General features: G+C 56.6%; 58 protein-coding genes and 2 tRNA genes (2 of these 60 running past the window's edge). 29 read left to right on the top strand and 31 right to left on the bottom strand.

The window, feature by feature from the left end; all coding sequences use genetic code 11:
- Both E3E42_RS05705 and E3E42_RS05700 read right to left on the bottom strand, forming a co-directional pair.
- Positions 1–616 carry the 5' portion of a YigZ family protein gene (locus E3E42_RS05705; protein ID WP_167903335.1) on the bottom strand. It extends 14 nt beyond the left edge of the window, so only the first 616 of its 630 coding nucleotides appear in the window; it begins with the start codon at positions 614–616; its stop codon lies beyond the left edge, outside the window.
- Positions 617–619: 3 nt separating this feature from the next.
- On the bottom strand, positions 620–1,066 hold the full coding sequence (locus E3E42_RS05700; RefSeq protein ID WP_167903334.1) for an HAD family hydrolase: 447 nt from the start codon (positions 1,064–1,066) through the stop codon (positions 620–622).
- Positions 1,067–1,174: 108 nt separating this feature from the next.
- Between E3E42_RS05700 and E3E42_RS05695 the strand changes: the two genes are divergently transcribed.
- Complete coding sequence (locus E3E42_RS05695; protein ID WP_167903333.1) at positions 1,175–1,990, top strand: phosphatase PAP2 family protein; 816 nt, start codon at positions 1,175–1,177, stop codon at positions 1,988–1,990.
- A gap of 40 nt (positions 1,991–2,030) precedes the next feature.
- Positions 2,031–2,107: transfer RNA gene (locus tag E3E42_RS05690), tRNA-Thr, on the top strand.
- Positions 2,108–2,251: 144 nt separating this feature from the next.
- Here E3E42_RS05690 and E3E42_RS05685 read toward each other — a convergent pair.
- Positions 2,252–2,689, bottom strand: a complete 438-nt coding sequence (locus tag E3E42_RS05685; protein ID WP_240913646.1) for a hypothetical protein — start codon at positions 2,687–2,689, stop codon at positions 2,252–2,254.
- A 224-nt stretch (positions 2,690–2,913) separates the two neighbouring features.
- Here E3E42_RS05685 and E3E42_RS05680 point away from each other — a divergent pair, with 224 nt between their 5' ends.
- Positions 2,914–3,768 carry a DMT family transporter gene (locus E3E42_RS05680; RefSeq protein ID WP_167903332.1) on the top strand — a complete coding sequence of 285 codons (855 nt, stop codon included), beginning with the start codon at positions 2,914–2,916 and terminating at the stop codon, positions 3,766–3,768.
- Here E3E42_RS05680 and E3E42_RS05675 read toward each other — a convergent pair.
- Positions 3,746–4,414 carry a glycosyltransferase family 2 protein gene (locus tag E3E42_RS05675; RefSeq protein WP_167903331.1) on the bottom strand — a complete coding sequence of 223 codons (669 nt, stop codon included), beginning with the start codon at positions 4,412–4,414 and terminating at the stop codon, positions 3,746–3,748. The genes E3E42_RS05680 and E3E42_RS05675 overlap by 23 nt on opposite strands.
- Positions 4,415–5,272, bottom strand: a complete 858-nt coding sequence (gene panB, locus E3E42_RS05670; RefSeq protein WP_058938398.1) for a 3-methyl-2-oxobutanoate hydroxymethyltransferase — start codon at positions 5,270–5,272, stop codon at positions 4,415–4,417.
- Between the two features lie 91 nt (positions 5,273–5,363).
- Between panB and E3E42_RS05665 the strand changes: the two genes are divergently transcribed.
- The 7 genes from E3E42_RS05665 (at position 5,364) to moaC (ending at position 11,353) form a co-directional block, all read left to right on the top strand.
- Positions 5,364–5,624: a ribbon-helix-helix protein, CopG family gene (locus E3E42_RS05665; RefSeq protein WP_167903330.1), complete on the top strand. Its 261-nt coding sequence runs from the start codon at positions 5,364–5,366 to the stop codon at positions 5,622–5,624.
- The gene (locus E3E42_RS05660; RefSeq protein WP_167903329.1) at positions 5,593–6,051 is read left to right on the top strand and encodes a type II toxin-antitoxin system VapC family toxin; all 459 of its coding nucleotides are present in this window, start codon (positions 5,593–5,595) and stop codon (positions 6,049–6,051) included. The genes E3E42_RS05665 and E3E42_RS05660 overlap by 32 nt, the downstream gene beginning before the upstream one ends.
- Before the next feature lie 5 nt (positions 6,052–6,056).
- Complete coding sequence (locus tag E3E42_RS05655) at positions 6,057–6,485, top strand: archease (RefSeq protein WP_167903328.1); 429 nt, start codon at positions 6,057–6,059, stop codon at positions 6,483–6,485.
- 9 nt (positions 6,486–6,494) lie between these two features.
- Entirely contained in the window at positions 6,495–7,430 is a 936-nt protein-coding gene (locus E3E42_RS05650) for a tRNA (cytosine(49)-C(5))-methyltransferase (protein ID WP_167903327.1), read from the top strand.
- Positions 7,427–7,876 (top strand): hypothetical protein, encoded by a 450-nt coding sequence (locus E3E42_RS05645; RefSeq protein WP_167903326.1) that lies wholly within the window; start codon positions 7,427–7,429, stop codon positions 7,874–7,876. The genes E3E42_RS05650 and E3E42_RS05645 overlap by 4 nt, the downstream gene beginning before the upstream one ends.
- 61 nt (positions 7,877–7,937) lie before the next feature.
- The gene (locus E3E42_RS05640; protein WP_167903325.1) at positions 7,938–10,820 is read left to right on the top strand and encodes an intein-containing RctB family protein; all 2,883 of its coding nucleotides are present in this window, start codon (positions 7,938–7,940) and stop codon (positions 10,818–10,820) included.
- 53 nt (positions 10,821–10,873) lie between these two features.
- Positions 10,874–11,353: a cyclic pyranopterin monophosphate synthase MoaC gene (gene moaC / locus E3E42_RS05635; RefSeq protein WP_167903324.1), complete on the top strand. Its 480-nt coding sequence runs from the start codon at positions 10,874–10,876 to the stop codon at positions 11,351–11,353.
- On the opposite strand, the gene E3E42_RS05630 is transcribed toward moaC, so the two are convergent.
- The gene (locus E3E42_RS05630) at positions 11,338–11,847 is read right to left on the bottom strand and encodes a hypothetical protein (protein ID WP_167903323.1); all 510 of its coding nucleotides are present in this window, start codon (positions 11,845–11,847) and stop codon (positions 11,338–11,340) included. The two genes, moaC and E3E42_RS05630, sit on opposite strands and share 16 nt — an antisense overlap.
- A gap of 123 nt (positions 11,848–11,970) precedes the next feature.
- Between E3E42_RS05630 and E3E42_RS05625 the strand changes: the two genes are divergently transcribed.
- Complete coding sequence (locus E3E42_RS05625; protein ID WP_167903625.1) at positions 11,971–12,645, top strand: adenylate kinase; 675 nt, start codon at positions 11,971–11,973, stop codon at positions 12,643–12,645.
- Here the strand turns inward: E3E42_RS05625 and E3E42_RS05620 are convergent.
- Positions 12,608–13,357 carry a hypothetical protein gene (locus E3E42_RS05620; RefSeq protein WP_167903322.1) on the bottom strand — a complete coding sequence of 250 codons (750 nt, stop codon included), beginning with the start codon at positions 13,355–13,357 and terminating at the stop codon, positions 12,608–12,610. The genes E3E42_RS05625 and E3E42_RS05620 overlap by 38 nt on opposite strands.
- Before the next feature lie 62 nt (positions 13,358–13,419).
- On the opposite strand from E3E42_RS05620, the gene E3E42_RS05615 reads away from it, so the two are divergent.
- The 4 genes from E3E42_RS05615 to E3E42_RS05600 are packed head-to-tail and all read left to right on the top strand — an operon-like array spanning position 13,420 to position 15,056.
- Positions 13,420–13,701, top strand: a complete 282-nt coding sequence (locus E3E42_RS05615) for a MoaD/ThiS family protein (RefSeq protein WP_167903321.1) — start codon at positions 13,420–13,422, stop codon at positions 13,699–13,701.
- Positions 13,702–13,983 carry an MTH1187 family thiamine-binding protein gene (locus E3E42_RS05610; RefSeq protein ID WP_167903319.1) on the top strand — a complete coding sequence of 94 codons (282 nt, stop codon included), beginning with the start codon at positions 13,702–13,704 and terminating at the stop codon, positions 13,981–13,983.
- Positions 13,984–14,655 (top strand): class I SAM-dependent methyltransferase, encoded by a 672-nt coding sequence (locus tag E3E42_RS05605; protein WP_167903318.1) that lies wholly within the window; start codon positions 13,984–13,986, stop codon positions 14,653–14,655.
- On the top strand, positions 14,652–15,056 hold the full coding sequence (locus E3E42_RS05600) for a ParB/RepB/Spo0J family partition protein (protein ID WP_206206038.1): 405 nt from the start codon (positions 14,652–14,654) through the stop codon (positions 15,054–15,056). The genes E3E42_RS05605 and E3E42_RS05600 overlap by 4 nt, the downstream gene beginning before the upstream one ends.
- 6 nt (positions 15,057–15,062) lie before the next feature.
- On the opposite strand, the gene E3E42_RS05595 is transcribed toward E3E42_RS05600, so the two are convergent.
- Positions 15,063–17,927: an STT3 domain-containing protein gene (locus E3E42_RS05595; protein ID WP_167903314.1), complete on the bottom strand. Its 2,865-nt coding sequence runs from the start codon at positions 17,925–17,927 to the stop codon at positions 15,063–15,065.
- 10 nt (positions 17,928–17,937) lie between these two features.
- Positions 17,938–19,746 carry a glutamine--fructose-6-phosphate transaminase (isomerizing) gene (gene glmS / locus E3E42_RS05590; protein WP_167903313.1) on the bottom strand — a complete coding sequence of 603 codons (1,809 nt, stop codon included), beginning with the start codon at positions 19,744–19,746 and terminating at the stop codon, positions 17,938–17,940.
- A gap of 160 nt (positions 19,747–19,906) precedes the next feature.
- Here glmS and E3E42_RS05585 point away from each other — a divergent pair, with 160 nt between their 5' ends.
- Entirely contained in the window at positions 19,907–20,110 is a 204-nt protein-coding gene (locus tag E3E42_RS05585; protein ID WP_167903312.1) for a PCNA-inhibitor, read from the top strand.
- Here E3E42_RS05585 and E3E42_RS05580 read toward each other — a convergent pair.
- Positions 20,105–21,256, bottom strand: a complete 1,152-nt coding sequence (locus tag E3E42_RS05580) for a methyltransferase domain-containing protein (protein WP_167903310.1) — start codon at positions 21,254–21,256, stop codon at positions 20,105–20,107. The two genes, E3E42_RS05585 and E3E42_RS05580, sit on opposite strands and share 6 nt — an antisense overlap.
- A 61-nt stretch (positions 21,257–21,317) precedes the next feature.
- On the opposite strand from E3E42_RS05580, the gene E3E42_RS05575 reads away from it, so the two are divergent.
- A complete protein-coding gene (locus E3E42_RS05575) occupies positions 21,318–22,739 on the top strand; it encodes a dolichyl-phosphate-mannose--protein mannosyltransferase (protein ID WP_167903309.1) in 1,422 nt (473 codons plus the stop codon).
- Positions 22,740–22,744: 5 nt separating this feature from the next.
- Here the strand turns inward: E3E42_RS05575 and infB are convergent, their stop codons facing one another.
- Positions 22,745–26,173, bottom strand: a complete 3,429-nt coding sequence (gene infB / locus E3E42_RS05570) for an intein-containing translation initiation factor aIF-2 (protein WP_167903623.1) — start codon at positions 26,171–26,173, stop codon at positions 22,745–22,747.
- A gap of 94 nt (positions 26,174–26,267) precedes the next feature.
- Here infB and E3E42_RS05565 point away from each other — a divergent pair, with 94 nt between their 5' ends.
- Positions 26,268–27,083, top strand: coding sequence for a hypothetical protein (locus E3E42_RS05565; RefSeq protein WP_167903307.1), 816 nt, complete (start codon positions 26,268–26,270; stop codon positions 27,081–27,083).
- On the opposite strand, the gene ndk is transcribed toward E3E42_RS05565, so the two are convergent.
- The 9 genes from ndk to E3E42_RS05520 all read right to left on the bottom strand — a co-directional run bounded on the left by ndk (position 27,080) and on the right by E3E42_RS05520 (position 34,787).
- Positions 27,080–27,604: a nucleoside-diphosphate kinase gene (ndk, locus tag E3E42_RS05560; protein WP_167903305.1), complete on the bottom strand. Its 525-nt coding sequence runs from the start codon at positions 27,602–27,604 to the stop codon at positions 27,080–27,082. The two genes, E3E42_RS05565 and ndk, sit on opposite strands and share 4 nt — an antisense overlap.
- 50 nt (positions 27,605–27,654) lie before the next feature.
- Positions 27,655–28,839 (bottom strand): V4R domain-containing protein, encoded by a 1,185-nt coding sequence (locus E3E42_RS05555; protein ID WP_240913645.1) that lies wholly within the window; start codon positions 28,837–28,839, stop codon positions 27,655–27,657.
- A gap of 106 nt (positions 28,840–28,945) precedes the next feature.
- The gene (locus E3E42_RS05550) at positions 28,946–29,152 is read right to left on the bottom strand and encodes a 50S ribosomal protein L24e (RefSeq protein WP_148882066.1); all 207 of its coding nucleotides are present in this window, start codon (positions 29,150–29,152) and stop codon (positions 28,946–28,948) included.
- Between the two features lie 5 nt (positions 29,153–29,157).
- Complete coding sequence (locus tag E3E42_RS05545; protein ID WP_014011629.1) at positions 29,158–29,370, bottom strand: 30S ribosomal protein S28e; 213 nt, start codon at positions 29,368–29,370, stop codon at positions 29,158–29,160.
- A gap of 75 nt (positions 29,371–29,445) precedes the next feature.
- On the bottom strand, positions 29,446–29,817 hold the full coding sequence (gene rpl7ae, locus E3E42_RS05540; protein WP_058939102.1) for a 50S ribosomal protein L7Ae: 372 nt from the start codon (positions 29,815–29,817) through the stop codon (positions 29,446–29,448).
- Between the two features lie 153 nt (positions 29,818–29,970).
- Entirely contained in the window at positions 29,971–30,585 is a 615-nt protein-coding gene (locus E3E42_RS05535) for an HVO_0476 family zinc finger protein (RefSeq protein WP_167903619.1), read from the bottom strand.
- 33 nt (positions 30,586–30,618) lie between these two features.
- Positions 30,619–31,917: an ATP-binding protein gene (locus tag E3E42_RS05530; RefSeq protein WP_167903617.1), complete on the bottom strand. Its 1,299-nt coding sequence runs from the start codon at positions 31,915–31,917 to the stop codon at positions 30,619–30,621.
- A 66-nt stretch (positions 31,918–31,983) separates the two neighbouring features.
- On the bottom strand, positions 31,984–32,844 hold the full coding sequence (locus E3E42_RS05525; RefSeq protein ID WP_370519611.1) for a helix-turn-helix transcriptional regulator: 861 nt from the start codon (positions 32,842–32,844) through the stop codon (positions 31,984–31,986).
- Between the two features lie 47 nt (positions 32,845–32,891).
- Complete coding sequence (locus E3E42_RS05520; RefSeq protein ID WP_167903301.1) at positions 32,892–34,787, bottom strand: phosphoadenosine phosphosulfate reductase family protein; 1,896 nt, start codon at positions 34,785–34,787, stop codon at positions 32,892–32,894.
- 381 nt (positions 34,788–35,168) lie between these two features.
- Between E3E42_RS05520 and E3E42_RS05515 the strand changes: the two genes are divergently transcribed.
- Positions 35,169–36,128, top strand: a complete 960-nt coding sequence (locus E3E42_RS05515; protein WP_167903299.1) for an SPFH domain-containing protein — start codon at positions 35,169–35,171, stop codon at positions 36,126–36,128.
- A 32-nt stretch (positions 36,129–36,160) separates the two neighbouring features.
- Complete coding sequence (locus E3E42_RS05510) at positions 36,161–36,580, top strand: NfeD family protein (protein WP_167890978.1); 420 nt, start codon at positions 36,161–36,163, stop codon at positions 36,578–36,580.
- Here the strand turns inward: E3E42_RS05510 and E3E42_RS05505 are convergent.
- Positions 36,567–37,823, bottom strand: a complete 1,257-nt coding sequence (locus E3E42_RS05505; protein WP_167903298.1) for an amidohydrolase family protein — start codon at positions 37,821–37,823, stop codon at positions 36,567–36,569. The genes E3E42_RS05510 and E3E42_RS05505 overlap by 14 nt on opposite strands.
- Positions 37,824–38,062: 239 nt before the next feature.
- Here E3E42_RS05505 and asnS point away from each other — a divergent pair, with 239 nt between their 5' ends.
- From asnS to E3E42_RS05490, 3 genes are all read left to right on the top strand, one after another.
- A complete protein-coding gene (gene asnS, locus E3E42_RS05500; RefSeq protein ID WP_167903615.1) occupies positions 38,063–39,355 on the top strand; it encodes an asparagine--tRNA ligase in 1,293 nt (430 codons plus the stop codon).
- A gap of 51 nt (positions 39,356–39,406) precedes the next feature.
- Positions 39,407–39,483 (top strand) — tRNA-Arg (locus E3E42_RS05495).
- Between the two features lie 89 nt (positions 39,484–39,572).
- Positions 39,573–40,238: a hypothetical protein gene (locus E3E42_RS05490; RefSeq protein ID WP_240913644.1), complete on the top strand. Its 666-nt coding sequence runs from the start codon at positions 39,573–39,575 to the stop codon at positions 40,236–40,238.
- On the opposite strand, the gene E3E42_RS05485 is transcribed toward E3E42_RS05490, so the two are convergent.
- The 5 genes from E3E42_RS05485 to E3E42_RS05465 form a co-directional block, all read right to left on the bottom strand.
- Positions 40,231–40,380 (bottom strand): hypothetical protein, encoded by a 150-nt coding sequence (locus tag E3E42_RS05485; RefSeq protein WP_167903295.1) that lies wholly within the window; start codon positions 40,378–40,380, stop codon positions 40,231–40,233. The genes E3E42_RS05490 and E3E42_RS05485 overlap by 8 nt on opposite strands.
- A gap of 110 nt (positions 40,381–40,490) precedes the next feature.
- Positions 40,491–41,630: a thiamine ABC transporter substrate binding subunit gene (locus E3E42_RS05480; RefSeq protein ID WP_167903293.1), complete on the bottom strand. Its 1,140-nt coding sequence runs from the start codon at positions 41,628–41,630 to the stop codon at positions 40,491–40,493.
- A gap of 108 nt (positions 41,631–41,738) precedes the next feature.
- Positions 41,739–42,671, bottom strand: coding sequence for a calcium/sodium antiporter (locus E3E42_RS05475; RefSeq protein ID WP_167889426.1), 933 nt, complete (start codon positions 42,669–42,671; stop codon positions 41,739–41,741).
- Between the two features lie 32 nt (positions 42,672–42,703).
- Positions 42,704–43,216 (bottom strand): TIGR00288 family NYN domain-containing protein, encoded by a 513-nt coding sequence (locus E3E42_RS05470; protein ID WP_167903291.1) that lies wholly within the window; start codon positions 43,214–43,216, stop codon positions 42,704–42,706.
- Positions 43,213–43,725, bottom strand: a complete 513-nt coding sequence (locus tag E3E42_RS05465) for a TIGR00288 family NYN domain-containing protein (protein ID WP_014013709.1) — start codon at positions 43,723–43,725, stop codon at positions 43,213–43,215. The genes E3E42_RS05470 and E3E42_RS05465 overlap by 4 nt, the downstream gene beginning before the upstream one ends.
- A 135-nt stretch (positions 43,726–43,860) precedes the next feature.
- Between E3E42_RS05465 and E3E42_RS05460 the strand changes: the two genes are divergently transcribed.
- On the top strand, positions 43,861–44,289 hold the full coding sequence (locus E3E42_RS05460) for a hypothetical protein (protein ID WP_167903289.1): 429 nt from the start codon (positions 43,861–43,863) through the stop codon (positions 44,287–44,289).
- On the opposite strand, the gene E3E42_RS05455 is transcribed toward E3E42_RS05460, so the two are convergent.
- The 4 genes from E3E42_RS05455 to E3E42_RS05440 are packed head-to-tail and all read right to left on the bottom strand — an operon-like array spanning position 44,271 to position 49,986.
- Positions 44,271–46,703 carry a tRNA(Met) cytidine acetyltransferase TmcA gene (locus E3E42_RS05455; protein WP_167903287.1) on the bottom strand — a complete coding sequence of 811 codons (2,433 nt, stop codon included), beginning with the start codon at positions 46,701–46,703 and terminating at the stop codon, positions 44,271–44,273. The genes E3E42_RS05460 and E3E42_RS05455 overlap by 19 nt on opposite strands.
- Positions 46,704–46,753: 50 nt before the next feature.
- The gene (locus tag E3E42_RS05450; protein ID WP_167903286.1) at positions 46,754–47,689 is read right to left on the bottom strand and encodes a hypothetical protein; all 936 of its coding nucleotides are present in this window, start codon (positions 47,687–47,689) and stop codon (positions 46,754–46,756) included.
- A 45-nt stretch (positions 47,690–47,734) separates the two neighbouring features.
- A complete protein-coding gene (locus tag E3E42_RS05445) occupies positions 47,735–48,844 on the bottom strand; it encodes a hypothetical protein (protein ID WP_167903285.1) in 1,110 nt (369 codons plus the stop codon).
- Positions 48,844–49,986, bottom strand: a complete 1,143-nt coding sequence (locus tag E3E42_RS05440; RefSeq protein WP_167903284.1) for a hypothetical protein — start codon at positions 49,984–49,986, stop codon at positions 48,844–48,846. Before E3E42_RS05440 ends, E3E42_RS05445 begins: the two co-directional genes overlap by 1 nt.
- Positions 49,987–50,104: 118 nt before the next feature.
- Here E3E42_RS05440 and E3E42_RS05435 point away from each other — a divergent pair, with 118 nt between their 5' ends.
- The 3 genes from E3E42_RS05435 (at position 50,105) to E3E42_RS05425 (ending at position 52,630) form a co-directional block, all read left to right on the top strand.
- Positions 50,105–52,003, top strand: coding sequence for a S9 family peptidase (locus tag E3E42_RS05435; protein WP_167903613.1), 1,899 nt, complete (start codon positions 50,105–50,107; stop codon positions 52,001–52,003).
- Between the two features lie 61 nt (positions 52,004–52,064).
- Entirely contained in the window at positions 52,065–52,337 is a 273-nt protein-coding gene (locus E3E42_RS05430; RefSeq protein ID WP_167903283.1) for a hypothetical protein, read from the top strand.
- Positions 52,304–52,630: a PIN domain-containing protein gene (locus E3E42_RS05425; RefSeq protein ID WP_167903282.1), complete on the top strand. Its 327-nt coding sequence runs from the start codon at positions 52,304–52,306 to the stop codon at positions 52,628–52,630. Before E3E42_RS05430 ends, E3E42_RS05425 begins: the two co-directional genes overlap by 34 nt.
- 91 nt (positions 52,631–52,721) lie before the next feature.
- Here E3E42_RS05425 and E3E42_RS05420 read toward each other — a convergent pair whose 3' ends face one another.
- A complete protein-coding gene (locus E3E42_RS05420) occupies positions 52,722–53,045 on the bottom strand; it encodes a hypothetical protein (protein WP_167903281.1) in 324 nt (107 codons plus the stop codon).
- A 251-nt stretch (positions 53,046–53,296) separates the two neighbouring features.
- Between E3E42_RS05420 and E3E42_RS05415 the strand changes: the two genes are divergently transcribed.
- Together E3E42_RS05415 and E3E42_RS05410 are read left to right on the top strand one after the other, a co-directional pair.
- A complete protein-coding gene (locus E3E42_RS05415) occupies positions 53,297–53,896 on the top strand; it encodes a molybdenum cofactor guanylyltransferase (RefSeq protein WP_167903280.1) in 600 nt (199 codons plus the stop codon).
- A 159-nt stretch (positions 53,897–54,055) separates the two neighbouring features.
- On the top strand, positions 54,056–54,310 hold the start of the coding sequence (locus E3E42_RS05410) for a pyrolysin (RefSeq protein WP_240913643.1). Its footprint extends 729 nt past the window's final position; the window shows 255 of its 984 coding nt (coding positions 1–255); the start codon lies at positions 54,056–54,058; the stop codon falls past the right edge of the window.

Genomic DNA, 54,310 nt, shown 5'->3' with positions numbered 1-54,310 from the left:
CGAAGGAGCTCATGAAGAGCCTCCTCAGCCGAACCCTCCCCCTCGTCCGCTCCCTCAAAAGCTTCATCAGCTTCTCCGCCTCGCCCTTCCTCGTTTCGACGGTGAACGTCACCAGCTCGCCGTAGTCCTCCTCAACGACCCTTCCTCCCGCCTTTTCGATCGTCTCCCTGACGGTGTGGAAGAGGCCGTAGGGAAAGGTGACCTGGAAGCGCTCCGTCTCATAGACCTCAACGATTCCAGCGTTCTCTATGGCCAAGCTCGCCGCGTCACTGTAGGCCTTGACGAGGCCGCCGTAGCCGAGCTTTATCCCGCCGAAGTAGCGGGTGACGACGATGACGACGTTGCTCAGCCCTTTGTTCTGGATAACCTTGAGCACGGGCTTTCCAGCCGAACCCTTCGGCTCGCCGTCGTCATCGTAGCGAACCGCAAAGTTCTTTCCATCATTGATGAGGTATGCGGAAACGTTGTGGGTGGCGTCGCTGTGGTGGGCTTTGATTTTTGCGATGAACTCCCTCGCTTCATCCTCCGTCTCCGCGGGTGATGCGTAGCCTATGAAGACCGACTTCCTGACCACCAGCTCCGCTGTTCCGATACCCTTCAGCGTTCTGTAGTCCATAACTCACCCTCTGAGCGTTGCTATGAGCTTTCTCTCGTCGAGGAGCATGCCTATGGCGTCCTTAACGTCCCTCACCACCACGTCGCTCGCGAGGAGGGCGTCGGTTGTCGCTCCCTCCGGCCCAACAACGCAGAAGGCCAGCTCCGCGCTCTCAAGCATGGCCACATCGTTGTTTCCGTTGCCTACAGCTATGTAGGGTTCGTAGCCCCTCGCGATTTCGGCCTTTTCAGCACCGCTCGAGACCCTCTCGATCCTCAGGGGAAGACCTTTGAACTCCTCCTCAAGCGTCCCGAAGGTGTCCGCGCTCAGAACGACGACCGTGTATTTATCCGCGAGTCTCTCCAGGAGATGTTTAACTTCGTCATCGATCCTTCCGCCTTCCGCCAGGGTGCCGTTCAGGTCAAAAAGTACCGCATTTATCTCCAGGTTCCCGTAGTTCGGAATCTCCATGCCCGTTCACCATCACAGGTTGGGGTGTAAGGTTTTTAAGGCTTGGAGTCGAACCTGCAGCGTTCAAGAAGGTGGAGTTAAAGGCTTGACTACTTGGGGGTAGAAGTTATGAACATGCTCCAGCGGCGCCTTGAGGATCCTGAGGTGCTGGTACGGCTTAACGCGTTCTTCCTCAGCTACTTTGGATGGGTTGCCTTCGGCGTTCTGTACGGCGTCATCGGACGCTGGAGTGTGGACTTAACGCCACAGTTTCTCAGACTCCCCCTCACGTCGAGGGATCTGGTCGTTGGCCTGGTGGAGTTCACCAAGGGTGTGCCGCCCCTCCACGCACTCTTTACCGTCGTGTACTATCTCGGCTTCGCCGGTTCCATAGCCCTTATCGTTGCTTACCTCCTGCTGTATCTGAGGGATCTAGAGGCGTCCGATCAGCTTCTGGCCCGGTATCTGATGGCGTATGCCGTCGCGGGCTCGGTGTACCTGATAGCCCACATCTACGCTCCGCATATAGTCTACAACCTGCCCGGCTACACCTCCAACAATACCCTCCTGACGAGGCAGGAATTCGTCCTCCCCTCCCTTCACAACACGTTCATAATGATAAACATAATCACCCTGTGGAAATACCGGAAGCGCCTCGGCGGAAAGGTCTTGATACTCACGAACAGCCTTATACCGTTCGCAACTGTGTTCCTTGGACATCACTGGATCTATGATGTCCTTGCCGGCTTCCTCCTTGGTATTGCCGTGTCAAAGACCTCCTGGGAATGGAGCGCAGGGATATCCGAGGTCATATACCGGTGGGAGGTTTCCTCGCTCCAGAGGGTCACCGTCTTAAACTTCCTCCTCGCGGTCATAGTCCTGATAGTGGCGGCCAATCCCGCCAGGGCCCTGGCCATCTTCGGGGGGCTCCTTGGGGGTCCCTGAGAAAAGCTTATAAACTCCCCGCTGGTCTTTAACATCGGGTGCCGGGGTAGCCTAGCTCGGCAGGGCGGCGGACTCGTAATCCGCAGGTCGCGGGTTCAAATCCCGCTCCCGGCTCCATAATCCCCCTTCACTTCTAAACGGCCGGTTTTCAAGTGAAAGCCTCATTAAAACCGCGTCCTCAATAAAACGGCTCCTGTTATACGTTGCAGCCGTGGAAATCCTAACGTTCAAAGCCTCGACGGAGTTAGGTCACCCTGCTGGTCACCACAGAACCAGCCCGCTCTTTACCGTAATTGAGACCCTGGCCTGCCGAGTGCCCGGGGCCGGGACCAGCACCAGGTAGAGCGGACCCTTCTCCGGGAACCTCCAGATCTTCTCAATGCTGGTTGTGTCCTCCGCCTTGAAGAAGCACAGGGGGCTTTCTCCGGATTTGAGCATTTCAACGCCGGTTCCATCGGTGATGCAGACCGTCACCGGCTGTGTGGATTTTATCGAAAAGTATACGGTGCTCCACTGGTGGCCACTGAGGGTGTAAAGATAGTACTCCCCGGGGTTCAGCACGACGTCCTCCTGGAACCTGTGAGGGCCCCCCCACACCGCGGCGGCCATAAGCACGGCTGCCACTATCATGAGGGAGAAACCGAGAGCTTCCATTTTTTTCAGGGTCGGGGGCCTCACGGTTATTGCGGCCATCTTCATTCCCTCGATTTACAAAATAGTATCTGCCCTATTTAAACATTGTGACTCAAAGTCTTGATTTTAAACGATTTTATCACCAATATTCCCAATTTTTGCTGTTTTAATACATACTTGGACAAAATCCAGGATGTTGGAGCACCGCGGCGGCAGGTACTATCCACCCGTGGTCGGCTTTCAGGCGCACTACTGGGGGGTTTATAAACCTGGAGCACCAAATGCTGGGTATGCGGCGCGAAGCTCTGGGGACCGCCCTGGCGCTCTCGGGGACGGTGATATATGGACTTGAGCCGGTTGTTATAAAATCCAACCCGACCAGCCCCATTAGTTTCGCTGCCCTCTCTGCCCTGGTTGCATCCCTCATTCTCTGGACAGCGGTCGGCTGGAGTGGGGGGCTGGATGAGATCCATGAAAATCCCGCCGGAATAAAACCGGCGTTTCTGGTAGGTTTCTTCGGAACTGCACTCGCCTATCTTGCGTACTCCTTTGGCGCCCGGATGAGCACCGCAATAAACGCCGCCCTCATAACGAGGAGCGAGGTTCTGTGGTCGTTCCTTCTAGCGTGGCTCCTCCTGGGGGAGAGGATAACGAAGCGCCTGGTGGTGTATTCTCTCGTTATCCTGGTGGGCCTGGTTCTTATTATGGTTCCCGGACATTCGGTTGAGCTCAGGCTGGGTGATCTTCTGCTCCTCCTCGTGCCCCTCTTCTGGCAGCTGGGCCACGTTATAGCCAAGAGGCTTCCCTACAGCCCTCAGACGATAGCGGCCCTTCGTAACACCTTCGGATTCCTCCTTCTCCTGCCTCTGGCGGCTGCGTCCGGACTTGAGTTCTCAGGCTTTGTAATCGCAGAGGGTCTGGTGATAGCGGCCGGTCAGCTCGTGTGGTACGGATCGATAAAGCGCATCAACCTCTCCAAGGCAACGGCCATAATAACCCCGGCCCCGGCGGTTGCAATAGGCGTCAGTGTACTGCTGGGGGAGACGCTGACCCTCTATCACGTCGTTGGTTTCGCCCTCATAACTGCGGGGACTCTGGGGGCGATAAAGGTTAAAAGTAAGGTCAAAACCGAAGGTACGCCCTGATGAAGCGGAACACGTCCCTGATCCCGAAGCGGCCCTCCCTCGATGGGTCGTATATCATGCCCACCGGAACTTCCTTTATCCTGGCGCCCATCTTTGCGGCCTTCAGGAGCATCTCAGTCTCAACCTCGTAGCGGTCGCTCTCTATTTCCGGAAGGAACTCCCTTCTGTAGGCCCTGAACCCGCTCTGGGTGTCGTAGACATAGCGCCCCAGTTTGAGGCGTATAAGCCGCGTCGTCAGGATGTTGCTGATTCTCCTGTGCAGCGGCCTTTTTCCAGCCTCCTCGACCTTTCTTGCCCCGATCACCATGTCTGCCTCGCCCTTCACTATCGGCTCGACGAGCTTTATTATCTCCTCCGGCCTGTGCTGTCCGTCGGCGTCGATGAAAACTATTACGTCCCCGGAGGCCTCTTCAACGCCCCTTCTCATTGCGCAGCCCTTGCCGCGGTTTCTCTCGAGTCTAATCGCCTTTATCCTTGGGTCCTTCCCGGAGAACGCCCGTGCCACCTCGTAAGTCCCATCGCCGGAGCCATCGTCCACGATCACTACCTCGTCGATAAAGTCGGGTATCCTGTCCAGAACGCTGGGAAGGCGCTCTTCTTCGTTGTACGCTGGAATCACAACGCTTACCCGTTTTCCATCCAGCATTCAATCCTCCTCTCTCAGTTTCTCCAGGGCACGCGCGGCCTTTTTCCTGAAGTCCTCCTTATCGAGGAACTCCCAGTAGTGCTCCCTGCCCGGAAACGCGCCGCCCTTAACCTCCTCCCGGTAGTTTTCAATAGCCAGGCGCATCATCCCGCCGATGTCGGCGTACTTCTTGACGAAGGGTGGGGTCTCCTCGTAGATGCCGAGAAGGTCATGCCAGACGAGAACCTGGCCGTCGACCCACGGCCCGGCACCAATGCCGATCGTGGGGATTGATATCTCTTCGGTCACGAGTTTTGCCACGTCCGCGAGGGTGAACTCGAGGACAACCGCAAATGCCCCCGCCTTCTCCAGTGCCTTGGCGTCGCGGAGGATTTCCTCGATCTCCTCCTCGGTCTCCCCCATCAATCTGTATCCCCCAAACCTCAGATAGCGCTGCGGGGTAAGCCCTGTGTGCCCCATGACGGGTATTCCCATGCGTACGAGCTTTCTGACGAGCTTCCTGTGGTCGTAGCCGCCCTCGATCTTAACGGCATCCGCACCGGCCTGTATCAGTCTAACCGCGTTCCTCAGGCCCTCGTCGGTGTCTATCTCGTAGCTCGCAAAGGGCATGTCCGCCAGAACGAGCGCCCTCTTGACGGCCTTCGAGACCGCCCTGGTGTGGAAGACCATCTGCTCCATAGAAACGTTCAGCGTGTTCCCCTCGCCGTAAACAACCATTCCGAGGGAATCGCCGATGAAGATGATGTCCATCCCTGCCCTGTCGGCTATCAGTGCGGACGGGTAATCGTAGGCGGTTATCATCGCGATCTTTTCCTTCCCCTTCATCTCGATAATCCTTCGCGCCGTTATTTCCCTCATGTTCCCCACCTCTGAAGGGTTAGACGGCGGTCTAATTAACGGTTTCGATAGGGTTATATACCAACGTCGGTAATTACCTACAGGTGGTGGCATGGGCAAGGTCAAAACGAGCGTTTACGTCGATGAGGAGCTGTGGAGGGAGTTCAAGGAGCTGGCCCTCAGGGAGGGGAGCGAGGTCAGCAAGTTGCTGGAGGAGGCACTGATGAACTACCTCATAAACGAGGTTCTGAGGGACATCGACGACTCCGAAATCCCCCTGTGGTTCGAGCCCCTCAACGTGGGGGGAGAGAGGAGTGAAAAGCTCCTGAGGGAGATGAGAGATGACAGGGAAAAGCGTTTACTTGGACAGTAGCGCAATCCTGAAGAGGTACCTGAACGAAGAGGGAAGCGACGTCGTGAGGAAAGCCTTCAGGGACGCCTACAGGGGCGAGGTGAAGCTGGCCTTCAGCTTCTGGAACGTTGGGGAGGTGCTCGGTGTGTTCGACAAAAAGCTCAGACGTGGAGAGCTCAGTGAGGAAGACTTCAACTTCCTCAAAAAAGGCTTTCTGGCCGAGGTAAAGCGGTTCACGAGGTTGGGTGTCCTGGAGGTCGTTCCCGTCCATTCCCTGCTCCTCGCCGATGCGTGGGAGTTGATTGAAAGGCATCACCTGTACCAGGCCGACGCCCTGCAGATAGTGTCCGCAAAGTACGTGGGAGCCGAGGGCTTCTACACCGCAGATAAGAGGCTTCATGAAGCGGCGGTTAAGGAGGGTTTGAACTCAATACTCCTCGTGGGGTGAGCGAAATGAGGAAATGGGAGCACTACGAGCACACGGCGGATGTGGGCATCCGCGGCTACGGTGAGAGCCTTGAGGAGGCATTTGAAGCGGTTGCCCTGGCGCTCTTCGACGTCATGGTAGATGTGGAGAAAGTTGAGAGTAAAGAGTGCCGCGAGGTTGAGGTCGAGGAAGAGGACCTGGAGGCGCTCCTCTACAGCTTCCTTGAGGAGCTTTTAGTGCTTCACGACATGGATGGTCTGGTCTTTGGGGACGTTAACGTCGAGATAGAGAATGCCGGGGAAGGCTACCGGCTCAGGGCGAAGGCCTGCGGCGAGGTTCTCGACTACGAGAAGCACGAGCCGAAGGAAGAGGTGAAGGCGATAACCTACCACGAGATGAAAATAGAACAGCTGCCGGACGGGCGATGGATGGCGCAGCTGGTTCCGGATATCTGAGGTGGTTCCATGAGCGCGAGGGACAGGATTAAGGAAACCAATCCCGCCTTTTACGAGCGCTATTCGATGCTCGAAGACACGGACGAGTTCTGGGAGTTCATAATCCGACCCCTGCGGCAGAGCATAAGGGTGAACACGCTGAAGGCTCCGCTTGATGTGGTCGTTGAGAGGCTTAAGGAGGAGTTCGAGCTTGAACCGGTTCCCTGGGTTCGTGAGGGGTTCTTCATCAACGTTGACAACCTCGCGAAGGTTCCGGAGCACAGTTTGGGCCTCATCTTCGGCCAGGAAGCGAGCTCCATGATACCCCCCGTCGTCCTCGGCCCCAAACCCGGCGAGCTGGTTCTCGACATGGCGGCAGCCCCGGGCTCGAAGACGGGTCAGATGGCCCAGTACATGGAGAACAGGGGTTGCATAATCGCCAACGACCCCAAGATAAGCAGGGCGAACGTTCTCATAGCGAACCTCAACAGGATGGGTGTTTTGAACACCCGGGTGAGTGTGAAGGACGGCGTTTACTTTGCCCGCTTTGAGAATCGCTTTGACAGGATCCTGCTGGATGCCCCGTGCTCTTCGGTTGGCATGATACGGAAGAAATGGAGGTTCCTGAGGGAGTGGCGCATGAAAGAGGTTGTCCGGTACATGAACATCCAGAAGAGGCTCATCATGGCAGCTTACAGGGCGCTCAAGCCCGGCGGAACGCTGGTTTACTCAACCTGCACCATAGACCCCATAGAGAACGAGGAGGTCGTCGATTACCTGCTCCGGAAGACCGACGCGAGGCTCGAGGCGATAAAGCTCCCAGTTAAGACGAGCGAGCCGGTTCTCGAGTGGGAGGGGAGAACCTACTCGGAGGAGCTGAGAAAGGCCCTGAGGATTCATCCCAACGACAACGACACCGAGGCGTTTTTCATCGCAAAGATTGTAAAGCCGGAGGGAGGCGCATGAACGACAATCCGAGGGCGGAGATAGGGCGGACAAATGACGCCGAACTCGTCAAAAGGCTCCTCATTGAGAACTACGGCTATGCGCCGGAGCTTGTCTATGAGATACGCGGGAGGTATCACAAGGTCTACGCCTGGAAGCCCTGCTCCCTTGAAATCAGGGGGCCCGACAGAAACGGGGTGTACTTCGGCAGGGTGGAGAGCGACGGGATAAGGCTCAGCATCGAAGGTTCCTTCCTCGTTGGGCCGAAAGCCACAAAGAACGTCGTTGAGCTGGACGACGGGAGGGCCAAGCGCTACCTGGCCGGTGAGAGCGTCGAGATTGAAGACAAAGAACTCCACGGCTGGGTCATCGTCAGGTGGCGCTTCTACTACCTTGGCTCTGCTAAGGCCAAGGAGGGGAGGCTGATAAACTACGTGCCGGGGGAGAGGAGGCTGAGGCTCGAGTAACAACTCCGTCCCTCGAAAGCTTAAAATAAATCTTAGGGCCACCTAAGGTGGGGGTGGGAAGATGGTCCCGTTGAGGAGGATAGACAAGATTCGCTGGGAGATTCCCAAGTTCGACAGGCGCATGAGAGTTCAGGGAAGGGTTTACGCTGACGACCAGCTCATCGAGAAGATGCGCGGTGACAGGACGCTTGAGCAGGCGGCCAACGTTGCCATGCTCCCCGGCATCTACAAGTACTCCATCGTCATGCCCGACGGCCACCAGGGCTACGGTTTCCCGATTGGCGGAGTTGCGGCTTTTGACGTGAAAGAGGGTGTCATAAGTCCCGGAGGAGTGGGATACGACATCAACTGCCTTGCCCCTGGCTCAAAGGTGCTGACTGAGCACGGTTACTGGATTAGGGTAGAGGAGATGCCCGAAAAGTTCAGGCTCCAGGCGGTCAGGGTGTACGACATAGACGAGGGCCACAATGACTTCTCCGGCGTTGCCTTCGTGGCGGAGAGGGAAGTTGAGAAGAACGAACTGGCCGTCAGGATAGTGACAGAATCCGGGAGGGTTATAGAGGGTAGCGAGGACCACCCGGTTCTCACCCCGGAGGGCTACGTCTACCTCGGGAACATCAGGGAGGGCGACGAGGTTCTCGTTTATCCCTTCGAGGGCGTTGAGTTCGAGGAGAAAAGTGGGGTAATCCTCGATGAGGGTGACCTTGAGGGCGCGGACGCGCAGACGATCAGGTTCCTGAAGGAGAGAAACCTCCTACCGCTCCGCTGGGAGAACCCGAAGATCGGAACCCTCGCGAGAATACTCGGCTTCGCCTTCGGCGACGGCCACCTTGGCGAGATGGACGGCAGGCTCTACCTGAGCTTCTACGGGAAGGAGGAAACCCTCAGGGAGCTCAAGAAGGACCTTGAGAGGCTCGGCATCAACGCCAACCTCCACGTTCGCGAGAGGGACTACCGCATCGAGACGGTGAGCGGGAAGTACGAGGGGAGGAGCGTTTCCGCGGAGCTCAGGGTGACGTCGAGGAGCTTTGCCCTCCTCATGGAGAGGCTCGGAATGCCGAGAGGAAGGAAGGCTGAAACTGCCTACTCCGTTCCAGGGTGGATCAAGGAAGCCCCGCTCTGGGTCAAGAGGAACTTCCTCGCCGGCCTCTTTGCCTCGGACGGAAGCGTCGTGGAGTTCAAGGGCAACACGCCCCTGCCAATAAACCTCACCCAGTCAAAGGCCCGGGAGCTTGAGGAGAACCTCAGGGAGTTCATGGAAGAGATAGCCGGCATTCTCGCCGAGTTCGGCGTTAAGACAACTGTTTACCCGGTGAAGTCGAGGAAGGGCGTTACCTACAGGCTCGCTCTCGTCGGGGAGGAGAGCATCAGGAACTTCCTTGGAAGGATAAACTACGAGTACGACCCCGAGAAGAAGGCAAAGGGGCTCGTGGCTTACGCTTACCTGAAGTTCAAGGAGCGCATTAAGGAGGAGAGGAGAAAAGCGGGCGAGACGGCCAGAAAGGTTTACAGGGAGGCCGGAAGCGTCTCAAAGGCCTACGAGGCCGTCAAGGACGTGGTGAACAGGCGCTTCGTGGAGAGGGCCATCTACGAGGGCGAAAAGGAGCCCCGCGTTCCTAAGGACTTCCCGACCTTCGAGGAGTTCGCGAGGGAGAGGGGCTACGAGGGCGGCTTCGTCGCGGAGAGGGTCGTCAAGGTGGAAAGGGTCCGGCCGGGCTACGACAGGTTCTACGACGTCGGCGTTTACCACGACGCCCACAACTTCATAGCCAACGGCGTCGTGGTTCACAACTGCGGCGTCCGCCTAATCAGGATGAACCTGACCGAGAAGGAGGTAAGACCCCGCATCAAGGAGCTCGTGGACACGCTCTTCAAGAACGTGCCGAGCGGGCTTGGAAGCAAGGGACGCGTGAGGCTCCACTGGACCCAGCTCGACGATGTATTGGCGGACGGTGCCAAGTGGGCCGTCGACAACGGCTACGGCTGGAAGGAGGACCTGGAGCACCTGGAAGAAGGCGGCAGAATGGAGGGTGCAGACCCGAACGCTGTAAGCCAGAAAGCAAAGCAGCGCGGAGCGCCACAGCTCGGCTCCCTCGGCTCGGGGAACCACTTCCTTGAGGTTCAGGTGGTTGACAAAATCTTCGACGAGGAGATAGCGAAGGCTTACGGCCTCTTCGAGGGGCAGGTCGTGGTAATGGTCCACACCGGTTCAAGGGGTCTCGGCCACCAGGTGGCGAGCGACTACCTCAGGATAATGGAGAAGGCCAACAGGAAGTACGGGGTTCCGTGGCCTGACCGCGAGCTCGTCAGCGTTCCCTTCCAGACCGAGGAGGGGCAGCGCTATTTCAGCGCGATGAAGGCCGCTGCCAACTTCGCGTGGGCCAACAGGCAGATGATAACCCACTGGGTCAGGGAGAGCTTCGAGGAGGTCTTCAAGCGTAAAGCGGAGGACATGGAGATGCATATTGTCTACGACGTGGCCCACAACATAGCCAAGGTCGAGGAGCACGAGGTCGATGGGAAGAAGGTTACCGTCGTCGTCCACAGGAAGGGAGCGACGAGGGCCTTCCCAGCCGGCCACCCGGACGTGCCGAGGGCCTACCGCGACGTTGGCCAGCCGGTTCTGATTCCTGGCTCGATGGGGACTGCAAGCTACGTCCTGGCTGGAGCTGAGGGCTCGATGAAGGAGACCTTCGGAAGCTCCTGCCACGGCGCCGGCAGGCTGCTCAGCAGGAAGGCCGCCACGAGGCAGTACCGCGGCGACAGGCTGAGGAACGAGCTCGCAAGGCGGGGAATCTACGTCAGAGCTGCATCGCTCAGGGTCGTTGCGGAGGAGGCTCCCGGTGCCTACAAGAGCGTGGACAACGTCGTCAATGTGGTCCACCAGGCTGGAATAGCAAAGCTCGTCGCGAGAATGCGCCCGATGGGCGTCGCCAAGGGGTGAATCCTTTCTGTTTTTCTGTTTTTGTATTCACTATCATTCCGGAGGCGTTTGGGATGGAGTTGACCCATGTTGATGAAAAGGGCGTTAAAATGGTGGAGGTAGGTCATAAGAATGAGGTTTTTAGGAGGGCATTGGCAAAGGGCAGGATAAGGCTGAAGCCCGAAACCATCGAGCTGATAAAATCCGGGAAGACGAAGAAGGGGAACGTCATAGCCACCGCGCAGATAGCGGGAATACTGGCGGTAAAGAAAACCCCCGAGCTGATTCCGCTCTGCCACCCGATACCCCTCACGGGGGTAGATATAACCTTCGAGTTCGGCGAGGACTACATAGAGGCCACCTGCGAGGTCCGCGCGACCTACAAGACGGGCGTCGAGATGGAGGCCTTGACAGGCGTAACGGTTGCGCTCCTGACCATCTGGGACATGGTCAAGGCCGTCGAGAAGGACGAAAATGGCCAGTATCCGTTCACGAGGATAGAGGGTATTCACGTGGTCGAGAAGGTGAAGGGAGCGAATCAATCCCTGCAGTAGCCCAGGACGGAGTATTCCAACACCTTCAAGAGGTCGTCGAGGAAGAAACCGATGAAGAACAGCAGGAACGTTCCGAGCGGATATTCCCTGAAGTAGCTCCAGACGAGCCACCACACGGCTCCCCAGATGATAATGCGGGGCACCTCTATAATGACCATTGATTTCCTTGAGACCTCCCTCAGAAGAAAGCGCTTAAGTCCGTTCTCATCGCGGGCGATGTAGCGCCCCGAATTTGGCCATTTCTTTTCATGAAGCCGTTTGGTGTGCCTCGCCAGGAACAGCCGGCCCTTCGGAAACTTCAGCACGTAAACGTAGTCCCCGTAGCTCGAGGCCATGAACGACTCTATGGCGAGTTCGATATCGATGTCCCTCGGGAATTCGGAGACGTGGGCGCCCCTCCGGCGGAACCCATCAACTATCTCCTCCGGTTTGAACTTGTTGAGTTTGAGAACTCTTATGTGGTAGTTCGGGCTCAGGAACCTCCCGATTATCATGGTACTCAACCTGTTAGTATTTGTGTACTGGGAAAAATTTAAATTTATTGGAGTGGACGACTCGGGACTATTTTCAAAAAATATTTCAATGAAAAAGTACAGAGAAAATCACTGGTGGTGTCCGTGAACATACTCCTATTTGGCCCTCCCGGGAGTGGGAAGAGCACCCATGCCAAACGGATAGTCGAGCGCTACGGTCTGACGTATATCTCCTCAGGGGACATAATCCGCGCGGAGATCGAAAAGAGAACCTCCCTCGGCATTGAGATGGACAACTACCTGTCGAGGGGGGAACTGATACCCGACACGATAGTGAACACTCTAATAATATCAAAGCTCCGCAGGCAGAGGAGCAACTTTATCCTCGATGGGTACCCCAGAACCCCCGAACAGGTGATAACCCTTGAGAATTACCTCTACGATCACGGCATCAAGCTTGACCTTGCGATGGAGATATTCATAGACCTGAAAACAAGCATCGAAAGGATTTCCGGCAGGAGGATATGCTCCAACTGCGGTGCCGTCTATCACGTTAGGTTCAACCCACCAAAGCGGGAAGGTATATGCGACCTTTGCGGGGGGCGACTGGTTCAGAGAAAAGATGACATGCCTGAAATCGTTGAGCGCAGGTACAGCATATACACGAAAAACATGGAGCCCATAATAAAATTCTACCGGGGAAAGGGGATATACGTTAGGGTAGAAGGAAACGGAGGAGTCGAGGAGGTGTGGAAGAGGATACGTCCCCTCCTGGATTACATCAGCTCTCGGGAGTCCCTTTTCCAAGAACGCTCATAAGCTCCCTTACATCGTCCATCCTTGAAAGCTCCTCCGCTTCCTTTTCTATCTCGTCTAGCCTTTTCATGATTACCCCTATCTTCTTGTCGCCTGGATCCAGAACCTTGGCCTCCGCGGATATGTATCCCGCGTTGAGGGTCCTGAGGTAGGAGGTTGCTTTGCGTTCAAGTTCTTTTGCGAGGGCCTCCTTATCGTGGGGGGACTTTTTCTCCGGAACGAGCAGGGTGATCGTCAGTTTGGGCCTTCCATCCACGGGCATTGTTAACGTGATGGTGGAAAATTCAACCCGCTTGTCATTCAGGTAGATTACAAGTCCCTTCCCCAGCCGTTCTATCGTCCTCCTGATATCATCGGGGCAGCTTACCACGAGGCTGACCTCTTCCTTCTGCGGCTTTCTGGCTGCCTCTATGGTTCTGAATCCCGCCACCTGAAACCTGGCGTCGTACAGCCTCCCGAACGTGCGGGTGGCGTCCTCGGCCAGCTTCTCAAGGAGGCCCGATATTATCGAGTCCAGCTCGCCGGGAAGAAACGTCTCGGGCCTGCGGATTTCGAAGAGGAATGCCAGCTTTATGACCCTCCCGACGGGCTTCACGCCGACTTTCATACCCACGAGCTCCACGCCTAGGGTTTCGAGGGCGTCCCGGATGTTCCCAGCGAAGAGTTTCTCGACCACGGGATAGTACTCGGGGGGTTCAACGGTTAGTACTGTCATTTGATAGTTCTACGGCGAAATCACTTTAAGGGTTTTTGTCCAACCTCCCCCGGGTGACCCAGATGAAGGTCATATTCTATGCCACGTTCCGCGAGATAATCGGCAGGCGGAAGGTTGAGGTTCACGGGGTGAGGACCGTCCGCGAGCTCATAGATTACCTTGCCGAACATTATACCCCAGAGATAAAGAAGCAGCTCCTTGGAACGCCCCGCGTCGGCCCGGATAAGCCCGTAGACGGCATGGTTCTTGTAAACGGCCACAACGTTCTTCACCTCAGGGGCCTCGATACCGAGCTGAGCGAGGAGGATGTGGTTCACATATTCCCTCCCGCGGGGGGTGGTTGAATGGCGGTCGCGGAGCTCTGCCTCTTCCCGCTCGGCACGGAGAATCCCAGCGTCGGGGAGTACCTGCGTCCGGTTATCGACGTTATAGCCTCCAGCGGACTGAAGTACAGGGTCTGTCCAATGGGGACGGTGGTGGAGGGGCCGGTGGAGGAGATTCTCGAACTGGTTGAGAGATGCCACAGGGCGATTCTGGAAGCGGGGGCAAAGCGCGTCGTGATAAGCCTCAAAATCGACGACCGCGTTGATAAGCCGCTGACAATCGAGGGCAAGGTGGGCGTCTGAATGGTCGAGTACTTTGACAGGATAGCCGAACGCTACGATGGATGGTACCGGACGAAGACGGGCCGCTACGTGGACAGAACGGAGAAGTGGCTGATATTCTCCATGCTGCGGACCGGAGGGGGAAAGGCCCTCGACCTCGGCTGCGGGACCGGGAACTACACCCTGGAGCTAAAAAGAATGGGCTTCGACGTCGTCGGCCTCGACGCCAGCGAGGGGATGCTGGGGGTAGCGCGCTCGAAGGGCCTGAACTGCGTCAGAGGAGACGCCTACAGCCTGCCGTTCCCGGATGGGAGCTTTGACCTCGTTCTGAGCGTCACGATGTTCGAGTTCATCCACGAGCCGGAAAAAGTTATCTCCGAAGTTTACCGCGTCCTGAGGTCGGGGGGTGAGGCGGTCATCGGCACCATGAACGGACGCAGCGCATGGTTCCTCTTCAAACGGCTTAAGAGCCTCTTCGTTGAAACCGCCTACCGCTACGCTCGCTTTTACACTCCCGGCGAGCTTGAGGAGCTCCTCCTGGGGGCGGGATTCAGGGAAGTTGAGAGCGCGGGGGTAATATTCTTCCCCTCGTTCTGGCCCTTCACGGAACTGGCCGAGCGGGTCGACAGGAAGTGCCACAGAAAATGCAGGAACATCGCAGCGTTCGTGGCGGTCAGGGGGAGGAAGGTTTGAGGAGGATACGGCTCATAACCCGGGAGGAGGCGTTTAAACGCGCGGAGCACATAATGAACGAATACAGGGCGGCCTACGGTATCGATTTTGAGATAGAGCATTCTTTCCTGCCCGTGGAGCTTCTCGTCCCAACACAGGCGGAGCTCAGTGAGGTGAAGCTTCTCGTGGTGCTGGAGGAGATAAAACACGGGTACGATGCCCCGATAACAGTTATACCATACGGTGGGCGCTACTATATCCTCGACGGTCACCATAGGGCCTTTGCCCTCTGGAAGCTGGGCTTCAGAGAGGTGGAGGCGCTCGTGCTGCGGCCGAAGGTTCGGTTCCTGCCAGGGGTTGTGAGGACCGCGGAGAAGAGCGGACTTAGGGGCCTGGGAGGGGTAAAAATAGTCAGGGATTAGGAGGGCTCAGCCTTCCCAGATTACGTACTCCTTCTTCGTTATGAACACCGGCTCCACGCGCTTCTTGACTATGACAACCTTGTCCTCTCCGTACTCCCGGTAGAGCTTCTCGATGTATGGGTCGAAAACGTCGGATGGCATCGAGGCCTGTGTGGTTATCACGTTATCGCCGGCCTTGACGCTCAGCTCCTTGACCGGAACGTAGGTTATGATGTCCTGGTGAGGCTCGAGGTAGAAGTCGTCCTTTTCGATGTCCCTGCCGTTGGGAGCGACGTAGTAAACTATGCTCGCCCTCAAGGTAAGCGTTACGTCGTCGTAGTCCTTCCTGAACGCGGCTTTGAGCTCGAGCTGACCGCTCTGCCCTTCACCCAGGAGGTAGGTTGGATTGGCGACCTTCCCGTTTACCCTCGGCTCGCCGTTGAGCACCCCAACAGGACCGTCCTGGATTATGACAAAGCGGTAGTCGGTGGCGTTCGGGACAAAGAGGCTGACCTCCACGGGGGTCTCGTTGAGGTGGTTTATGCTGAGGCCCTCGGCCAGGATTTCCTTTTTCACCAGCTCGGTTCCGTTGTAAGCCTCGAAGACCAGGGTCGCGTCCTTGACGTCCCTGCCGAAGGCGGAAATCCAGAGTCTGAGCTTCTGCTCTCCGGTCGGGAGTTTTCCTCCGCCCATCGTGCTGTAGAATGTCTTCCATGTGCCGTTCTCGTACTGGTCTATCCTGTACACAGCGAACGGCCTGAACTCGTAGGTCGAGACTCCCCCGTCGTTGTGGACGGACTTGAAGTTGGCGAAGAGCTTCTGGGCATCCCACGGCTCAAGGGAGTACGGGATATGGAACGCGAGCCTGACGAAATTGCTGAATGCTATCTTGTGGTACGCCAGAATGCCGTAGTTGCCGAAGAGGTAGAGGACGTACGGAATGTCTCCCCTGCCCGGGATAATCTGTCCCCTCGTCAGATCCACTGTCATCGCCGGCTGTTTGTCTCCCCCGGCGGTCGTAAGGTAGACAATCGTTCTCCCGCTCTCGTTGGAGTACTTAATGTACTGCATTGGCACGACCTGGAACATCGGGACGTGGCCGTACTCGTAGTAATCGATGGCACCCCCGAGGTAGCTTATGGCGTTGAATTTGTATATGTCCTGCTGCCAGACGATGAGGTAGTTAAGCTCCCATGCCTCGAAGTCCTGCTCGCTCTCGTTGCCGTAGTGGGAGAAGAAGTCCGCGACTATGTAGCGCCTGTCGTATGCGTGACCACCGTCCGTGGCGGAGCGTCTGTGGCTGAGGAGGCTTGATTCAATCCAGTAGCCGTAGTCCCACCAGCTCGTGGCGCTGTCGAGCGGGTGGCTGTTCTCCTTCAGCCAGTTGAGGGTGTTCGTCCAGTCGGCCGGGACGGAACCCTGGGCCCTGGCGGTGCTTTTGGCGATGTTTCCCGTGTATTGGGCCCCAATGATGGGCAGTGGCAGGAAGAGGATTATCAGAAGTACCGCGTAGAGGGCCTTGGTCGTGGCGCTCTCCTTCATGTTCTCCACGAAGAGGAACGCCTCACCTATCGCTATGCCCGCCAGCAGGAGTATGGCTCCCGAAGCCTGGAAGACAAAACGAACGGCCGTGAGGAGAAGGTAAAGGGAGCCCGCGTAGTATGATACCAAGAATATCTCTTTGTGGCCGGTCAGGTCGTTTTTGACGAGCTTCCTCACGAACCTCGCAGCCACTGTGATGAATCCGACGGCGGATAGTATGAAGATTATGGCGTCATTGCTCTTGACGCTGTAGTATGCCGCTATGGTTTTCCAGTCCGTCCTAGCGAGCTCGGCGACGGTCTGGTAGAGTGGATTCGACTGGGTGGCGCCGCCGAGGAACTTGAGGAGGTCCCTGCCAAAGTATCCATAGAACGCTAGGAACCCGAGGACCGCTATGGCGATGATGGTTCCAAACCGGTGCTTCTTGTCAGAGTAGTTGAGGCCTACCCGCTCGCCGTAGATCATTATTGCGACAAGGGCGCTCAGGGCTACAAGGCCCTCAATAGCAAACACGAGGAAGCTTCTGATGCCCACCAGCCGGGTGTACGAGAACACCAGTCCAGTAACAAGAGAGAGTCCAAAGAGCGGGAAAAAGTCCCTTACAAACCGTTTAAGGGCATCTCTCATCCCGAAGGTGAAAAAGACCACCACTGTAAGCCCTGCGAAGAGGAGCAGAATTCCGACACCGAACTGGCTTCCGGTCCAGACCGCCATGTAGAGGACGCTCGTCAGCAGGAACAGGACACCTGAGAGGATTTTCTTCGGGTTCCACTTCCTCTCGTCGAGGTAGACCAGCAGGAAGAATACCGCATAGAGGAAGAACATCATGAACGGTCCTTCACCGCGGTTGTTGCCGGAGTAAGTCTTGCTGAAGTTGGCGTAGGAGAACATTATGAAGGCCGCCGCCCAGAGGCCCGCCCAGTTGGAGTGGAGCTTCCTTCCAAGGAGGTACACTGCCACGATGGTCATCGCTCCGACGAAAGGCGGCCAGAGCTTGAACGCTCCCAGCTGGTCGTAGCCGAATACAGATACGATTTTGTAAAATATTGCCTGGACTGTGTAGAGGCCGAGGTAGCCGCCTGCTTTTACTCCAGCCGGCGGGTCGGCGTAGGCAAAATACCGGGGAATCCACTCGGTTATAGCCTGCCTGTACATCTCGTAGTGAAAGAACGTATCTGGGTCAAGGAAGGTCTTGTAGTTGGAGGTTATGTTCCTCAGTTTGAAGCCCAGATACGCGAGCAGGAGTGCTATCAGCGGAAGGCCGTAACTTTTGAACTTTTGATAGTATCCGGGGAGGGGGGTAGTTTCCCCCTTCTTCTTCCGTTTCTCCTTAATTTCCGTTTTCACCATCCGGATCACCTCATTCAACGGTAACGGACTTTGCCAGGTTTCTCGGCTTGTCGGGGTCGTTGCCCCTCAAAACCGCCAGGTGATATGCGATGAGCTGGAGCGGTATGATGTATACGATGGGGGTTAGCAGTTCGTCGATACCGGGCATCTCGATAAAGGCGCTGGAGACGCGCCTCAGCTCCTCCCGGTCCCCCAGGCCGATTATGAACGCTCCCCTCGCCCTTGACTCCTCCACGTTGCCCACCATCTTGTCGAAGGTCTTCCCGCTTGGGGCCACCGCGACGACAGGGACGCCCTCTTCGAGGAGGGCCAGCGGGCCGTGCTTCAGCTCGCCCGCACTGAGACCTTCGGCGTGGATGTAGCTTATCTCCTTGAGCTTGAGAGCCCCTTCGAGGGCGGTTGGCACGTTTATGCCCCTTCCAATGTAGAAGAAGTCCCTCCTATCCGCGAGACTCTCGGCGAGTTCCCTGAGGGCAGCGTCGTGCTTAAGGACGCTCTCCACGAGGTCGGGAACCCTCTGAAGGCCCTCCTCCAGGGAGGAGAGGTACGCCCCATCCGCCGTTCCGAGAACCCTCGCGAGTTCAATGGCAAGCATGGTCAGGACGGTGAGCTGGGTGGTGTAGGTTTTGGTCGCCGCCACGCCGATCTCCGGTCCGGCGTGGGTGTAGAGGGTCATGTCCGCCACGCGGGTGGCCATGCTACCGACGACGTTGACTATCGCGAGAACCTTAGCGCCCCTCTTCTTCGCCAGCTTCATCGCCGCGAGGGTGTCGGCGGTTTCCCCGCTCTGGGTTATCGCTATCACGAGGGTGTCCTCGTCTATCAGGTCCTCGAACTCGTAGCGGAACTCGCTTGCATCTTCAACAATTGGAACCCTCTTCGCGAGCCTCTGGAAGAGATACCTGCCCACGAGACCCGCGTGGTAGGAGGTGCCCATTGCGATTATGAATATCTTCTCATAGCGGGCTATCTCCTCCGCCGCCTTCTTCACGGCGTCGATGTTGCCGTGGATTGCGTCCTTTATCGCCATCGGCTGTTCGTATATCTCCTTGAGCATGAAGTGTGGATAGCCGGACTTCTCGGCCATTTCCAGCGTCCATTCAATCTCCTGGACCGGCTTTTCAACGACCTCGCCGGTTGCGAGCTTTTTGATAACGTAGAAGTCCTTTCCTATGACCGCGTACTCTCCGTCGTCGAGGAAGATGGCCCTGTTTGTGTACTCGAGGAAGGCCGGCACGTCGCTGGCCGCGAAATTCTCGCCGTCCCCTATTCCAAGGACGAGGGGACTTTCGTTCCTCACGAAATAGAGCCGGTCCGGTTCTTCGGCGTAGATTATACCAAGCGCGAAGGAGCCCCTCAGTTTCAGAAGGGCATTCCTCATGGCGTCTTCGAAGCTGGGGGCGCTCTTAAGCTCCTCCTCTATCAGATGGGCTATAACCTCGGTGTCGGTATCGCTTTTGAAGGTGTGCCCCCTGGAGAGGAGGTGTTCGCGAATCTCGGCGAAGTTCTCGATTATACCGTTGTGGACGAGTGCGATCTTTCCGGTGCAGTCGGTATGGGGGTGAGCATTAACATCGCTTGGAACGCCGTGGGTGGCCCAGCGAGTGTGCCCTATCCCGCGCTTTCCGGGCATATTAAGTAGGCCGAGCTTTTCGGTGAGCTCGTCTATGACACCGGCCCCCTTCTTTATGAAGAGCCTTCCTCCATCCTCCGTTACAACGCCGGCGGAATCGTATCCCCTGTATTCGAGCCTCTTGAGCCCCTTGACTATTACCTCGCACGCGGCCCTATCTCCTATGTAGCCTATTATTCCACACACGGCAACCACCCGCTTTATTACTCTCTTCCCTGATAAACCGTCGAGAGTTAAAAGCCTTTCTCAGGGGGGCTTTTTTCAGGCATTAATATGCCCTTTGGTTCATCCATCGAATTGGGAAAAAGTCTTTATAGCGGTTGGGCTACCTACTCAGGGTGACCGGATGAACAGGACGCTCGATGAGTTCCTTGAGACGGTCTCACCGAAGACCCCGGTAGAGGCGGACAACGGCGGCCAGAGGAGAAAGAAGAAGCGGCTGAAATCAACCAGTCTGGAGTCTTTTCTTCCGCAGGAACACGTGGACTACTTCAAGCAGCTCCGCATAGGGTCGAAGAAAATAAGGAACGCCCGGGTGGAGGAACTATAGCGCCTCGGCTACCACGGCCTTCCCGCCGACCCTGAAGACGAAGGCCCTTCTGTCCCCGCTCAGGTTGGCCTCTATCCTCTTCCTGACCCGCCAGTACTCCTCCTGGGGGACGCTGAGCTTGAGCGTGGCCCTTCCGAAGCCCTCCCTCCTGAGGAAGTCGTTTATCCTCACCGGGTGAAACGGAACAACGCCGACCACGGCGTAGGTTCTCTTGAGGTACGGGCTTTTCAGGGGCGCGTCGCCCGTTGCAAGAACGCGTCTCTTTTCGCGGAGGAGCATTTTGGCCTCCCCGTTTAGAACGTGGAACAGCTCGTTCAGCAGATCGGCGTAGTCAACGGCCTGCGGGACCTCGTAGAGGTACTCGCCAGGCCCGTCCGTCCATTCGAGGATGTTCTCAAGGTCCGGATTGCTCTCCAGCCTTGCTCCTGCAGGGAGAACAACCGCGCTCCTCTCCGCCCCGGCGAGGGGTTCGGTGTAGAAGGTCAGCCTGTTGAGGGCCCCGAAGAGGTCTATGTACTCAAACTCCCCCTTCCAGGGTATCCTCTCGCGCCTTATCTGCGGCGGGAGGTCGAAGATGAACGCATCGGCCCGGGATTTGTACATTTCGTGGATTCTCAGCGGGCTGGGCAGGAGGTCTTCCAGCCGCCTTTCGGGCATTTCCGGGGGCCTGGCGGGGTCTGAGAAGATGACCTCAGCGTCGATCCTCCGGACCGTCTCGGGGGCGAGCGAGTCGGCGTTGATGAACTCGATGTTCGAGACACCGTACTTTTCAGCGTTTCTCCTGGCGAACTCGACCTTTGCGGGGTCTATGTCAATCCCGTATGCCCTCTCAACCTTCATGGCGTAGAATATAAGCTGGATTCCGATACCGCAGGAAACGTCTGCTATGCTCCTCACGCCAGCCTTCTCAAGGCGCTCCGAGCGGTACCTCGCGACTATCTCGTGGGTTGAGTAGCGCAGGCCCTCGAGGTCCATCCAGAGGTCGTCGCGCGAGAACTTGTCCTTCGCTTTGATCCGCGCCCTGGCTATCTCCGCAATGATTTCCCAGTCACTGCCGAGCCTTGTGCGGAGCTTCCTCTCGTCGTAGCCCTTTTTAATCAGCTCCACAGCTTCCCTGACCTTCCCCTCGCTTATCCCTTCGAACATGTTTTCGCCTAAGGGGAGAGGCTTAAAAACGTTGCCCGCGATATTCCTGCCTGGTGGTAGAATGCAGCGGCGAAGGATAGCTTTCATTCTGATAGTTGCCGTCACTATCATTGGCTCTCTGTGGTATCTCTACGATTTTGCCTCTCAGCCTGTTTTTCGTGACTACGTGGGGGATGAGGTCTGGTACGTCCCCGCGGGCAGGAACATCCTCCACAGGCTCGGCGTTGATCTGACCTACGTGAACGAGACCACGGGCTCCCGGGGAGTAAACGTCATCTTCTCCAACCAGAGCATGCGGATAAAATACCAGTACAGAGTGGAGAAAATCGCCATGGGGCACGGGGCGACCTACGAGAGGGAGTACCTCAAGTTCCCGGGCGTTTACTTTGAGCTCCCTCCAGACGAGTTCGAGCCCTTTCTTGAGGACGTCCGGAGGGAAATACCCGAGGGGGCTTACTACACGGTTCCTGGCTACTGGTATCCCGACAAGGACAACATCCAGAACTACCTCAACACAGAGCATCCTTTCCTTGGGAAGGACCTCATAATGCTCGGCATGCTCCTGGAAGATAAGCCAATAAACTGGCGCATACCTGGCATCATCGCCTTCGCCCTCATCGAGCTCCTCGTCGTCCTCGCGACTTACCGGGTGAGCGGGAGCTATCTGGCGGCCCTCATAGCCCTGGCCTTCATCGTCGCGGACCCCACCCTCCAGGCGATGTCCGTGGTGGCCATGCTTGACATCCACGTCGCCCTGTTCGTCGCCCTGTTCGTGTTTTTCCTGGCCTACGACAGGGACCGCCCTGCGGCCTTTGCCCTGGGACTGGCCGGCTCCACCAAGCTCAGCGGCGCCTTTGGGTGGCCGGTCCTTCTTGGGAGGGCCTTCAAAAGGGAGAAAAGCCTTCCTGGCTTTCTGGTGACGATAGCGGTTCTTCCAGCGGTTGGATTCCTCCTGCCGAACGTTCCGGCGATGGCAGCTATCGGGCCGAAGAGGTGGTTCGACGAATTCCTCGGAAGCTTCAGATGGCACCTCTCCAGCAAAGGCGGCCATCCCGCTGCCTCTCCCGTCTGGGAGTGGTTCATAAACAGGAAGGCCTTTGCCCTACACTACAACCCGGACATCTTCGCCCAGACAGATCCCTTCCTCCTTCTGGCGATGGTGCTCTTCATCCTTGCCCTCCCGTGGCTTTACAGGAAAAAATCCGGAATTCTGGCATCTTTCGGAGTGTTCTGGAGCACCGTAGCCGTGTTCCTCCTCCAGTACGCACTCGGGGGCACGACGCAGTTCAGCTTCTACGCAACCGCCCTGGTTCCCCCCGCGGCGGTGGTCATGGGCGTGGCCCTCAACGAGCTCCTCCGCTGGGAGGCCTTCAGGGAGTCAATGTGGCTCTACCGGGAGTGGCTGCTGAAGATAAAGGACAGGGTAAAAGCAATGTTCAAGGGGGTAGGTATTCCAAAGAACAAAGAACAAGAAGAGAATTAGAACGCTCACACCGCCTTCCAGAACGGGTCCTGCTGAGCCTTCACCTTTGCAGTCATTTTAAGAGCCTTCACATCAGTGTCGTCCAGCTCGTTCTTGAGCTGCTTGGCGAGGATTATGACGTCGTTCTTGCTCAGGTCAACGTAGAGGGTCTCTCCAGGGTGTATGTGCCTGCCGACCATCGCACCCTCGATGGCCACCGCAACTGCGTCACCCTTCTTGGCCTCCTGGACGAAGTCGTTCTTGTTCTTGATTGACTTTATGACGCCGACCTTCTGGCCGTTCTGCTTGATGAGTGTCACTCCGGGTCTTATGCGGCCCTCCACGACTTCGATACCCACTATCGCGGGGTGGCTCCTCCTGAAAACGTAGCGCTCGTCCGGGTAGAGCCTGATGACGCCCGGGAAGGTGACCTTGCTGAGGAGCTCGCGCTTCCTCTTCTCCTCCTCCGCCTTGACCCAGGCCTCGTAGTCCTCGATGAGCTTGTAGATGATGTTGCCGGTGAATATTGGAACGCCTTTGGCCTTGGCAACCTCTGCAGCGTCCTCGTTCACCCTGACGTTGAAACCCAGAACAACGCCGTGTTTCTCTTCCTCCTCGCGGACGCTCAGGGCCTCCATCACGTCGGTCTTGCTGATGTTCCCTACGTCGGCCTTTCTGATGGGAATCCCCTTCTCCTGAAGCTCCTTGCTAAGGGCCTCGAGCGAGCCGAGGGTGTCGGCCTTGACTATGACGCCCACCTTGCCGGTGCTTATGACGACGCTCTGTATCTGGCTCAGGATCTCCTGCCTGGCCTTTTCAATGTCCTCCTCCGAGCGGGCCGCTATAACCGGTGAGCCGGCCAGAGCCTCCTCCAGACCCGGGGCGGCTATCTTTATACCCGCCGCGGCGGCGACCTCTTCAACCTGGTCGAAGCGGAAGCGCGGGTCGCGTATCTCATCGAGGGGCTTTGGCTTGAGGAGGGCGCGGATTTTTGTAACTATCGCCTTGTCCTTGCCTCCAACCACGATGGTGTCGTCCCTGCGGAGGGTTCCGTCGTATATAATGACGTCAAGCGTGGTTCCCAGGCCGAGCTCCTCGCGGACTTCGAGGATCGTGCCGCGCGCCGTTCCTTCAACCTCGATCTTGAGCTTCTCCTCGAGGTACTTCTGGCTGAGACCGGCGATGAGGACGAGAAGTTCCGGAACGCCTATGCCGTGCTTGGCCGAAATCGGGACTATCGCCAGCTCGCGGGTGAAGTCCTGGACGCGGTCGAAGCGGTTGGCCTGGAAGCCCATCTCGTAGAACTTGCCTATCAGCTCCCAGAGTTTGGTCTCAAGCTCCTGCTGGGCCCTCTGGTCCTGCTTCTTGATGTTCACCAGGAACGGCTCGTCCTCCTCGACCTTCCAGCCCTTTATCCTGTCTATCTTGTTGGCGGCGACGATGAAGGGTGTCCTGTTCTTCCTGAGGATCTCGATGCTCTCTATGGTCTGCGGCTGGAAGCCCTCGTTGATGTCCACTATAAGAACCGCGAGGTCTGCCAGGCTTCCACCTCTGGCACGCAAACTGGTGAAGGCCTCGTGACCGGGGGTGTCTATGAAGAGCAGTCCGGGGAGCTTTATCTCGCCCTTCCAGAGCTTGATGAGCGGGCCCGCGAGCTGCTTGACCGTCTCGATGGGAACCTCGGTCGCGCCTATGTGCTGGGTTATTCCGCCCGCTTCCTTGCCCGCGACGTTCGTGCGCCTTATCCTGTCGAGCAGGGTGGTGTTGTGGACCAGTACCCCGTTGGCGACGAAGTTGTGGGTCTCGGTGGTCAGGTCGTAGACGTAGCCGTCGTAGTCGAACTCCTCTATGCCCTCAACAGGGATGAAAACGAAGTTCTCCGCTATGTTGCGGACGTAATCAACGTCCCTGGAATCGAACTCCCTGTTGCGCCAGACCTCAAGGAGCTCCCGCCCCAGTTCCGTGAGCTTCCCGTCTTTTATGAGACCATCCTTTTCGAGGGCGAGGAGGTAGTTGTGGTCCCTGGCCCCGCCCTCAAGGACCGCGAGCTTTCTGGCAAGGGTCGGTGAGCCCCCCTCGATTGCGCCGAGGATCCTCATCAGGGTCTCGTAGCTCGGTGCCTCGCTCGATTCGTATTTGGAGTAAAATGGGACCGTCGAGTTGAGTTCAGTTCTCGTGAAGCCGAAGAGGAGCCTCAGGCGTTTCAGTTCCTCGAATATCGGGTAAACCTCGCTCTTCTTGCTCTTCGCTATGGTTTCATCGAGCCTCTTCGCCTTTTCCACGACGGTGAACCCTATGAACTCCCGAAACGCCCTGAGGTTCCTCCTGCCCGAGATCACAAGGGTCGTGTAATCCGGGCGGTAGAGTTTGGAAACTATACCGAAGCGGAGCAGGACGAGCGATAGCCCCTCAAGGAACTCCCTGGAGGCACTCGTTACCTCTATCCTTGCATCCTTAAGGTTCACGTACCCGTCGGCATCAAAGTAGCCCCTGATGAACTCGGCCACGTAATCCCTCGGGGCAAGGAAGAGCGCGTTGGGGATCCTTATGTTCCTCGCCTTCTGCCTCTCGGGGTAGTCAAAGAGAACGCGGAGGAGCCTGATGAGGGCGTTCTTGCCCCTTCTAACCTCGATCTCCCAGGAGGTTTTTCTCCTGACCCTGACCAGCTCGACGCCCAGAGATTCCACAAGCTTCAACCTCTCGAACACTTCAACGTCGTTGTTGGCTATCTTCTCCTGACTCCCGTCGCCGAACATAACGCCCGCGAAGTAGAAGAGGGCCCTCCACTCATCATCGGTTCTGGGGAGCTTTACGTAGTGAACCGGCTTTCCCGAGCGGTGAACCCTCGGCGTGAAGGCTATCCTCTCGACCTTCTCCAACAGGTCGTCGGAGAGATCCTCGGCCCGGAAGACGTTGGAGCGCACCTTGTAGGCCTTATCTCCCCTGAACCTCTCCTCAACGTTCTCCAGAGCGTCTTCCCTCAGCTTCACGATGAGCTCGGGCACCGAGAGCTTTCTTCTGACGAACCCCTCAAAGACTCCCCTATCCTCGTTGGCGTGAATGAACCTCGGAACCGCTATGTAATCGCCGGGTCTGAGCTGGTCCGCTCTCTTCCATCCTCCGGTTGTTAGGAAGGGATGCTCCGGGGTGACGCTCACGGAATGCCAGTTCTTGAGCCTGACCCTCAGCATCTTACCCCTGTGCCTTAGGCGCCAGACGTGGGTTCCGGTCCGGACTGAAACCCTGGCATCTCCATCGGCTGACGTTATTGGGAGTGACAGCTCTTTGACCTCCAGCTGATCGTCCCTTTCAACGGTTCTCCCGCCCAGTTCAAAGAGCTCCCGCAGGGTTACCCTTCCGAGTTCAGGAACCACAACGGTTTCGTCCGGGAGCAGGCACTTGCCGTGATCAACGTGTCCGAGAACCGCTATGATCGGCTGTCTAATCCTCTTCATCTTCCTCACCTCTAAGCCTAACTCAGGCGTGGGCTTTTAAAGGGTTCGGACGCAAGGATTAAAAAGCCACGTGGTAATCCTCTCCGGTGGTGGAATGATAGCGCTCGCAATGGGAGTGATTGTAGGAATCCCAGTGGCCTTCATTCTGGGGAAGCTCCTCGGAAAGGCCAGCGAGGCCCTAATCGCCATCACGGGGGTTCCGCTCATAACATACACCCTTGCTCTCCAGGAGCTCGGGCCCTTTGCCGGCCCCAATGTCTCAATAGAGAGTTCTCCGGAATTCACTGCGGGAACCGAAACGTTCCTGGGACTGATCATAGCCCTGACGTATGTGGAGCTCAGGACAAGAAAAGGACTGAGAATCGACGACTTCATTCAGATCAGCTTTATCTCGCTGCCCTACATCTCCCTCGGGGTCGCCCTGGCGTCCCAGTTCTGGCGGGGATTTCTTGCAGTCGGGATTGCTCTGATAGGCATCGTGGTTGCGCTATCCATGAAAAACCCCCTGAGAGGACTAAACGTGAAGCCGTGTCCGCAGGAGATTGGGGATTGCCTGACCGATGAGGACAGCCTGATGGGTGCCGTAATTGGGGGCGCAGTCATTGTAGGCGGCAGGACGCTGAGGGAGTTCCCAAAGGCCAGGGAGCTCGTGGAGTGCATGAAGCGCGCCGGAAAGCCCTCAAGCTTAAGAAAAGCCACGGGGCTTCTCGTTTCCCTGTTGCCACTTCTTGCCGTGTTACTGCCTCCCGGAGACATCACCGTTATAGCAGGCCTGGCGGCGGCTTACATATCCACGCTCATCGGCGCCGCGTTGGTTACAAAGGGGCAACCCGCCCCGTGCCCTGGAGTCGCAAGGGAGTACAGGGAGTTTCTCAGGAAAAGAAAGAGGAAGATTGACGTGGCAGTTTAACGCTCAAGGCAGTCCATGCTGTCGAGATACTCCCTCTTCGCCCTGGCGTGCGTGTGGTAGAACCAGTCAGCGGCTTTGCAGTACCTGTAGAGCTCATCCGGCTTGAAGTAGAGGTTTATCTCCCTCTCGGCACTCTCGGGGCTGTCCGAGGCGTGGACAACGTTGTAGATGGCGTCCCCGACGTCGAGGCCGTAGTCTCCCCTTATGCTTCCGGGCTCGGCGTCCTTGGGGTCCGTGGCGCCGGCCATCTTCCTGACGACGCTTATGGCGTACCTGCCCTCCACGACCATGACGACGCTCGGGGCCTTGGTGATGTAGTCGATGAGCGGCTCGAAGAAGGGCTTGCCCCTGTGCTCCTCGTAGTGCTTCTCGGCCAGCTCGCGGGTGATCCATATCATCTTCATCCCGACGATTTTAAGCCCCCTCTTCTCGAAGCGGGAGATTATTTCCCCCATCAGCCCACGAACAACGGCGTCGGGCTTGAGTATAACGAGTGTTCTTTCTATCTTCTTCTCAGCCATTGACAACACCTCAATAACTACAATGAAATGGTGTTAATAGGTTTTTGGATTCACTTTTTGCGTCTGAACACGAATTCGCAATATTCGGAGCCCATTGACTGGCATTTAACTTCTTCTCCCTCCCACGGCTCACCAGTGAACTCTGTCAAAAACTGGGAGAGTTCGCCCGCGTAGTTAATGTGGAACCGATATGAGTACCCCCTCCTGGATGGGAACAGGTTTTTACCCCTGAGAACGACGAAATCCTCCTGAACTTCCGCTATCTCGATCCTTCCGCCCCCGCTGGATTCAGTTGCAAATTTAACGGACAGCAGAGCATCGCGAAGGTTGTCGTACTGATTCCTTGCTGCCCTCCCGATACCTATGAACTCCTTCCTCCCCCACAGGTAAAGGAAGCGTTTTCCGTCCTCCGGGCCGAGGTATTCGTAAACGAACTCAACCAATGATGCCTCGCTGTCCTCGTTTATGAGCTGAACCCTGGAGTCACCCATCCACAGATTCCCTTCATCATCGAGCCAGAGATTCCTTTTTATGGATTCAAGGGTGGTGTGTCTTTCCAGGATAGCCTCAACACCGAGCTCGGTTTTGATATACGGCACCTTGGGGGAAGGTATCTTGAGAGGCTGGAGAGAGCGACGCAGGGTTATGTATCCATCCTTAACATCAAAGACGTAGTCAAAGGGCATTAAACCCGCCGTTAAGTCACTTCTCTCGAACACGTCCTCGGAAAAAGCCGCGAAGGTTTGGAATCCCGTTCTCTTTATTGAGTTCACCAGCCTCGTGATTGCCCTGAGGTACGCCTTTGAGTTGGACAGGAGGGTATAAAGAACGTTTAGGTCGTCTATAACGAGGAAATCAAACCTCCCTCCGGACATTGTGTCCCTTATTACCGCGGACGTTATTCCAAGGTCGAGAGGATTGGAGAGCACGTTGGCCCCCTGGATTTTCTCAACCCCGTAGAGGTTTGAAAAACCATCGAAGATCCGCAGCTGACCGTTCTCCACAAAACCTGAGTAGTCGATGTTGTAGTGAAGGAGCTCTTTTCTGAGCATGTCCGGGGACTGCCGGAACTCCACAATCAAAACCCTGTATCCTGCCTTCAGAAGGTTGAAAACAAGCTGATGCATTAGGACAATGTTGTCTCGACAGATTGAACCTACAAACGCGAGGCTGGATCCCTCTTCAATGCCCCCACCCAGTACCTCATCCAGGCGCTTCATTCCCAGCGGAATCATAGGATTCCCCCGGTTAAAATGTATTGAAGGATTTATAACAATTGCGAATATTCAGGCCAAGTTATTAGAACGGGAGTCGGCAAACATATGAGAGAAAAGAAAGAAATCACTTCTTCCTCTTGGCCCTCTGAAGGCGGGCCTCCTCGAAGGCCTTGGTCCACTTGAGCTTTCTCGGGTTCCTGCCCATGAAGTAGTACTTCTCGCACTTGCTGGAGCAGAAGAACAGGACTCTGCCGTCGTTCCTGACGTACATCTTGCCGGTTCCCGGCTCGAACTCCTTTCCGCAGTAGGAGCAGACGTTCCACCTGGCCATCGCGATTACCTCCTGGTCCTGATCTCCCTGGCTTCACGCTCGGTCTCCCTGAGGATGACTATATCGCCGACGCGGACCGGGCCCTTGATGTTTCTCCTGATGACGCGGCCCTTGTCGCGGCCCTCCAGAACCCTAACCTTGACCTGAGTAACGCCACCGGTGACGCCGGCCCTGGCGACTATCTCAATAACCTCAGCCGGGTATCCTTCGTCGCTCATTTCTCACACCCCTTAACCTAAAAATCCCTCGCACGGATGAACTTAAATCTTTCCGTGAATGAAGGGAAAAGGAGCTCACTTCATGAGCTCCCTGACCTTCATAGCGATGTCCTCAACGAGCTCGCGGCCCTTGCCGGGCTCAACGATGGCTATGCTGGCCGACGGGACCTCAAGCCCGGCAGCGGCGCCGAGCTCCTTCTTGCTCGGGACGTAGATGTACGGAATCTCCTTCTCCTCGCACAGCGGCGGGAGGTGGGCAACGATCTCCTCGGGGTCAACGTCCTCAGCGATGACAACGAGCTTGGCCTGGCCCCTCTCAACGGCCTTGGTCGTCTCGTTGGTACCCTTCCTAATCCTTCCGGTGTCGCGAGCGAGCTCCACAGCCTCGAGAGCCTTCTCAGCAAGCTCAGCCGGAACCTCAAACTTGACGTAGCTTGGCTTGGCCATTCTTCATCCCTCCGGAATCCTCATCGTTCATCTGGTTTTGCATGCTCGAATCCGGGCGAGGCTTTAAAAGGATTTCGATATCAGTAGCGGCCAAGCTCTTCATTCCCCGAAGGGGTCAGAAAAGGAAAGAAAACCTCATCATCTCCGGTGTTCTCACCGGGACTCCCTGCCGTAGCCCCGGTATATCTCAAGGCTCCTCCTTGCCCTCGCGCGGGGAATCGAGTGCCCCATAATAGAGACGATTCTATCTGCCCTCGCCCCACCATGGCGGAGCATCTTGGTCTCCGTCTTTATCTTCTCGATCCGGAAGGTGTAGCCGCCGACCTCTAGAACCTCGCCGACGACGAACTCCTCGTCCCTGCCGACTTTGACCTTGAAGGCCTGGGTCACGCCCTTCGGCAGATAGATGGAGACCTTGATGACATTGGGATACGTAAGGCTCTCGCCCCAGAGGGTTCTTATCTCGCCTATCTCGGCCCTTTCCACGCGCCTGTCTCCCTCAAGCTCTATGCCGGTTATCCTAACCTCATCGTCTTCGGTCTCAACTATGTCGCCCACCCGTATTTCCTCGCCCTCCGGCAGTTCGACGGAGGTTCTGAAACTCCTCTCGTGTTTGCTGACTATCAGCGGAACCTTGATGAGCTTTGGAAGGGTGACGTGCCACACGTTGCCGCACTCGTTGCAGCGAAGGGTGAGCTCCCTTCCCCTCTCCTTGATGACCTCAACGTCATCGCTACCGCACTCTGGACAGATGAAGTACTCCTCCATGTCTCTCACCAGAGGGAAGAAGAGGGGAGGCGTTTATAAAGGTGTTCTTTCGATGAGCCAACGCCAGAGTGGGACGAATTTGACGGTTTTCTCTTCAACCTGCAGAACGTCCTCGTAATCCCAGGTTATCACTGTGAGGTTTTTGCAGTTCAATGACTTTGAGGCCCTCAAGAGAGCCTTGAGCTCGCGGCCCATCGTCGTGGGTTCTTCAACGTCATAGCTAACCTGTATTAGCTCGACTACCTTTGGGCCCCTCAAGAGGACGAAATCAACCTCCCCCTTTCTGTCATCCCAGTAGCGAACCTCCAGGAGGGGATCGTGGTAGTGTTTCCGTCTGAGAAGCTCCACCGCCACTATGTTTTCAATCCTATGTCCCATGTCTCCAACGCCAAAAACGCTCGCAAAGCCGGTATCGGCGATGTATATCTTGAGGGTGCTCCTTAGAGATTCAACGTCGCTTGGATGATACTTCCTCACGGGAATCACAAAACCTACGTCCTCGAGGTATGAGAAGTACTCGGAAGTCGTTGGTCTGCTTAGCCTGACACCGCTCGAAGCGAGAAGGCCATTGAGTTTCCGTATGGAAAGCTTCCTGGCAAAATTCCTCACGGTAACCCGGATCAGCGCTTTCATGGCACCGGTTTTTTCAATGCCATACCTCTCGACCAGGTCGCGGTAAATTATAAGGTCGAGGTATTCCTGCAGGGTCCTGATCTTTATCAGTTCTGGATAACTCACTATTCCAGGGAAGCCTCCGTACCGGACGTATTCTTCTAGGAATCTCTTGAGCCGCCCTCTTCTGGCTTCCGTCAGGGGTCGGGAGTGGTCAAAGCCTTTGAAGGACAGAAACTCTCTGAAGGACAGGGGGAAAAGCTGAAAGCTTAGACTCCTTCCCCTAAGTGAGGTGGCTATCTCCCTGGAGAGAAGCTTCGATGACGATCCCGTCACGAACACCCTCGCCCTCTTTCTTTCAAGGAGCCTTCTGACGAACTTTTCCCAGCCCTGAACCTCCTGAACCTCATCGAGGAACAGGTACATGACGTCCGCGTCGGGGTTGAGCTTGTAGTAGAGCTCCACCAGAGCGGAGAGGTCGCCAGCAGTTAGGCCATCCAGCCTTTCGTCCTCAAAGTTAACGTAGAAAATCCTCTCTATCGGCAATCCGGATTGGAGGAGCTTTTCCATTGTGTTGTATAAAAGATGAGTCTTTCCAACTCGCCTCAAGCCAAAGAGAACAACCGCCACATCCATGTTGACGGGTACGTTAAGTTCCCTCTCGCGTGTCTCAGGGATACCCAGTTCATGAAACTCGGAGATTACCTCTTCAAGGATCATCTTGACCACATGGTAAACTCAACTTTACCATATTTAAGAATTTTGGTAAAGTCAACTTGACCATTTCTACTCCCTCAGAAAAACCCGGTACGTTCTCCCTTCCTTGATTCTCGTTATGAGACCTTTCTCCTCCATCTCGCGGAGGATTATGCTGACCTTCGCCTTCGAAACGCCGAGCTTATCGGCGAGTTCGCTCTGGAGAACCGGGCCCTCCCTCAGCAGGGCGAGTATCTTCTCCTCGTCGCTCCGCAGGTGGGTCTTCTCCTCCTCGCGCTTCCTCTCGTGGTAGAGGATGTAGCCGTAAACGGAGCCGCCGCCGATGAGGAGGCCCACCAGGAAGGTCCCCACATAGAGGAGCGGGGATGGCTGGGAGGGGGTCGTTATCTCGCCTGAGAATCCCACTATGAAGTAAAACTCGTCGCCGGCGCGGAGGTCGCGGCGCGTCCACTCAAGCAGGAGCCGGCTTGTGGAGCTCTCGACCCTGTCCGGCGATGGAATTATCGGGGAGAGCACCGCGTAGCCTTTGGGGACGACCAGCTGCATGTGGAAGAGGCCCACCGGCTGGCTGAAACGTATGTAGTAAGTGAACTGCTTCTTCCCTTCGTCCTCGGTTATCATGCCTCTGGTCGTGAAAGTCAGCCGTATCCTCGCGCTCTCGCCTGGGCCGAGGTTTGGGAAGGACATGTAAACCGCGTTCGTCCCGCCGAGGACCTCCCTGACCGTCACGTTTACCGGTTTCACGCCGCTCTGAAGGTCCAGAACGGCCCGCGGATCCTCCACGGGGTAGTCCGTGTAGATAACGTACTGGCTGAGGTTTGTATGGGAAGTTAAATCAATCTCAATCGTCTCCTCCACCTGGCTGGGGGTAACCACGTCGAAATAGACTGCGTAGGCGTTTATCTCGTAGTCGTATTCCTGTGCTCCCACACCGTGGAGCGCGAAAGAGAGGAAGAGGAGAATGAAGACTAACCCAGTTAAAGCTGGCTTCCTTCCTCGGGGTTTTTGATCTTCAGCAGCGGGCATACGTCCATACACTCCCTGCAGTGGGTGCAGAGCTCACCGTTCACGACGATCTTCCTGCTCCTCGGGTCGATGCTGAGCGCCCCTTCCGGACACTTACCGACGCAGACGCCGCAGCCGACGCACTCGTAGGCCCTCTTTATAAGGTAGTACGCCTGAACTCCCTCGCCGAAGTCTCCGGTGTATGCGCCGTCCTCCCTGAAGATAACCTCCCCCGCTCTTATGTAGTTTTCGCCCTCCTCGACCTCTCCAAGGATTGGGGCGACTTCCATGATTCTCTCCAGGTTCACGACGGTGTTGAAGCGAACCGTGAAGGTGCCGTCATCGTTCTCCACCATCGAATACTTCACGGGTTCCCAGGAGCGCTCCTCCGGAACATCCACGCCCAGCTCCCTCGCTATCGCCTTCTCGCCCCTGCTGAGCTTCTTCCACCGCCAGAAGCCATAGGTTATCCACTCGTCGGGCATTCCAAAGCGCTTCTTCCACCTCCCAAGTTCGCCCTCCCACCTGGCCCACAGTTCGGGCTTCTCCTCCTTGAGGGTGTAGATTTCCGCCAGGGATGCGCTCGGGCAGAGGAAGCAGCCTATTCTGTCAAGCCTGTCCTCGTAGAGCGGATTGTACTTAAGGTTCCTGCTGAAGATGTAGAGCCAGACCTCCAGCGCGCGCCAGTGGAATATCGGCGATGCCCCTGTCTCGTTCGGCACCCAGGGGTTCTTCCAGACCCTCGGCTGCTTGAACCGCTTTATGCTCTCGTACTTCCTCTGGCCTACGAACATGAGGACGCCCTTCGGGTAGTTCTCCTTTATCGCCATGGTTATCGGGCCGAGCTTCGTTACCTTACAGCACCAGCGGTAGTCCCTGCCCGGCGGGGAAAAGACGTGGATGGCGCGCCAGAAGGCGTCGCCGGCGTCGGCAACGACGAACTTTATCCCCCTCGGCTCAAGCTCCCTCCTCAGCTCCTCGACGTATTCGAGCGTTTCCGGGAACTCTATGCCCGTGTTGTTGAAGAAGACGGTGAAGCCCTCGTCTCCGAACTCCTCCAGCGCCAGGCCGAGAACCGCCAGGCTGTCCTTCCCGCCCGAGAAGGCCACCGCTATCGGGAGGTCAGAGTACCTGGTGGCGACCTTCCTCATGAAGCGCCTCGCTTCCATCACCTTCCTCTCAAGCTCGATGGAGTTGGCGCGGAGGACGTCCTCCATGGTGGCCTTCCTTCCCTCGCGGTAGTTGATGCTTCTCTGCCTCCTCACCTTGACGCCGGTTCCGCGCTCCCTGCTGGCTAAAGCTTCGTAGTCCTTCTTCGCTATTCCGGTTGCGATGACCTCACCGCTCTCGGAGACGAGGATTACGTCGTCGTTTCTCCTTATGCTCTGCTCCGCCTCGATTATCCCAACGGGCAGGAGGTTGGAGCCGTTCAGTATCGGCTCTATGGCACCTTCATCGACGACTATCCACTTTCCCATTGACTTTCCAAAGCGCTTCCACAGCGCCATCGCGCCCTCGACCTTCAGGCCGGGCTTCCACTTCAGCTCCAGCGGGTCGAAGCGTATCCAGCCGAAGACGTAGCCGTCGAGGATTATCTCGTAGGAGTCATCTTCCCCTGGCGTCTTGTTGAGGAGAACCGCCTTTCCCTCGAACAGCTCGCCCACGTCGACGCCGTAGTGCTCCATGAATACCGAGCGTATGAACTCGATGTCCTTTTCAAAAGCAAAGCGCAGGTCGCCGGGAGGTGTGATGTTGAGCCTGAAAACGCTCTCCTTTCCGTGGACGGCACAGCTATCTCCGATGAGCGGGACGTTGCACTTCTCGCACCAGTTTATGTAAGCCTTACCGAGGAATACCGGCCTTCCCATCTCTCTCACCTGAGGCAAGAAGGGAGCAGGGGTTTATAAAGGCGATTGGTGGAAGCTTGCGGAACGTCGTTCGGCATGACTTTATAAAGTCCTGCCGACTGGCAACCGGCGAGGGTTTTTAAAGGGTGGCCGGTTATCAACCGGCAAGCGATGGGGGTGTTTTCATTTTACCTGGCCGGTACAATACCTACGACATCAGCCCTGGAAGCTGTTATTCCATAACGCCCTAACGTCTGGGAAACGCAACGTCACCACGGGAGGTTCCAGCAGTCCGCCAGCAAGGTAAAAATTCGGGGGTTAAGGGGGCTTGTGGAAGAACACAGCAAGGCTTATAAGAACTTCCATTCTTCGAAGTTTGAACAACAACCGGAGGCGATAGTAATGCCATTTGCCGGAGCAGCGCTTATCATAATCGGAGTGTTCCTTTTGATAATGCTTCTGCTGAGCGTGAAGGTGATCCGTCCGTACCAGAAGGGTCTCGTCGAGAGGCTCGGAAAGTTCAACAGGATCCTGGAGCCGGGAATACACTTCATAATACCATTCATGGAACGCGTTAAGGTCGTGGACATGCGCGAGCACGTCGTGGACGTGCCGCCGCAGGAGGTCATCTGTAAGGACAACGTCGTCGTTACAGTCGATGCCATCGTCTACTACCAGATACTCGACCCCGTCAAGGTCGTCTACAACGTCAGCAACTTCCTGATGGCGATAATCAAGCTCGCCCAGACCAACCTGCGTGCCATCATAGGTGAGATGGAGCTCGACGAGACGCTCTCCGGAAGGGACATAATCAACGCAAAGCTGAGGGAAGAACTCGACAAGATAACCGACCGCTGGGGTGTCAAGATAACCCGCGTTGAGATACAGCGCATAGACCCGCCCAAGGACATTCAGGACGCGATGGCCAAGCAGATGACGGCTGAAAGGGAGAAGAGGGCCATGATACTCCTCGCGGAGGGCGAAAGGGAGAGCAAGATAAAGAAAGCCGAGGGTGAAAAGCAGGCGGCCATACTCCAGGCCGAGGGTGAGAAGCAGAGGCAGATACTCGTCGCCGAGGGTCAGGCCGAGGCAATACGGAAGGTTCTCGAGGCACTCTCGATGGCCGACGAGAAGTACCTCGCCCTCCAGTACATCGAGAAGCTTCCCGAGCTCGGAAGGCAGGGCAACCTGATCGTGCCCTACGACACCGAGTCCCTGATCGGACTGCTGAGGATACTCCAGAAGGTGAGGGACATCCCGATGCCCGAGACGCCCAAGCCTCCCAGTGGCGATGGCGGGGAGGAAGTGACCCCCTCCGAGCCTGGTGAAGGAAACTCGGATTTGAACCCGGAAAAGGCTTAAAGACCTTTTCTTAATTTTTGAGGGTGGTGGACATGGAAGCGCTTCCGATTTCCCTTCTCATCCTTGGCCTCCTCGTGATAGCCCTGGACATGATGGTTACCGCGTTCATAACCCCTATTGGAATAGCAATGGTCGTCATGGGACTCCTGATGGGGTTCGGGGTGAACTTCACCGAGAGCTTCGTCGCCGCCCTCATAGCGGCGGTGATTTCATACATAATCGTCGGCCGCTATGTAAAAAAGGACGTCCAGGACGCCGGAAAGGGCAAGTACACCTTCGAGCTGAAGGGCAAGCGCGGGAAGGTGGTTGAAATAGGAAAGGACCACTACATCGTCGAGCTTGAGGGAGACAGGTGGATAGCGCTGGCCGAGGGGGACGAAAAGCCCGGAATCGGCGACACCGTTGAGGTCGTCAATGTGGACGGCGTCAAGCTCATGGTCAGGAAGGTCTGAACTCCGCCCACAGCTCCTCCATCCTTTTTCCAAGTTTCGTGAACAGACCGTTTCTGTAAACGATCTCTCCGTTCACCATGACCAGCTCGACATCGCTTCCCCGGGCCGAGTAAACCACATGGGAGTGTGGATTCTCCCCGGGAAGGAACTGGGTCTTTCTGGCGTTTATCAGGACCAGATCCGCGAGGTAGCCGGGTTTTATGAGGCCCGCCCTCAGCCCGAGGGCCTTTGCCCCCCCGACCGTAGCCCAGCGGAAAACTTCCCTCGCCGAGGCGACGTCAGTTCTTCTCCTCCAGACCTTGTTCAGAACCGCCGCAAAGCGCATCTCCGTGAACATGTCCATCAGGCCCACTGGATTGGGGGAGTCGTTTCCGAGGGCGATGTTCGTTCCCCTCTCAAAGAGTTCTATTATCGGGGCTATCCTTCCCTCAAGCTTTGCCATGCTCAGGGAGCAGTGAACGAGCGCCGCACCGCTTTTCGCGTAGAGGGAAACCTCTGAATCGCTCAGATAGATGCCGTGGACACCGATAAGGTTGTCCCCAAGTACGCCGGCCCTTTCGAGGTATTCCACGGGGGAGAGGCCGTAGCGGCGTTTGACCTCCCGTACCTCCCCCATGCTCTGGGAGAGGTGAACGTGAATCAGGGCGTTCCTACCGCGGGCAAACTCGCCGATCTCGCTCATCAGCTCAAGGGACACCGTGTTGGTGGCGTGGGGCGCGAGGGTGGGGGTCACGAGCCCATCCTTGCCCACCCAGTCCTTAAAGAACCTGAAGCCCTCCTCGGGCGCGGCTATGGTGAAGTCAATCGTGTCCATAACGGTCTGGCCGATGAAGGCCCTTATTCCAACTTCCTGGGCGGCCTTCGCTATTTCGTCGGCGAAGAAGTAGTGGTCGTTTATCGTCGTCGAACCGTTGGCCAGCGCCTCAGCCATTCCGAGGAGCGCCCAACGGCGAACGTCCTCGGGCCTCCACTCCAGCTCCGCGGGCCATATAACGTCGCTGAGCCACTTCTCTATGGGCACGTCCTCACCGAGGCCCCGGAACTTCGACATGGCGGTGTGGGTGTGGGCGTTGACCAGGCCAGGCAGGATGATGTAGCCGTCTCCCCCGTAAACTTCATCGACGGCGTATTCACCGACCCTTTCCCGGGGGATGACGTCCCGAATGAACCCGTTTTCCACCATGACCGCGATGTTCTTTCTGGCCGATCCGCAGTCAACGGCGGTTCCTATAAGTGCGAACATCCCATCACCCTCTTGGACATCTGACGCGCAGGTACTTAAATATTTTGACATATCGACATAAAGTTGCCCAAAGGGTTTAAATGGGGAGTGTCCCGAATATCCCCCATGCCACTACTGATAATCGTCAGACTCGGGATTGGGACGGTCACCCTGTGGCCGAATTGACGCTCTTCTGGGAGCCGTTGCTCCAAATCGCTACCGTTATAAAGCCCCCCTCAAAGCCTCTGGAGGTGGTAAGGATGATTGATAAGGTTTACTGTGTCGATGTTCAGCCGGATATGGAAGGTAAACGCGTCAAGCTCGCAGGATGGGTTTACAGAAAGAGGGAAGTGGGAAAGAAGGTCTTCATAGTCCTCCGCGACTCGACCGGGATAGTTCAGACGATATTTAAGAAAGAGCTGAGTGAGGAAGCCTACGAAAAAGCCAAAAAGGCGGGCATAGAGTCGAGCGTCATCATCGAAGGAACCGTCAGGGCAGACCCCCGCGCGCCCACCGGTGTTGAGATTCAGGCGGACAGAATTGAGATCGTGCAGAATGTCGACTTCTTCCCGATAACGAAGGACGCGAGCGAGGAGTTCCTCCTCGACGTCAGGCACCTCCACCTCCACTCGCCCAAGGTCGCGAGCATAATGAAGGTCAAGGCGACGATGATGCAGGCCGCCCGCGAGTGGCTCCTCCAGGACGGCTGGTACGAGGTCTTCCCGCCGATACTCGTCACCGGCGCCGTCGAGGGCGGCGCGACCCTCTTCAAGCTCAAGTACTTCGATAAGACCGCCTACCTCAGCCAGTCGGCCCAGCTCTACCTGGAGGCTGCCATCTTCGGCCTCGAAAAGGTCTGGTCGCTAACTCCGAGCTTTAGAGCGGAGAAGAGCAGGACGAGAAGGCACCTCACCGAGTTCTGGCACCTTGAGCTCGAGGCCGCCTGGATGGACCTCCGGGACATCATGAAGGTCGAGGAGGAGCTCGTCAGCTACATGGTTCAGCGCACCCTGGAGCTCCGGAGGAGCGAGATTGAGACCTTCAGGAAAGACTTAACCACCCTCAAGAACGCGGTTCCGCCCTTCCCGAGGGTGAGCTACGACGAAGCCATAGACATCCTCCAGAGCAAGGGCGTCGAGATAGAGTGGGGAGAGGACATGGGCGCCGACGAGGAGAGGATCCTCACCCAGGAGTTCGAGGCCCCGTTCTTTGTCTACGGCTATCCAAAGGGCATTAAAGCATTCTACATGAAGGAGGACCCGGAGGACCCGAGAAAGGTTCTCGCCGCGGACATGCTCGCGCCCGAGGGGTACGGCGAGATAATCGGTGGAAGCCAGCGTGAGGACAGCTACGACAAGCTCGTGCAGAGGATTCTGGAGGAGGGTATGAAGCCGGAGGACTACGAGTGGTACCTCGACCTCAGGAAGTACGGCAGCGTTCCGCACAGCGGCTTCGGACTGGGCCTTGAGAGGCTCGTCGCCTGGGTGCTGAAGCTCGACCACGTCCGCTGGGCAACCCTGTTCCCGAGGACGCCGAGCAGGCTCTACCCGTGAGCCTGCCCCCACCACAACTTTTATAAAACTCCCCCAAGACCATTAGCCCGAGGGCCCGTAGCCTAGCAGGATAGGGCGTCGGCCTTCTAAGCCGAAGGTCGCGGGTTCGAATCCCGCCGGGCCCGCCATTCTTGATTGATAGTAAACTTGGAGTGAAGTAACATCTCCCTCCGTAATTCACTTAAATGGGAAGTGGTTTGTAATACTCGGTGTCATGATGCTAAAGCCATACGAGGTTGAATTAGAGACACTCGGAGGGATAGTTCGCGTTGAGTTTCTGAGAACGGACCATGTGGAGTTAATAAGGTCTTTTGACTCCGGCGAGGGTGGGGAAGAACAGACGGAGTTTGCAAGGAATGTGGCATGGAAATCTCATGAGCGGTGTCTTTCTACCGTCTTTGTCATCCTGCATGAGGATTCTCTGATGTCATATTTCACGCTTTCCCCGTTTATTGTTAGCCTTAAAATCCGCGATAATACACCGAAAAACAAAAGAGTGCTCGTTGAAGAGTTACGGACTCGGCTTGTGGAGCTTTTGGGGATGGATATTAAATATTCTTCCGTGCCCACAATACTCCTTGGACAGTTTGGCCTCCAGAGGGAATACCGGGGAATGGGTGTGGGTGGTGAAATACTGGCGAAGGTCATCAAGCCCTATGCAGTTCTTTATGCTGCTCAAATCGGTGGAACTGGTTTGTCCCTCCATGCAAAAAAGGAGGTTGCCAAGAAGTTTTACCTCGACCATAAAAAGAATCCCCTTGCAGAGGGGTTTCAGATTGTTTCTGCGGGTAGCACCTATGAACTGTTTTATCCCTTTGTCACTGAGGCCGAGGCTGTTAGAAGAGCCTTAACCGGAAGTATAAGGCCTGAAGAATTCAGGTAATACCCACAATAGCCAAGGCTCTCTTGACGGTATCCTCTACCTCTCTGGGATCTCGCTCCCTGGCTTTTTCGAGTGCCTTTACGAAATTCTGGAGCTCTTCCGGAGTCTCCAGTATGAGTTCATAACCGTCAAATTTGGCCATTCTCCCACCGATAGTCTCTTGCGGAAGGATTTATATAAAGGTTTTTGTAGGCTGTGACCTAGCATTCTGAACTGTAGACGCGAAACACTAAATGGGAAAAGGAAGAAACCTCACCGCCTCCTCCTGAGGAGAAGCGGGAGCACGGCGAGGCCAACTATCAGGGCAGGTCCGCATATGCCGGTGTTATCGGTTTCTCCGCCGGTTTCGGTGGTCGTCTTCCCGAGTATCTCATCCGGGCTCTTGCCCTCGACCATGAGCTGGGTCCACTGCTTGAGCCATGTCTCGTAGTTGGTCTCTATCTCCCTGGAGTCTATTGCGACGGGCTTGTCCACCTTGACCGCGTACTGGAAGACCTCCGGGAGTTCAACGTCTCCGTTAACGGGGTACATCCACTGGTTGAGCGGGAGCTTCTCCTGAGCCTCGGCACTGATGAGGAACTCGATGAACTTCTCGGCCAGCTCCCTGTTCCTGGCCCCCTTGACGATTCCGGCACCCTCTATCTGGAGGTAGTTGCCCTCCCTGAAGGCGACGGCTCCGACGTTGGTGTTGTTGTCGTAGTAAACCGTGGCGGCGGGGGAGGTGGCGTAACTGAGGACGAGCGGGTACTCGCCCTCGCTGAACGCACCCCACGCCTCGCTCCAGCCCTTGACTATCTGAACGTCGTTCTCCTTCAGTTTCTCCCAGTAGTAGAGCCAGTCGTCGCCGTAAACGGCCACTGTCCAGAGGAGGAAGGCCATTCCCGGCGAGCTCGTGCGCGGGTCTTCGATTATCAGCTTGCCCTTCCACTCCGGCTTGGTGAGGTCTTCGAGGCTTGCCGGGGGATTCTGAACCATGTCCTTGCGGTAGTTGATGGCTATGAAGCCGTAGTCGTAGGGCGTGAGGTGGTAAGTCGGGTCGAACTTCTCAACGATCCAGTCCGGAATTACGTCGGCGTTGGCCGGCTTGTACGGCTCCAGGACACCCGCGTCTATGGCCTTCGCCAGGTAGCTGTTGTCTATGCCCACAACGACGTCAGCCTGGGGATTATCCTTCTCAAGGATGAGCCTGTTGAGAACCTCGCCGGCGTCACCGATGAGGACGAGGTTCACCTTGACTCCGTACTTCTGTTCGAAAAGCGGTACTATCTCCTTCATCCACCACTCGATACTGTCGTAGGAGTAAACCGTCAGCGTTTCTTCAGCGGCGACCGGTTTTGGAACCAGGAGCCCCAGGAGCAGCAGCACGGCGAGGAACGCACCAAGCTTCTTCATGGCAACACCTCCAAATACTCGGTTTTGAGTCCCAATAAGGGGGTAATAACCGGATTAATAAAGCTTTGCTTCCCAGTTTCGGGAAGTCGGAAAAAGTTGAGAATGAGGTCAGAGCCTCACGGCACCGGTGGTGTAGGCGTACAGGAAGTAGGCGTACACCGCCAGAAAAACACCAGCGGTAACCCTGTCTATCCTTCCCGTGAGCCTCAGGACGGCGGTTAGGAGCCCCATAACGAGGAGGGTCAGCGGCAGGGTGAAGGTGTAGACCGTCGCATCCACCTTTATGGGGTTTATCAGGGACGCTATTCCTATGACCATGAGCACGTCGAGTATGTTGGCGCCGATTATGTTGCCGACGCTTATGTTGGGCAGCCTCTTGAGGGTGGCCATGAGGGAGTTCGTGAGCTCCGGCAGGGAGGTGCCTATGGACACCATCGTCAGACCGATTACGATTTCCGGAACACCGTAGGCCCTGGCTATCGTTACTGCGCTGTCCACGACCAGTTTGGCGCCGATGACCACGACCAGACCGCTTCCGAGCATTATCAGCGCATCCCTGCGGGGGTCGCGGGTTCCGCCCTCGGGAAGTTCCTCGAGCGTCATGTGCTTCCTGTAGAGGTAATAGAGGAAGCCGAAGTATATGAGTATGAGGCTGGCACCGTCGAGCCGGCTTATGGTCCCGTCGTGCATGAGCAGGCCCGCGTAGGCGGTGACGGCCACCATGAAGAGGGCGTTTTTCCAGGCGGTTCTCTCAACGCTGAGGGGCATTATCAGGGCCGAGACCCCAAGGATGAGGGCTATGTTGGCGAGGGCACTCCCTATGGCGTTGCCCAGCGCTATGTCGGGGTTCCCCTGGTATGAGGATATGGCCGAGACCGTTACCTCCGGCAGAGTGGTGGCGATGCTCGCGAGGACGAGTGCGATTATGAACTCACTGACGCCGAACCCCTTGGCGACGCGGGAGGCCGCCTCCACGAAGTAATCGCTCCCCTTGATGAGAAGAACCAGACCGACGGCGAAGAGTATTATTTCAACTATCACTTTCTCCCACCGGGGTAGAATAGGAAAGGGGCTTAAAAGTTATTTGCCCGTTCCTCCCCCTTTCCCTCCATTCTTATCACGTAGTCGGCCGCGTTCTGAAGGGCCACGGAAAAGCCGGGTTCAACGCCTATGGCTATGGTCTCCTTACCCCTACGTTTGGCCTCGTTGATGAGGGGGAGAAAGTCCGCATCGCGGGTGGCCAGGGCGATGACCTCTACGTCCGAGTTGTAGATGAGCTCCATTGCCTCTATCGCTATCCTGACGTCCGTGTCGCCGGCGACGATTATCGGCTCGAGTCCCTGATTGACGACGGCTTCGATGAGTCCCTGGGGGGCGTACTGGTTGAGGACGACCTTGGCAACGCGTATCTTTCCGATCCTCTCAAGCGCCTCGACTATGTCCTCAAGCTTTATCCCGAACTCCTTGCGGAGAATATTCGGACCGTCGATTATCAGGCCGATGCTCTTGCCCCTCACGTGCTTGGGGGGCTCGGCCCCGACCTCCTTTTCGCCCCTGCGGAGCACCTTGAAGAGGGTCTCCTTCATTCCTCATCACCCTTCGGGTTCAGGATTATTGTGTAGTCCGCCGCGTGCTTGAGGGCCGCGGAAAAGCCCGGCTCTATGCCGAGCACTATCGTCTCCTTGCCCTTCTCCTTGGCCTTGAGGATGACCGGGAGGAACTCCGCGTTTCGGGTCGCTATGGCTATGGCATCGATGTTCGGGTTGTATATCTCGCGCATCGCCTCCACCGCGAGCTTCACCCCGGTCTCACCGGAGACGACCATGGTGTCGAACCCCTGGTTCGAGACGGCTTCGATGAGCCCCTGGGGGGCGTACTGGTTGAGGACAACCTTGGCAACGCGCAGGTCGCCGAGTCCCTCGAGGGCCTCGACTATGTCCTCAAGCTTTATCCCGAACTCCTTACGAAGAATATTCGGGCCATCAATGAGAAGAGCTATCCTCTTTCCCCGGCTCATCTTTCTCCGCATCATTCCGATGCTCCTCATCCCGTCCTTCGTCATCGATATTATCCGCTCCCAGTTGCTGCCCGCCATAGGGAGTCACCGTTGAAATTGTTCAACCAATCACGCGATCAGAGTGATACACCCTACCTACGGGACAATCCTATAAAAAGGTTGATTCCCTACCCGGGAAAACTTTAAAACGATGGGTTATAAAATCTGCACGGAGTGGAAAAGTACGCCGGTGGGAGCATGGCCGTGAAGTCCAAGTCCGGAAAAGCTCCACTCAGGGGAAAGCTTACAGCCATGGCCCTCGGGATAGCCACCGCCCTCGTGGCCATAGTCATCGTCGCCGCGCTCTTCGGGGAGAACTTCGACGACAACGGTATTACGGGGGCGGTTGCCGGAACCAGCGCGGCCCTTCTCCTGGGCCACACGCTCGAAAGGCTCGGGAGGCACGCCCTAAAGGCTTACTTTGGGCTGGTGTTCCTCAACACCATCACCGCGGCGCTCCTCGTCAAGTGGCTTTCTCTTAGCCCCGAAGGTACCTTTCAGTTCCTCCTGTACCTGCTCCCCCTGTACCTCCTCATCGGCACCGTGGATCATGTTATACTGAGAACACTGGAGAAAAGGGAAGCTCAGAGGAGCCTCTTGTAGTAGTACCAGAGGCCCCTGATGATGTCGCGTACCTCTATCATGGTGAAGGTTTCGGTTCTGTCTATGAGCCTCGCGGTCTCCTCCCAGCTGTGGGCCTGGAGCACGCGGTAGATCAAGAGCTTTATCTGGCGTTCGTCGAGGTAGGGCTTCATCCAGCCGTCGAGGAAGTAGAGCTTCACTATCGGCTTGACCGCGTCGAGCACGGTGTCGTAGGTCAGAACCTTGCCTGTGAAGGCGTCCAGTCTCTTCTTCTGGACCTCCGTGAGGTGGACGGGGTAATCCACGGCCTCACCGAAGGGGGTTTCGAAGAGCCAGCGCGCTATCTCAGGCTCAAGCTCCCTGTGGGTGTCGCCCAGCCACTCTGTAAGCCGGATTCTGAACTCGTCGCTGGCCTGGCGAATGAGCCTCTTCGCCCTTTCGCTTATCGGCTTGAGGACTATCGCGGTGAACTCACCGCTGACCGGGTTGCGGGCTGGACTGAGGTGCACCACCGCGAAGCCGTTCCTGACCCAGAAGCGGGCAAGCTCCTCACTCGCACCGAAGCCGGAGCCAATCCAGTCGAGGCCCTTCTCACGCGCCTCTTTTTCCATGAGCTCAAGGGCTTTGCTGCCCAGCCCCATGTCCATGGCATCAGGATGCGTGGCTATGCGGACGATGCGGTAGCCCTTCAGCTTGGCGAACTCCTTGAGCATGTGGTGCTTGACCATCATGTCGGGGATTATGTTGCCGCGCGGCTTGTAGCCCTTGACCATCTTCTCAACGACTTTTTTGGGGATGTTGCCTTCCTTGGCTATCTGAATCGCCGTCACTATCTTGCCGTTCTTGAGGCGGAGAACGCGGGCCTCATGGTGCGGCGCATCGGCGAGCAGGGCCACGTCGCTCGGCCTGTTGCGGTAGTGGGCGAGGATGTAGATACCGACGAAGTTCCTGAGGTCCTTCCTGTCCTTTTCAAACCAGTCATCGAGGTCGGGCTCCTCAAAGTACACCTCGCCGTTCTTTATCAGCCCGTAATCTTCCTCCGTGAGCTCAACCGGCTCAGCATCGAGCAGGAGGACATCGAAGAGCCACCTCTCGATGGGGTCGCCTTCCGCATAGCGTATCGGCTCCTCCATATGGAGCTCTTTAAAGGGGCGCTTTTCCTTGGCTTTCTTCAGGAACTTGACCGAGAATCCCCTACCTGCACCCTCGTAGCCGTGAATCGTGGAGGAGTAAACGACGCGGGGCTTGTTGAGGTACTTGTGGAGTATGGGAACGTGGATTCCGGCGGCCTCGTCCAGGATGTAGAGGTCGGCGCTCTTGCGGTAGCCCTCCGTGGGCGGGTAATATCTCAATCCAATCTTCCTCGCGTAGAGCTCCTTTATGAGGCCCTTCTCCTCCACGACGTGGGGCTTGAAGCCGAGCCTCTCGAGGGCGCGCTTTGCGAAGCGGAAGAGGGCCTGGACGTTCTCCGGCTCGGGGGCGGTTACAACGATGCGGGTGCGCTTGTTAAGGGCGAGGGCAAAGCCTATCGCGGCAATGCCTACGGAGACGCTCTTTCCACGACCCCTGTCCGCCGTGAGAACGAGCATTCCCTCCTCCTCGACCAGCCCCTCAAAGGCCCTGAGAACTTCCACCTGCCCCTCGGTGAGCGCCATCTCGTACAGCTCGCGCGGGAAAACCGTCTCGCCTGGAATCTCGACGCCCCGGCGGCCCTTAATCTTCGCTTGGGTCTTGTTCCGCTTCGGCTTCTTCCTGAGCTTGCCGTTCTCGGTGATGATGTAAATCCCATCGTACTCGGCGAACTTCCGGATAAGGCGCCTGTTAAAGCGCTTCTTCACGTCGTCTATCGTGTAGGGCGGCGTGACGAGGCTCTTGTGGAAGCCCGTCCACATCTTCTTCCACTTCTCAAAGGGATGTGCCAGGATGAAGATGAGCCCCCCTCCGCGGACGGTCTCGATTATCCTCCCGAGGTCGTTGGGGGAGTAGTCGTAGCTCATGTCCAGGACGAGCAGGTCGTACGTCCTTCCGAGTATGTCGCGGGTGTGCTTGAATGTCACAGCCTTCACATCGGCGTTTGAGCCCGCGAGAATGTCGAAGTGCTTTCTGAATGCTTCGTAGCGCTTCCGCCCGAAGGTGTCCTCCCCCAGGGCGTCAGTTGCGTAGAGAACCTGTATCCCATCCTCACTCTCATCGCGGAGGCGCTTTTTCTTCAGCTCCTCCAGGGCATCGCTCAAAACGCGCGCTGAAGCTCCGGCCAGAATTCCGGCCAGCTCCGCCTTTCGCGGCGTATCGCCCTCTATCAGAATCATCCTTCTGTGGAACTTCTCAAGCGCCTGCGCCAGGGCAGTCTCGGTGAGCCTGAGAACATCGTCCTTAACCTTCTCGCCTTTGGCGTATTCTCTCACTTCCCTGTCAAAGCGGACCTTGACGGTCACGGCCGCCACCTCCCGGATAAAGGGGAGAAGGGGGATTTAAAAAGGTGGCGTCAGGTGCAGTTCGAGGAGAGTGCCTTCACCAGCTCCGCCATTTCCTCCCGGCTTAACCTGTGAGCGAGATATTCGAGGACCTCGCAGGAAACCTCCTCCTTGTGTGAGTCCATATACTCCATGGCTTTTTTACGGAATATGTCGGAGTAATCGGGACCATAGGACTCACTGCACTCCTTGTTCCGCCAGGGCGCCCAGTGTTCGCCTTCACTTTCCTCAGGAAGAACTTTCGCCACCCAAGTAATCCCCCAGCCAGTAGCCGTGAAGATTAAGATGAGGAGGAGAAACGAGAGGAGCGGCCGGAACCTGCCGGCCCGGGTTCCAATTTTAGCCACGCAGACGAGCCAGAGGTAGAAGGTTGCAAATATCGCAAAGGCGAGAAACGTTGCGGTGAGCATGCCCCTGACCTCGGGGAGCGAGGCAAACCCTTTGAGTTTCGCCTTAGCCTCCAGAACCCATGTAATCGGAGGAGAAGGCCTTAGAACGACCTCTGTGAGGTTACGTTCCCCGTATTGGCGGGCAAACTTCAGGGCGAGGTAGTCCCTCTCGACGAGTTCGAAGGTTAGTCTTATGCGCTCGTTGGTCGCGTTGGCGATGTCCTCGCGGAGGAACTTCACATACACATTTAGGCGGTCCTGCAGGTACCAAAGCATGTCCTCGTACTCCGGATTTGGCTCCCCGAGTTTTTCGGGCACTACCATCTCAAGCTCGCCGGAGAAACCATATCGGTGACCAATTCCCCTTTCCAGCAACTCCTCTGGCGGGAGGAAGGACTCGACCTCGAGCCTGTACGGCGCGGGGGAGAGGTTGCAGGGAAGCGAGCGAGCCTTCTCCTCGGCATTCTCGTACGCTACCCACTGGGCAGCGGAGATCAGGATCATAAAGATGAGGGCAGTCGAAAGCACCGTTGAAACGACTTTTGGAACTGACTTCATGTGCCATGCACCTGCTAGGGCCGTTTCATCGAAATATAAAGCAGGTCACCCTCCAAGGAAGCGCACCTCAACCTGATACTCGGCGGGGAACCTCATTCCGAGTATCCTTTTTCTCCTGGTCTCCACCTCTCCCTTCAGCTCCACGTAGTCGCTCTCATCGATGTAACCCCTTTCGAGCAGTTCCTTCCCCAGGGTCTCGGTCTCCTTCAGGTACCTCAGGCGCTCCCGGTCCCAGCATTCCCTGTCCCAGACCCACACCGCGCCGAGGCTCTCAAGCTCTGAGAAAAGCGCGTTCCTCTCGCTCTCGTTGAGCCACAGCTCGAGGTAGTGAACGGAGTAATCGGGGTCGTCTGCATAGACCGGCGGGTTGTCCCGGAGGTGCTCCCGGAAGATTCTCTCCACCTCCGGCGTCGCCCTGACAAACCAGTCCTCCAGGCAGGGGGGACTAACGGTGGAATTCCTCTCCACCGGCTGGATTCCCGCGAGAAATCCATCGGGGACGGACCCATGCCACCCATAGAAAGGATAACCCATGAAGACGAAGGCGTAGCCAAGCATTAGAAGGGCCGAAAAAACCACAGCAACTGTGAAGGCCTTTGCCGGTTCCCTGTCGGCGAAGTCCCTTATCTCGAAGGCGAAGGCTACGCCCGCGAGGGTTATCACCAGGCCCTGCAGGAGCGCCAGAGTTCCGGCCACCGGGAACAGCTCGACGCTCGCCTCGTCAAAGCCGCCCTCGTACTTGGCGATGCTCTCGTTGAGCCAGACCACGTAGGAAAGCTGAAGGTACAGGTCGCTCCCGTTCCAGTTTCCCTTTCCGTCCTTCACCTCCTCAAGGATCTGCTGAATCTCTGCAGAGCGGTTCTCAATCAGCTCCTGAATTTGGGGTCTGTGGTCGTACACAATAGGGAGGCTGAGATTTTCCCCGGTTCTGACGTAGAGCGTATCGCCGGCCCTCCAGATTATCTCTCCGTTCCTCCCGGCCTCCAGGACGGCGTAGGTCTTGGGGAAGTAGATGCCGTACGTCACGGGCGTGTCCGCAATCACCGGCACCTCCGGCACGTCGCGGAGGAGGAACTCCGCTATGCCGCAGTCCACGAATGGAACGGCCACCAGGAGAAAGGCCAGGGCAAATATCACCTTCGACGACTTCCTCATCACCCGATCCCTCCGAAGTCGAACTCCAATATGGTAACGTTCGCACAGAAACCGAACTCCCTTCCCGACCTTTCCAGCCCCTGGAGGGAAGCGGATATCACGGCATCAACGGCACCCTCGTCCAGTCCCCCTGTCTCGAGCAGGTCCTCCCGGACCAGCGATACCAAGGCGTCATCGATTTCCAGCCTTTCGGGCCACGAAGGAATGGAATAGACGTAGAGCACAGTGGTTTCTTCGGACAGGTTGTCGAGTAGCCCTTCCGCCCTCTCCGGGGGAAGTGCCAGCGTTATTGAGAGGACCCTCCCGTTCCACCTCTCGACACGGACGTACTCCGCCGAACCCACGGCGTCAAGCAGGAGGGAGTCCACCCGGGCGTTGCGATGGACGTAGTAGGCCCTCTCGCCGCAGAAGTTGAGCTTATCCTCCCATTTTGACCCGACATCGATGAGCGGGTCGTGTTCCTGAAGGAGGCCGTAGGAGATGAAGGAGACCCCGATGATAAGGGCAAGAAGGAGTGCCAGGTTCCTGAAATCCGAGAGCATCTTAATGAGGACGTCGATCCTGGAAAGCAGGAGAATCGCGCCCGCCAGCAGGAGAAGCGAAACCACGATCTCACCCGGAACCGGGTTCCCGCCGTGGAAAAGCCTGTAGGGATAGGGTGGCTTCATCAGGATCTCCGTCACGTTTTCACCGCGTTTGAGTTTCTCAAGTTCACTCCTGACCTCGAGGGTTATCCTGAACAGGCTCATAGCGTGGATAAAGGTCGATTCGTTTCCGGTTTCAGACCAGAGTGCGATGTATTCGGAGGTGAGGTTGAGGAAGTTGCTGTAGGACCTCTCCAGCCCCATTAGTTCCAGCCGGTAGTGCTCGTCCGGTTTGCCCTCACGCCCCCTGACCAGGAGGTAGTACTCGCCGGTAGACGGCAGGTAAGAATAGCCAAGCAGGGAATCCCCAAGGGAGCGGACGTAGAGAGCCGGCAAAATCGGGCTGACGTTTTCATGGTAGTGGGCAACGACCTGGCTACCGGGGTAGCCCTCCAGCATCTCGCCGACCTGGCGATAGCTCCACCACTGGACGACGGTTAGGAGGACCATGCCCGCTATTGCGAGCGCCGCGAGATGTTTTCTCCGCGGGAGTTTCATCAAAACAACCAAAGTTAATGTCCTTAAATACCTTTCGGGGTTGCAAACATATCAAGGAGACAATCATCGAAACGCTAAGCTTTTATACGAAAAAGGCCGAGTTGGTTCGGTGGTTTCTATGGCGAAAGGTCTGGGGGAGAAGGACCTCGGAAAGTTCAAGCTCGTCGGAAACATCGACGCCTTCAGAAGGAAGGCGGTCTTCCAGGTCACCGAAATAAGCGTGGAGAAGGACGACTACTTCTCAAGGCTCTACCTCTACGACGGGAGGAAGGTCAGACCCTTTACCTCTGGCAACAAGGACTCGAACCCGCGCTTTTCTCCCGATGGTAAGCTGATAGCCTTCACCTCGAAGCGGGACAAGGAGAGCAAGGAGGCCGAGCTGTACGTTATTCCAACCGACGGCGGCGAGGCGAGGCTTCTGACCAAGTTCAAGTACGGAATCAAGAACCTCCGCTTCACAGAGGATGGTAAGAGCATAGCGGTCGTTACTCCGATAGACGTTGAGAAGAAGCCGAAGGACGACGTCCACGTCATCAAGGAAATTCCCTTCTGGTTCAACGGCGTCGGCTGGGTCTACGGGAAGAGGAGCGTCGTTTATCTGGTGGACATCGAGACCGGCAGGAAGAGGCGCGTAACGCCGAAGAACCTTGACGTCTCGCAGATTAGGTTCTATGAAGGAAAGCTCTACTTCACGGCTCAGGAAGACCGCGAGAGGAAGCCGATGGTGAGCGACCTCTACGTCCTCGAGGGCAGGAAGGCAAAGAGGCTAACCCCCGGAGAGTGGAGCGTGAGCGACTTCATCCCCCTCGACGACGGGACGTTCATTTTGAAAGCCAACACCCGCGAGCGGAGCATTCCAACGAACACCCACATCTACCACTACGACCCGGAGACGGGAGAGCTAAGGAAGCTCACCGCCAAGCTCGACCGCTCGGCCTACAACTCCCTGAACTGCGACGTTAGAGGAAGCCAGAGGGCCGAGCTGGTTTTCAAAGACGGCTGGTTTTATTACGTGGCAACGGACGGCCCGAGGGCGAACCTCTTCAGGGTGAACCTCGAGGGGAAGATAGAGCGCGTCATCGGCGGGGACAGGAGCGTGGAGAGCTTCGCCATAGGCGATTACATAGCCTTCACCGCCCAGGACGCGGTTACACCAACGGAGCTCTACGTCCTCCGCGACGGGAAGGAGAAAAAGCTCACGGACTTCAACGGCTGGATTAGAGACTACTCCCTCTCGAAGCCCGAGCACTTCAAGGTTAAAGCCAGCGATGGCGTCGAGATAGACGCATGGATAATGAGGCCCATTAATTTCGAGCCCGGAAAGAAATATCCGGCCGTTCTGGAGATTCACGGCGGGCCGAAGACGGCTTACGGCCACTCCTTCATGCACGAGTTTCACGTTTTGACCGCCAAAGGCTTCGTGGTAATCTTCTCCAACCCGCGCGGCAGCGACGGCTACGGTGAGGACTTCGCCGACATCAGAGAGCATTACGGCGAGAGGGATTACCAGGACCTGATGGAGGTCGTTGACGAGGCGTTAAAGCGCTTCGACTTCATCGACCCGGAGAGAATCGGCGTCACCGGCGGCTCCTACGGCGGCTTCATGACCAACTGGATAGTAGGCCACACGAAACGATTCAAAGCGGCGGTAACCCAGCGCTCCATCTCGAACTGGGTGAGCTTCTTCGGCACGACGGACATCGGCTACTTCTTTGCACCTGACCAGATAGGAGGCGACCCCTGGAGCAACATGGGGGGCTACTGGGAGAAGAGTCCGCTGAAGTACGCGCCGAACGTTGAAACGCCCCTGCTCATAATCCACAGCACGGAGGACTACCGGTGCTGGCTGCCGGAGGCCCTGCAGTTCTACACGGCCTTGAAGTACCTCGGCAAGACCGTTGAGCTGGCGCTCTTCCCGGGCGAGAACCACGACCTCAGCAGGGGCGGAAAGCCGAAGCACCGCGTTAGGCGCCTGGAGCTTATAGCCGGGTGGATGGAGAGGTGGCTCAAGGAGTGAACTTTCCCATTTTTCACAACACTTAAATACGTGAACTCACATGTTCCAGTGCGGTGATGCTATGCCGAACATAACCCTCTCTATCCCCCCCGACCTCTACAGGCGAATGAAGAAACACCCGGAGATAAAGTGGAGTGAGGTAGCGAGAAAGGCCATAGCGGAGTATTTGGCCAAAATCGAGGCCGAGGAGCTGGGTTCGGAGGAGATACTGTACCTTCTCGGCGAGGACTTCAGGAGGGAGCTTGAGAGCACCCCCCTTGAGAAATACGAGGAGGCACTTGGGAAAACGAGGGATGCGGAATGGAGGAGGCTCTCTACGACACCAACGTCCTGATTGAAGCGGCAAAATCCGGAAAAAAGCTGAACGGATACACCACCGTTCTAAACGTCGTGGAGTTCCCGAGGGCTCTTGAGCTTGGACTGACGGTGATAACGCCGAGCCTCGAAGACTACCTGCTGGCGATTAAAATATCGCAGGCGATGGTGAGGAGGGGGACGCCTGTCCCGGCGGTTGATGCGATAGTTGCCGCCGTTGCGATGAACAGGGGGCTGACGCTCGTCACGGAGGATAGGCACTTTGAGTGGATAAAAGAAGAGTTCGGAGAGCTGAAGCTCCGGAGCGTATAATCCCAGTTTTTATTAACTCTCCAGTGCGCTTGTGTTCCCTTGATTTCCCACGTTTTATTGGAGAGTTTTAGCGTTTACGCGGAACTCTCACTCAGAGCATCAGGACCAAGACTAAAAGGGCCGCCAAAACCAACGGGCCGAGCACGAACATGGCCACCGCAGATTCTTCCGTTGGTTTCTCCGGACCAACTTTCTGAACTATCCACAAACCGAGTGGAAATCCCACAATAAGGCCCAGAAACCAGCCGCGGGGTTCGCCAATTTGCCATTTGAGATAGTTTATTGCCACCATTGCCACAAACAGGAGAAAAACACCCAGCGATGCCTTCACTGTGCTTCTCTGTCGTCCTACCAAAATGAAGAATCCTGCCCATGTGAGGGTAAATACTAAACCCAGTATGAACTCCGTGAGCATGGCACCGCACCGTGAGTTCTTCAGTGGGGGAGTATTAAAACTTAACTCAACGTCTCCCCTCTATCCATCTGGCCGCTCTCGAAGAAGGGAATAAATACGTTGTCGAAGTGCTGAGTACTCATCGTTCTTGGTATCATTAATCCCACCAAAATAGCAAGGAACTGGCATTACTTAAGATTTTTGGAGATAAAATTGTCTAAATGACAGGAAGCCGGAAAAAGGTTTTTAAGCGTCCGGTCGTAGTCCGGCCCATGAAGGCATACATCCTGGCGTTTCCGGAGAAGCAGTGGGAGAACTACACCCTGCCAGTTGCCGGTGAGCCGGTTGTTGGGCTAACGGAGCGGAGGCTCAGGCTCAGCAAGAGGATAGACGAGGTCATCACTGTGGTCAGGAGGGACAGGCTCAGGACGTATTCCCTTCACGTCTCGAATCCCCTTCCTGTTTCCGCGAGGAGCAGGATGGAGGCCCTCCTGAAGGCCCTCCCGGAAGCGCCGTTTTTCCTCGTCGAGGGCAACATGCCGCTGGTAATGCCCTTCCTCGTGAACTACATGACGGGCCTCTTCTACGAGAACGAGCCGGAGGCCCTGATACCCGTCTGGAGGGACGGGACGGCGGAGGTCGCCCACGCAGTCTACGATTCGGACGCTTTGAGAGATGCCATTGAGGCGGCACTGGCCGAGGGATACCGGAGCCTGGGCAGGGTAGTGGAGTTCCTCGACTACGAACCGCTGCCAATTGAGGAACTGGCGAAGAGGAACCCGAAGGTCACGCTGAGCTTCTTCAGGGTGAGGAACTCCTTCGACGTCAGGTTCGCTGAGGAGACACTGGAAAAGATGAGAGGCCAAATTTGATTGGAAATCCTTCAAAATTGTGCAAGAAGACTTAAATAGTGCAGAGTCTACAATAAACTGAGGGTAGGAGTCCCGAAAAGTTCTTCTGCTCGTTTCTGACCAAAAAAGGAGAGAGTATGTATGAAAAAAATTTTGAGCGCAGCGGTATCGCTGCTTGTATTGTTTAGTTTAATGGTCATGACTGGCCCACCATCCGTCTCGGCCAAACCGCTGACGGATTACAACGTGCTGATTTTGAAGAATTCTGACGCCTGGGGTACGCCTGCTGTTGAGGATACCCTCACGGACATGGGGGTACCATACGACGTTATGACGAGTACTGAACTTCAGAGCAAAACATCTCAGAACCTCATAGATGCGTACGACATGATTATCATTGTAAGCGACCAGTCCCAGGACTTTTATGACGAGATA

Source organism: Thermococcus sp. JdF3 (genome assembly GCF_012027495.1).
Taxonomy (GTDB): Archaea; Methanobacteriota_B; Thermococci; order Thermococcales; family Thermococcaceae; genus Thermococcus.
The sequence above is the reverse complement of the archived record's forward strand: the minus strand, read 5'-3'. Positions and strand labels throughout refer to the sequence as shown.

What these genes read in the sequence shown, in the direction of transcription:
- E3E42_RS05700 (WP_167903334.1), bottom strand. Translation starts at nt 1,066, where the DNA reads ATGGAGATTCCGAACTACGGGAACCTGGAGATAAATGCGGTACTTTTT.
- E3E42_RS05695 (WP_167903333.1), top strand. Translation starts at nt 1,175, where the DNA reads ATGAACATGCTCCAGCGGCGCCTTGAGGATCCTGAGGTGCTGGTACGG.
- E3E42_RS05685 (WP_240913646.1), bottom strand. Translation starts at nt 2,689, where the DNA reads ATGAAGATGGCCGCAATAACCGTGAGGCCCCCGACCCTGAAAAAAATG.
- E3E42_RS05680 (WP_167903332.1), top strand. Translation starts at nt 2,914, where the DNA reads ATGCGGCGCGAAGCTCTGGGGACCGCCCTGGCGCTCTCGGGGACGGTG.
- E3E42_RS05675 (WP_167903331.1), bottom strand. Translation starts at nt 4,414, where the DNA reads ATGCTGGATGGAAAACGGGTAAGCGTTGTGATTCCAGCGTACAACGAA.
- panB (WP_058938398.1), bottom strand. Translation starts at nt 5,272, where the DNA reads ATGAGGGAAATAACGGCGCGAAGGATTATCGAGATGAAGGGGAAGGAA.
- E3E42_RS05665 (WP_167903330.1), top strand. Translation starts at nt 5,364, where the DNA reads ATGGGCAAGGTCAAAACGAGCGTTTACGTCGATGAGGAGCTGTGGAGG.
- E3E42_RS05660 (WP_167903329.1), top strand. Translation starts at nt 5,593, where the DNA reads ATGACAGGGAAAAGCGTTTACTTGGACAGTAGCGCAATCCTGAAGAGG.
- E3E42_RS05655 (WP_167903328.1), top strand. Translation starts at nt 6,057, where the DNA reads ATGAGGAAATGGGAGCACTACGAGCACACGGCGGATGTGGGCATCCGC.
- E3E42_RS05650 (WP_167903327.1), top strand. Translation starts at nt 6,495, where the DNA reads ATGAGCGCGAGGGACAGGATTAAGGAAACCAATCCCGCCTTTTACGAG.
- E3E42_RS05645 (WP_167903326.1), top strand. Translation starts at nt 7,427, where the DNA reads ATGAACGACAATCCGAGGGCGGAGATAGGGCGGACAAATGACGCCGAA.
- E3E42_RS05640 (WP_167903325.1), top strand. Translation starts at nt 7,938, where the DNA reads ATGGTCCCGTTGAGGAGGATAGACAAGATTCGCTGGGAGATTCCCAAG.
- moaC (WP_167903324.1), top strand. Translation starts at nt 10,874, where the DNA reads ATGGAGTTGACCCATGTTGATGAAAAGGGCGTTAAAATGGTGGAGGTA.
- E3E42_RS05630 (WP_167903323.1), bottom strand. Translation starts at nt 11,847, where the DNA reads ATGATAATCGGGAGGTTCCTGAGCCCGAACTACCACATAAGAGTTCTC.
- E3E42_RS05620 (WP_167903322.1), bottom strand. Translation starts at nt 13,357, where the DNA reads ATGACAGTACTAACCGTTGAACCCCCCGAGTACTATCCCGTGGTCGAG.
- E3E42_RS05615 (WP_167903321.1), top strand. Translation starts at nt 13,420, where the DNA reads ATGAAGGTCATATTCTATGCCACGTTCCGCGAGATAATCGGCAGGCGG.
- E3E42_RS05610 (WP_167903319.1), top strand. Translation starts at nt 13,702, where the DNA reads ATGGCGGTCGCGGAGCTCTGCCTCTTCCCGCTCGGCACGGAGAATCCC.
- E3E42_RS05605 (WP_167903318.1), top strand. Translation starts at nt 13,984, where the DNA reads ATGGTCGAGTACTTTGACAGGATAGCCGAACGCTACGATGGATGGTAC.
- E3E42_RS05595 (WP_167903314.1), bottom strand. Translation starts at nt 17,927, where the DNA reads ATGGTGAAAACGGAAATTAAGGAGAAACGGAAGAAGAAGGGGGAAACT.
- E3E42_RS05585 (WP_167903312.1), top strand. Translation starts at nt 19,907, where the DNA reads ATGAACAGGACGCTCGATGAGTTCCTTGAGACGGTCTCACCGAAGACC.
- E3E42_RS05580 (WP_167903310.1), bottom strand. Translation starts at nt 21,256, where the DNA reads ATGTTCGAAGGGATAAGCGAGGGGAAGGTCAGGGAAGCTGTGGAGCTG.
- E3E42_RS05575 (WP_167903309.1), top strand. Translation starts at nt 21,318, where the DNA reads ATGCAGCGGCGAAGGATAGCTTTCATTCTGATAGTTGCCGTCACTATC.
- infB (WP_167903623.1), bottom strand. Translation starts at nt 26,173, where the DNA reads ATGAAGAGGATTAGACAGCCGATCATAGCGGTTCTCGGACACGTTGAT.
- E3E42_RS05565 (WP_167903307.1), top strand. Translation starts at nt 26,268, where the DNA reads ATGATAGCGCTCGCAATGGGAGTGATTGTAGGAATCCCAGTGGCCTTC.
- ndk (WP_167903305.1), bottom strand. Translation starts at nt 27,604, where the DNA reads ATGGCTGAGAAGAAGATAGAAAGAACACTCGTTATACTCAAGCCCGAC.
- E3E42_RS05555 (WP_240913645.1), bottom strand. Translation starts at nt 28,839, where the DNA reads ATGATTCCGCTGGGAATGAAGCGCCTGGATGAGGTACTGGGTGGGGGC.
- E3E42_RS05550 (WP_148882066.1), bottom strand. Translation starts at nt 29,152, where the DNA reads ATGGCCAGGTGGAACGTCTGCTCCTACTGCGGAAAGGAGTTCGAGCCG.
- E3E42_RS05545 (WP_014011629.1), bottom strand. Translation starts at nt 29,370, where the DNA reads ATGAGCGACGAAGGATACCCGGCTGAGGTTATTGAGATAGTCGCCAGG.
- rpl7ae (WP_058939102.1), bottom strand. Translation starts at nt 29,817, where the DNA reads ATGGCCAAGCCAAGCTACGTCAAGTTTGAGGTTCCGGCTGAGCTTGCT.
- E3E42_RS05535 (WP_167903619.1), bottom strand. Translation starts at nt 30,585, where the DNA reads ATGGAGGAGTACTTCATCTGTCCAGAGTGCGGTAGCGATGACGTTGAG.
- E3E42_RS05530 (WP_167903617.1), bottom strand. Translation starts at nt 31,917, where the DNA reads ATGATCCTTGAAGAGGTAATCTCCGAGTTTCATGAACTGGGTATCCCT.
- E3E42_RS05520 (WP_167903301.1), bottom strand. Translation starts at nt 34,787, where the DNA reads ATGGGAAGGCCGGTATTCCTCGGTAAGGCTTACATAAACTGGTGCGAG.
- E3E42_RS05515 (WP_167903299.1), top strand. Translation starts at nt 35,169, where the DNA reads ATGCCATTTGCCGGAGCAGCGCTTATCATAATCGGAGTGTTCCTTTTG.
- E3E42_RS05510 (WP_167890978.1), top strand. Translation starts at nt 36,161, where the DNA reads ATGGAAGCGCTTCCGATTTCCCTTCTCATCCTTGGCCTCCTCGTGATA.
- E3E42_RS05505 (WP_167903298.1), bottom strand. Translation starts at nt 37,823, where the DNA reads ATGTTCGCACTTATAGGAACCGCCGTTGACTGCGGATCGGCCAGAAAG.
- asnS (WP_167903615.1), top strand. Translation starts at nt 38,063, where the DNA reads ATGATTGATAAGGTTTACTGTGTCGATGTTCAGCCGGATATGGAAGGT.
- E3E42_RS05490 (WP_240913644.1), top strand. Translation starts at nt 39,573, where the DNA reads ATGCTAAAGCCATACGAGGTTGAATTAGAGACACTCGGAGGGATAGTT.
- E3E42_RS05485 (WP_167903295.1), bottom strand. Translation starts at nt 40,380, where the DNA reads ATGGCCAAATTTGACGGTTATGAACTCATACTGGAGACTCCGGAAGAG.
- E3E42_RS05480 (WP_167903293.1), bottom strand. Translation starts at nt 41,630, where the DNA reads ATGAAGAAGCTTGGTGCGTTCCTCGCCGTGCTGCTGCTCCTGGGGCTC.
- E3E42_RS05470 (WP_167903291.1), bottom strand. Translation starts at nt 43,216, where the DNA reads ATGAAGGAGACCCTCTTCAAGGTGCTCCGCAGGGGCGAAAAGGAGGTC.
- E3E42_RS05465 (WP_014013709.1), bottom strand. Translation starts at nt 43,725, where the DNA reads ATGGCGGGCAGCAACTGGGAGCGGATAATATCGATGACGAAGGACGGG.
- E3E42_RS05450 (WP_167903286.1), bottom strand. Translation starts at nt 47,689, where the DNA reads ATGAAGTCAGTTCCAAAAGTCGTTTCAACGGTGCTTTCGACTGCCCTC.
- E3E42_RS05445 (WP_167903285.1), bottom strand. Translation starts at nt 48,844, where the DNA reads ATGAGGAAGTCGTCGAAGGTGATATTTGCCCTGGCCTTTCTCCTGGTG.
- E3E42_RS05440 (WP_167903284.1), bottom strand. Translation starts at nt 49,986, where the DNA reads ATGAAACTCCCGCGGAGAAAACATCTCGCGGCGCTCGCAATAGCGGGC.
- E3E42_RS05435 (WP_167903613.1), top strand. Translation starts at nt 50,105, where the DNA reads ATGGCGAAAGGTCTGGGGGAGAAGGACCTCGGAAAGTTCAAGCTCGTC.
- E3E42_RS05430 (WP_167903283.1), top strand. Translation starts at nt 52,065, where the DNA reads ATGCCGAACATAACCCTCTCTATCCCCCCCGACCTCTACAGGCGAATG.
- E3E42_RS05425 (WP_167903282.1), top strand. Translation starts at nt 52,304, where the DNA reads ATGGAGGAGGCTCTCTACGACACCAACGTCCTGATTGAAGCGGCAAAA.
- E3E42_RS05420 (WP_167903281.1), bottom strand. Translation starts at nt 53,045, where the DNA reads ATGCTCACGGAGTTCATACTGGGTTTAGTATTTACCCTCACATGGGCA.
- E3E42_RS05415 (WP_167903280.1), top strand. Translation starts at nt 53,297, where the DNA reads ATGAAGGCATACATCCTGGCGTTTCCGGAGAAGCAGTGGGAGAACTAC.